Genomic DNA, 57,671 nt, shown 5'->3' on the forward strand with positions numbered 1-57,671 from the left:
TTTATTGAAGAGAGTGCCCCGCCCCGACTTGTCGGGACGGGGCCTGGAACAGCTTGAATGTATTTTCTCTTGGTATGTCATAAGATATTTGTTGTTGAAAGAAGTTCAACGACGTTTAAGTACTCATCAAAAGATGAGTAAATATTCAACGAGCTTTAGGTGACTATAGCGACGGGGTCCACCTCTTCCCATTCCGAACAGAGAAGTTAAGCCTGTCTGCGCCGATGGTACTGCTGTGCAAGGTGGGAGAGTAGGTCGTTGCCTGATTTTATCAAACAACCCAAAAGGTTGTCAAAGCCTCTAAGAGTAATCTTAGAGGCTTTTTTGCGTTTAAAAGGATTTAGAATCATGCTGAAAATCTGGCCGTCCGCCTGTGTGCAAGGTGGGAGAGCAGGACTAGGCGTCCCGATCGTGCCTAGTTGGCCGCACCTGGTTTTATCAACAATCCTAGAAGTTACTACAGGCCTCTAGGGTTAATGTTAGAGGCTTTTTGCGTTTAAGGTGATTTTAATACCTTCAATGAAAAGTGTTAGGATGAAAAAGAAAGAATGTCCGTCGTGTGCCATGGAAGTTGAGAGGAGCAGTAAGGTATGTCCTATCTGCGGGCACAAGTTTGACCAGTACTCCCCTGTGGTTAAATGGACGGCTATATTCCTGGTGCTTCTTTTTTTTCTCTATTTGATTATGTAAGGTATTAGCCGGAGATCTTAAATGAGGTCATGCTGATGGGGCCCCACGAATCATCATTGAAAAATGAAATCTCATCTTTTTGTTCCTGCAAACCCAATATGTAGAGCATTGGCAAATAGTGCTCTGGTGTGGGAATAGCCAGTTGGGCTTCTTTCCCCAGAGATTGATAGTTGATTAACGGGGCATGATTTCTATCCGATATGAGGCTCTTGAACTGGGCATTGATTGACTCCGTCCAGTCATATTTGGCAAACATGTCATTCCAGTTGACGAGGCGGAGGTTGTGTACCATGTTACCACTGCCCAAAATAAGCACGCCCTTTTTTCTCAGGGTAGCCAGTTCTTTGGCCAAGTCGTAGTGCCACTGCGGCGACTTGAAGTGGTCTATGCTCATCTGGATAATGGGGATATCAGCATCCGGGTACATATTTTTGACCACACTCCAGCAACCATGATCTAGTCCCCAATGGTCGTGGTCAAACAGGATGTCCGTTTTTTCAATGAGTTTTTTTGTTTCCTCTGCGAGTTCGGGGCTGCCGGGTGCTGCGTATTGAACGGCAAATAGTTCCCTGGGAAATCCCCCAAAGTCATGAATGGTTTTTGGGTGTTGCATCGCCGTTACAAAAGTGCCCTTTGTTTCCCAGTGTGCTGAAATGCAAAGGATAGCGGCTGGCTTCGGTAGCTCATAAGCAAGCGAGTGCCACCCTTTTGTGTACGCATTTTCTTCAATGGCATTCATTGGGCTGCCATGCCCGACGAAAACTAATGGCATCTTGTCTGAAGCCTTCAGTGCTCCGCTAAACTTCCTTAGGTCATTCAAGCTTTTCATGGCGACGGAATTGGTTGGTGGTCTTTAAACGGTTTTTGATGTATATACATGAAATTACATTGATTGGTTCCCGTAGGAATGAACATAAATCACTGACCTGTAGAGGATTAATATTTCTTGTAACCATTGGCCCGAAATGAAGTCTTTACTAAATTAACAATGCATTGGGCAAAAACTCTTCTGTTGATTTATCAACAGCTTTTTATTTTTTGTTTATCAGGACTAATCAATCATGGTTAAAAATCTCATTATGGCTTCGTTTAGAAGCCTGCTGAAAAACCGTTTCTTTTCGGTACTCAACATCACTGGCCTTTCAATTGGTGTGGCGGTTTTCATGTTAATAGCTCAGTACGTACACTTTGAACGGAGCTACGAAAATTTTATTCCAGAGGCCGATAATGTTTACAGGGTCAAGCTTGATGTGTTCAGGAACGGTGAACAGATAATTTCTAGTGCCGAGAACTATCCTGGTGCGGGGCCTGCATTTCTTCATGAATTTTCTGAAGTGACAAATTATGCCCGTCTCTACAATTTGGGCTATAAGAACAATGTCATTATCACCTATACGCCAGAGGCAGGCGAGCCGGTGGCTTTCAAGCAACGTAGGTTTCTTTATGCTGACTCCTCATTTCTGTCGTTGATGGGATATGAGATGGTGTCAGGCGACGCTGCCACGGCATTGGCTGAGCCCCTTAAGGCCGTGATTTCTGAAACACAGGCGAAAAAGTATTTTGGGAACGATAATCCTATCGGGAAGTTGATCCGGATGCAGGATGATGATTTCAACAATGAGCTTTGTGAGGTGACTGGCGTTTTCAGAGACCTTCCTCCAAATACTCATCTAAAGTTTGATGTGCTTTTTTCCTATAAAACATTATATGCAAGAGGAGAATATGCTCCCGGGCGATATAATACCAGTTGGGCTAGAAAGGATATGTACACTTTTGTAAAGCTAAGGCCCGGAACCGACCTGGAAGCACTTGAGACAAAATTTCCTGCTGTTGTTGATAAGTACAAGCCGAAGGATCAGACCATAGCAGTGGAAGATAAACTAAGTCTCCAGGCACTGCAAGATATTCACCTTCATAGCAATTTAGCGGATGAGCCGGAGACGAACGGCGATGCGGATATTGTTTTATTTCTCGCCTTAATTGGCGTTTTCGTCATCATAATTGCATGGATTAATTACGTCAATCTGGCAACGGCCCGGACGATGGAAAGAGCCAGGGAAGTAGGCATCAGAAAGGTAATGGGGGCGTATAAAAATCAACTTATTGCTCAATTTATGGTTGAGTCGGCCATGGTAAATCTGATTGCAATCGTTCTGGCGTTAACCATTTCGCTGGCTTGCCTTGGTATTTACAACAGTGTGTCAGGCTTGTCACTTACTGCCTCTTATTTTGTGTCTGACTGGTTTGTTTTGATGGTGACAGCTATCTGGCTAGTCGGTACTATTCTTTCGGGCTTCTACCCTGCTTTTGTTTTGTCGTCGTTTGCTCCGGTTGAAGTTTTAAGAGGAAAGATGGCGACCAGTCAGCGTGGTGCCATGCTTAGGAAAGGGCTTGTTTTGCTCCAATTTGTTGCTTCTGTTTCACTCATTACTGGCACCTTGATTGTGTTTAATCAGCTCAACTACATGACGAGTCAGGATATCGGAGTCAATATCGATCAGGTACTTGTTGTTGAAAGGCCGGGTATCTCACCCAGGGACAGACAAGCCTTCAATTCTTCCGTCGACGTGTTTAGGAACGAGATAAAGCAAAGCCCCGCTTTGAATGCTGTTAGCACGACGGCGACGGTTCCGGGGAAGCAGAGGGATTACATAGTGGGTGTGAAAAAATATGGAACGTCGGACGACAACATTGTGCCACTGCGTTTTAATAGTATGGATTACGATTATCAGGATGTCTTTGAACCCTCTCTGATAGCAGGCAGGTACTTCGCAAGGGAATTCACGGCAGACCAAGACACTTCGGTTATTATTACTGAGTCGGCGGTGTCACTGCTTGGCTTCAGCTCTCCGGCCGATGCAGTGGGCAAGTTTGTTGACATACCAGGGTTTCAGTGGGCACCCAAGATAGTGGGTGTGGTGAATGACTATCATCAGAAGTCATTCAAGAATGCTCTGGAGCCAAGTATTTTCTACTGCACATTATATGGCGGGGAGCTTTATTCCGTGCGGCTGGTAACGAATGACTTGCAGGGTGCAATTAAGGAGGTGCAAGAGGCATGGACAAGGTCATTTCCAGGCAATCCCTTTGACTATTTTTTTCTTGATGACTACTTCAATGCACAGTATGAAAATGAGCGAAAGTTTGGCAAGCTTTTCACCACTTTTGCCGTGTTAGCCGTGCTGATAGGCTGCCTTGGCCTGCTTGGCCTGGCTACTTTCACTGCGCAGCAACGCACCAAAGAAATTGCGATAAGAAAAGTGCTCGGCTCGAAAGTGGCGGGTATCTTCTTTTTGCTACTAAAAGACTATCTCATCATCATTGGAATTGCCATTGTTGTATCTGCTCCGATTGTTTATTTTCTCATGCAGAACTGGATCAACGACTTTCCTTATCAAACGGAAATCGGCATAGATGTATTTATATTAGCTGGTTTAGCCGTATTGGTGATTTCTGTACTTACAGTTAGTTTCCAAACGATGAAGGTAGCCACGGCCAACCCTGTAAGATCGCTGAGGAATGAATGAGAAAAGCAGTTGCCTTTTTCTGCTGATACAGCATCTTTTTAAGATCATTCGTATTTTGAGCTTCCATTAAAGGAAGCTCAAAAATTATGAAACGATTTCTACTGCCTCTCTTGTCTGTATTAGCCTTTGGTTGCTCTCAAAATGAAAGCGGCACGCAGGAAAGTAAGGAGGAAGTGCCGAAGCCCAATATTCTTTTTATCATGTCCGATGACCACGCTATGAAGGCTATTAGTGCCTATAGCAAGGAACTTATCAGGACGCCAAATATTGATCGGATTGCTCAGGAAGGTGCGCTGATGCGAAATGCCTTTGTTACAAACTCCATCTGCGCTCCGAGTCGTGCGGCCATTCTGACAGGAAAGTACAGCCACCTGAATGGCTTGAGAGACAACCGGGATGAGTTTGATGGCAGTCAGATGATATTTCCGAAGCTGCTTAAATCAGCGGGTTATCAAACCTATCTGATAGGGAAATGGCATTTGAAATCGAAGCCACAGGGGTTTGATTTTTGGAAGATACTTATCGACCAGGGAGAGTACTATAACCCGAGACTGGTTTCAGAAAGTGATACCACTGTCGTGAATGGCTATACCACTGACGTGATTACTGATGAGGGGCTCTCGGTTCTGCAAAGCAGAGATAAGTCAAAGCCTTTTGTCATGTTGCTTCAGCACAAGGCCCCACATAGAAACTGGCAGCCAAACATCAAACATTTGAGGCTTTTTGAGGAAGATCTGCCTATTCCTGCGACGCTGTATGATGACTACAAAGGCAGGCAAGCCCTGGCTGAGCAAGATCAGAAAATCACCAATATGTGGCTGTCCAACGACCTTAAATTGACGCCAGACTATTATGAAGAAGAAACCGGTACAGGTGGCGCTGTAGGCAATGCCAATCCGGAAGCCTCCTACAAAGCTATGTTGGATAGGATGACTCCGGATCAAAGGGTGCCCTGGGACGCTTACTACGACTCCGTTGGGTTGGCTTTCAAGTCGGCTAATCTTTCCGGAAAAGAGCTATGGAACTGGAAGTACCAGCGGTATATCAAAGACTACCTGAAGTGCATCGTGTCTGTGGACGAAAATGTTGGGAGAGTGCTGGACTACCTTGAGGCGGAAGGACTGGCGGAGAACACCATTGTTGTGTACACGTCGGATCAGGGGTTTTATTTGGGCGAGCATGGAATGTACGACAAGCGGTTTATGTACGAGGAATCGTTCAGAACGCCTATGCTTATCAAATACCCAAAAGGGATCAGGTCAGGAATGTCTATTGAGGAGTTGGTGATGAATATTGATTTTGCACCGACTTTTCTTGACTACGCTGGTGTAGAGATACCAAAAGAAATGCAGGGCCTGTCAATGCGACCTTTGTTTGAGGTCAGGGGTGAAAGACCCGAATGGCGGGAGTCGGTATACTATCATTATTATGAGTATCCTCATGGCTGGCACAAAGTAAAAAGACACTATGGCATCAGAAACTACAGGTACAAGCTTATTCATTTTTACCATGATGTAGACACCTGGGAGTTGTATGATTTACAGCAAGATTCTCAGGAACTGAATAACCTCATTGATGATCCAAAGCACGCTGATGTCGTACTTGAGTTAAAGGCAAAGCTAATTGAGAAGCAGATTGAGCTTAAGGAGCAGCCAGAAATTATTGATTTAACGAGGGGCGAAGAATTTGTGGGTGGCGACCAGTTTTAATTTTTATAGTGTGTGAGACACACACTATAACCGATTGGCAGCAATAAGGTCGATTAGTTATTGTAAAGTACTTCCATAGCCCCAAGGAGGTAGACCAAAGCTGCGTTCCAGTTAATGGCGATTTCGTTGGATGCATAAGAACAATCAGCATCTACAAACGACTCGTCGGGAATATTTGAAGGGTAGCCTTCACAGCCATCTTGTTGTCCGGGGTTGGGGCCGCCGGAAAGCAGGCCGGGAACAGGCTCGTCTATCCCATCGGCAACTGAAGGCCGGTGGTGAGGGTACATTGGCGTCTTGTCGCCATGGCCCGTTACAAAGGAATACCCGGTTGCGTTTCTGCCAAGCAGATAGTCCATGTTACTCAGGGCTCCTTCCAGGTACTTTTTATCGTTCGTCAATCGGTAGGTTTGAAGCAAAGCCACACCCTGGTTCGCAGCTACGGCACTGCTACCCCAGACAAAATCTCTTTCCGAACCCCCCATTACCGTTTGCCAGGCGGCTGACCCATTTAGTAACCCGTCTGCAAAATTTATCAACTGAGCCCTTAAAGGAGCTATTTCCGAAAAGCTGGTGTGCGGAAGTTTATTGATAAAGCGGGCGAGCGAATAGTAGCCCATTAATCTCACATTTCCCCAAGAAGGTAAAGACAGATTCTCATCAGGAAATAGGTTGATGGCGGAATAGTAGGCCTCGTCACCTGTCGAAATATAAAGCTCACAAGCCGCCCAAATGAACTCGTCACCTACTGATTTGTCGCCGTAAGCTCCGGTAGTTATATCGGGATCGTAGGTCTTGTTCATTTCATTTTGATTGTAAAGCACTTCTGGGTTTTGCTGCGCCCACTTCCACGCCTTTTTGGAGGCGGTCAGACAGCTGTCGGCAAGGCCGGGCAGCTGAGATTCGAAGTTTGCAAAAATCCTGCTTGCTTGAGCGGTTACGGCAGCGAAATCCAGCGTGGCGGCGGTGCTTTTTTGCACAACCCATCTTTTGTTGGTAGCATTTTCAGGCATCACCATGCCCTCAAATTTGGCCGTGGTCAGTTTATGGTAAACTCCACCGTCGGTGTCTTGCATCCGCAGCATCCAGCGAAGATTCCATAGCGTTTCGTCAAGAAGGTCCGGAATATCATTGTTGCTTTCAGGAATATTCAGATCAAGCTTGCTATAATAGGCGGGGAAGTCTTCATAAGCGGACAGTAAAGTACCCATTGTAATGCCGCTATTGACAATGTACTTATTATAGTCGCCGGCATCGTACCAGCCTTTTGGGGCCGACAGTTTGAAGTCGGCAGGCCTTTCAGATGTTGCTGCTGAGGGGTGTACAAAAACTGTAGTGTCGGGGTGGCCACGTGCTCTGGCCCATTTGCCAGCATAAATTTCCGGCAGGTCAACAGACATGCGCTGGTAGTAAAAGCCTTTTATTGAAGCCTTGCTGACTTCATTCAGCACGTTCGGCTCTATTTCAAAAGGATAGGAGTCGGCCAGGCCAGCCGCCTGAATGACATAGCTACCCGGCCTGTCGAGTATGGTGAAATCGGCGGCACGAGTGGTGTAATTGCCAAATGAGGATTGGTTCGGCTCACCTAGCTGTCCTTCAAATACTGCCTTGTTTGAGTTCAGGTCAACCACAGTGAATTTCTCCGCCGTTGTACCTCTGATGATGGCGATTTTAGGAGCGCCAACGTAAAACCCAATTTGGTTAAGGAAAACACCAGAGCCCTTGGAGGGCTCTGACGTATTTTGTTGCTGACAGGCGAAAGAAATGGCCAATAACAAAATAAGGCTGAGGACACTTCCGACGTATTTCATGTAGTTCCTGTTTTCAGGGACGAAACTTTAGATCTTCTTAATCAGCTCAATGGCTTCCTTCGTTTTCTTTTCCAGTCCGGCGTAGTCTTTTGCATCCAGCAGGTCTTTGCTAACCAGCTTACTACCCATACCCACGGCACAAACGCCTGACTTGAACCAGCCTTTCAGGTTGCTTTCTTCGGCTTCTACACCGCCTGTTGGCATGAACAAAAGATCAGAGAAAACTGCTTTGACCGCAGATACAAATTCAGGCCCCAGGAGGTTGCCCGGAAACAGTTTTACCAACTTAGCGCCATTAAGCTCGGCACCAGCAATTTCGGTTGGCGTCATACAGCCAGGAATCCATTGCAAACCAGCCTTGTGTGTCACTTCTGCCACATCGGGGTTCATGGCCGGGCAGATGATATAGTCGGCACCGATTCCGATAAAGCTGCGAGCGGCCCCCACATCTTTAATGGTTCCTATGCCCAGGAGTAGCCCGGGAAAATCCTTAGACGATTGCTTTTTCAGGTATTCGAAAACACCGAAAGCCTCCGCTCCCCTATTGGTGAATTCTATCGTACGAATTCCGGCTTTATAAAGGGCTTCAATGGCTCTTATGCTCACTTCTTTGTCGGAGTGATAAAACAATGGAAGCATTCTTTGGGCCTTAATAGCGGCTATGGCGTCTGGTCTATTGGACATGTCTCTTTTTTGTTATTGACTCGTAAAACAAAGAAATAAAATTGTGCCGCCGAAACGGCACATTCACTAACGGGCTACTCTTCCGGAAGCGTCGCCTCCCATGAGTTTTTCCACCTCGCTTTTGGTTGCCAGGTTGGCATCACCAACGATGGTATGCTTCAGACACGAAGCGGCAACTGCGAAATCAAGCGCATGCTGGTCGTTGTCAGGATACTGCAGCAACCCATAAATCAGGCCGCCCATGAAGGAATCGCCGCCACCAACACGGTCAACAATGTGTGTGATCTGATATTGCTTCGATTCGAACATCTTTTTGCCGTCGTACAATACACCAGCCCAGGAGTTATGTGACGCAGAGATGGAACCTCTCAGTGTAGTAATTACTTTTTTGGCTTTTGGGAACTTCACCATCATTTGCTTACACACCGAAAGGAAGGCCTGCGCTGTTACTTCATGCCCCTGTGTGGTTACATTCAGTCCTTCTGGCTTAATGCCAAAGTGCATTTCGGCGTCCTCTTCATTGCCGAGGATAATATCGCAATAGGAAGTAAGCTCAGTCATGATGGGCTCGGAAGGCACACCGTATTTCCAAAGTTTAGCTCTGTAGTTGAGGTCAGTAGAAATAGTGATGCCCATATCGCTGGCCACTTTTACCGCTTCAAGGCAAGCGTCGGCTGAGCCCTGCGAAATGGCGGGAGTAATGCCCGTCCAATGGAACCATCCAGCTCCTTCAAATACTTTTTTCCAGTCGATCATGCCCGGCTTGATGTCGGCCATAGAAGAGTGGGCTCTGTCGTAGACTACTTTGCTGCCACGAGTTACAGCGCCAGTTTCGAGGAAGTAGATTCCCAGACGATCACCTCCGAAAATGATGTTTTGCGTATTCACACCCCGCTTGCGCATCTCCATCAACGCACATTCGCCAAGATCGTTTTTGGGGAGCCTGGTGACAAAGTCAACAGGTACGCCATAGTTGGCCAGTGAAACGGCCACGTTTGATTCGCCGCCTCCATAAACCACGTCGAAGGAGTTGGCTTGTGAAAATCTAAGAAAACCCGGAGGTGACAACCTCAACATGATCTCGCCAAATGTTACTACTTTTTTCATTGTAGGAGTGAATTAATTCGGATGAAAGTTAAAACATTTTCTTTATTCTAATGCCCGATATGGCCATCTGGTTATTAGACGAAATTAAAGGGAAACACCCCTCTTCCAGGGAATAAAATCTTCCTGGCCATTTCGGTCGGCGGCACATTTTTTTTCACCGCTTGCCACACTGATCAGGTATTCCAGGATCCGCTCTCCAGTCTGTTCGATGGTTTCGCTGCCTTCTATAATAGGGCCAGTATTGATATCAATGATGTCAGGCATTTTTTCATATAGCTTGGTATTACTCGACAACTTGATGACCGGGGCTATAGGATTGCCTGTAGGCGTGCCCAAGCCTGTTGTGAAGAGGCAGATCGTTGCGCCTGAGCCTACCATGCCGGTGGTTGATTCCACATCGTTGCCAGGTGTGCAAAGGAGGGTAAGGCCTTGCTTGCGCACCTTTTCGGGGTAGTCGAGCACATCGATTACCGGCGAAGTACCACCTTTTTTTGCTGCTCCTGCCGATTTGATAGCATCAGTGATCAGACCATCCTTGATATTGCCTGGGGAGGGGTTCATGTCGAAGCCGGAACCTGCCTCGTGTGCTCGTTGGTTGTAGCGAGTCATGAGGTCAACAAACCGATTGGCTGTGGCTTCGTCGACACAGCGGTCGCAAAGTTCTTGTTCTACTCCGCAAAGCTCAGGAAACTCCGAAAGGATGACGGAGCCACCCAGGGCCGATATGAGATCGGAAGTATAGCCGATAGCAGGGTTGGCAGAAATACCGGAGAATCCATCAGAACCGCCACATTCCAGCCCCACGCAAAGTTTGCTTAACGGCGCCGGCTCCCGATGTGCCTGGTTGGCGATGATCAGTCCTGTAAAAATCTGTTTCACTGCCTCACCGATAAGGTCTGCCTCACGGCCCATTTTCTGCTGTTCAAACACCTGAAAAGGTTTGTTGAACTGAGGGGAGCGCTTGTCAATTTCTTCTTTTAAAATGCTGGCTTGAGCATTTTGACAGCCTAAGCTGAGCACGGTTGCACCAGCGACATTGGGGTTGGTGACGTAGCCAGCCAACAAACCACAAAGTGCCTGCGCATCCTGACGGGTGCCGCCACAGCCCATGGAGTGGGTGAGGAAGCGGATGCCATCTACATTGGGGAAAAGTGGGTTGTTGCTGACGCCAATGGTAGTTTCGTCAAAAGCCACTTCCTGTATGTCGGAAACACCCTGCCCCGACTGGTACATGGAAATCAGTCTTTTCGTGAACTGCTTGTATTTTTTTGGACTGGAGAAGCCGAGTTCTTCGAGAAGCGCCTCTTTCAAAGAGTCAACGTTTTTGTTTTCACAAAAAACCATTGGCACCACTACCCAGTAGTTGGCGGTACCGACAGATCCGTCTGACCGGTGATATCCCATGAACGTTTTGCTCTTCCATTTGCTTACATCAGGTGCGACCCAGTTGGTCTTTTTCTCTCTAGCATGGAGGTCGCCCACCGCATGCGTGGTGTTCTCAACGGAGATTCTCAGGCCCTTTGCAATGGGATTTTTTGCAGTGCCAACAACAAGGCCGTACATTATTATTTTATCACCCTGAGCCATGTCGCTCATGGTGAACTTGTGTTTGGCAGCAATGGGCTCTTTGAGGGTGTAGCTGGCTCCGTCCAGGCTCACTGTGTCGCCCTGGGCAAGGTCGGTGAGGGCAACGATAACGTTGTCGGCTGGGTGTACTTTAAGGACTTTAGCGTTCATGGCTGAAATTTACAAAACAGTTTGCAGTGCAGCCCTCATTCCGCCGGAAGAAATAAGGGAGAGTTTTTCGCTGACGTCTTTTTCGAAGCCTGGTAGCCTGGTGAGATCGGCGCCCCAAAGGCTTTCGTCCCTGAGTACAGCATTGGCTATTTTCTCAGCACCGTACTTTTTCCAAAGGTCGCTCAGGTAGCCAGCGTTGTCATCCTGGATCAGGTAGTCTTTTCCATTGGCGGTTCCATAGTACTCCTCCCCTTTTGCTTCTGATTTCATAAAACAAATGAACGCTGCAAAACCAAGGGCGAAAAGTGAGGGTACGTCGCTCTTTTGCTCGTAGTGCTTTAACAGAATCGGCAAGTCCCGCATCTTGATTTTGGATGAATATTGCAGTGTAATGCTCAGCCACTTATGGTGAATGAATGGGTTGCGAAAGCGGTCAAGAACAGTCTGGCCATAGCTTCTGGCTTCGTCTACCAAAAGCGAGGGTCCACTGATGGCCGGGGCCAATTCCTGCATCATGAGGGTTTCGATGAAGCCAGATAGCGCCTCGTCTTTCATGCCTTCTTTCACCGTTTCAATGCCAGCCAGCACGCCAATGCCACTCGAAAGGGTATGTGTTCCATTAAGTAGCCTTAGCTTCAGTTCTCTGTACTTTGTAATGTCTGGAGCAATGACAACGCCTTTGTTGGCTTTGGCAAAAGAAAGCACCTCATTTACTTTTGAATTAGACGCTTCGATCGCCCATAGGCTGTAGGGCTCAGAAAGAATGGCCAGGTCATCAGTGTAGTCGAAATTGCGGTCAGTATCGGGAAGCTTTCCAGGGACAATTCTATCCACTAGGGAGCTGCAAAACTGATTGGCTTCGGAGATCCATTTGATGAAGGCTGTATCCAGCTGGTTTTGTTTTGCCAATGTCAGCACGATGTCTTCCAGCTTTTGTCCATTGTCGACAATTAGTTCCGTAGGCACGATGACAAACCCTGGCAGGCCGGCAGCGTAGCGAGCCTGTAATATGGCCAGTAGCTTACCGGGAAATGATGTTGGAGGCTTGGCTGTGATTTTATCTCCGTCAAGTAAAGCAATCCCCACCTCGGTGGTGTTCGAAACGATCACTTCAATATCGGGATTGATCGCACATTTCATGATTTCTTCCCACTCACTTCTGGCGGAAAGCACCCGGCTGATGCTGCTGTTGACAATTGTTTGGTCGACAGTTTTTCCTTCCTGAATGCCTCTGACTACATGGGTGTATAGTCCGTCCTGCTCCTGAAATTCGTCAGCGCCTCCCTTGTCGGTAGACTTGATTACAACAACTCTACCATTGAAAGTCCTCTGTCTGTTGGCTCTGTCGATGAAGTAGTCGATAAGTCCACGAAGCAGGATGCCTGTGCCAAACTGGACCACTTTTTCCGGGAGGTTAAAGATGTTGGAGGGAGGCACGGCGGTGCCTTTCAGGAAATCAATTTCTTGCAGGGTGTGTTTGGTAAGTTTCATGAACTTCGGTTTGGAGGTCAAAACGGCCCCTAGTTACATAATTTTAGAGAAAGCTGAAAAACGGGTTTTACATCTCCACCATTGCTTTGATGACGCCTGTTTTTGGGTCGAGCCAGGAGTCAAAAGTTTTCTTTACTTTATCAAAGGTGACCCGGTGTGTGATATAGGTACCCGGGTCGATGAGTTTACTTTTCATGCAGGCCAGTACATGTTCGAAGTCTTCCCGGGTGGCATTGCGGCTGCTCATCAGGGTGCCTTCCCGTTTGTGAAACTCGGGGTGGCTGAATGTGATGTCTCCTTTTTGCAGACCAACGAGTATGTACCGGGCACTGTGGGCCATGTAGCTAAAAGCTTTATTGATGGCGAACAGGCTGCCAGTGGCGTCGAAAACCGCAGTTGGCATGCTACCGGCTGTGATGTCCTTAATGGTTTCAGCAGGATTTCCTTCAGAAGGATTAACTGTAAGCGCTACGATGTTTTTTTCCTTGCAAAAGGCTAGTCGCTGGTCGTTGATGTCCATCGCTATGACTTTGGCACCGGCTATTCTGGCAAACTCCATAATCCCCAACCCAATAGGCCCCGCACCGATGACTAGCGCAAATTCGCCCTTTCTTATTTGTGCCCGCCGTATTGCATGGGCTCCTATCGCCAGCGGCTCCACCAGGGCCAGCTCTTCTAAGGTATGATCGTTGCCATGCACCAAAGAATAAGATGGAACCGAAAGGTACTCAGTCATCCCTCCATCGATGTGCACACCACTTACTTTTAAGGTTTCGCAACAGTTGGGCCTGCCGGATGTGCAAGCAATGCAAGTGCCGCAGTTAAAATAGGGGATAAAGGTAACTTGCTCGCCTTTTGAGAATCCTGGAGCGTCTGTTTCGGCTATCTCAGCTGCTAGTTCGTGCCCCAGGATTCTTGGGTAATTGAAGTAGGGCTGTGTGCCTTCGTAGGCATGAAGATCAGTACCACAGATGCCTATCCTTTTGATTTTTAGTATGGTGTTGCCTTTGGAAAACAAAGGCTCCGGAATGTCTTTATATTCGAACTGGCCGGGTGTGGTGCAAATGAGGGATTTCATTGATTGGTCGTCTATTTCAGTTTAGAAGAGTGCATAGGGTTGTTAAATAGATGACGAGATAGGTGGCCTTGTCCCTTACCTGATCGCAGATTCTTACGAATTAAAGTGCTCTGTCCAGGTGAACGTAGCCGCCATCTACATGAATGAGTTGTCCGGTGGTGTGGCTCGATCTGTCAGAAAGCAAAAACGCAACTGTGTTGGCGATTTCTTCCGGTGTTGTCATTCGGTTTTCCAGCGGAATCCGGTCTGTCACCTTTTTCAGGTACTCTTTTGGGTTGGGCTGCTGGGCCACAAACCATTCGTACATGGGTGTCCAGCACTCGGATACCACCACGCCGTTTACCCTTATGCCGTATTTCAGCAACTCCACGGCCCATTCTCTGGTGAGGGCATTGCGCCCACCATTGGCCGCTGCGTAGGCAGAGGTTCCGCCCTGGCCGGTTTCGGCGGTTTTTGAAACAATATTCACGATGGCACCTTTGTCGGCCTTGAGATAGGGCAGTGCATAATGTGCAATCATGTAGTAGTGCACCACGTTTTTGTGCATGCTCTCCATGAACTTTTCGTAGCTGCCGTGCTCCAGGTTCACGCTATCGTTAACGCCAGCATTATTCACTACGCCGTCTATCCGCCCAGCTTTTTCAAAAGCAAACCGCACTGCTTTTTCGCATTCTTCCGGGCTGATAAGTTGCGTCGAACGCTGGTAGGCTTTCCCTCCTGACTTCTCTATGTCTGCCACCACCTTCAGGTTGTCTTGCTCATCAAGACTTATGATGACGGGAATAGCACCTTCTTCCGCCAGGATTTTGGAAATGGCTTCACCTATACCTCTTCCTCCGCCGGTGACGATGATTACTTTGTCTTTTAGATTTAAATTCATAATGTTTTGCTCAATCCAAATGATAAAACCTCGCAGCATTTCCGCCCCAAAAAGCTGCTTTTTCACTCCTTGAGAAGCTGGAAAAATATTCGTCGACGAGGTCAACCACCTGTGTGTAGTCGGCTGCACAAAGGCAAACGGGCCAGTCGGAGCCGAACATGAGGCGATCCATGCCAAAGCCCTCAACTGCGGCATCAAGATAAGGGCGAAAGTCAGCCTTCTGCCAGTTTTTCCAATCAGCTTCGGTGACCATGCCAGATACCTTGCACATAACGTTGTCGAACTGAGCCAGTGCACCAATGTCCTTTTTCCATTCCTCAATCTTGCCCGCCTTGATGTACGGCTTGGCAAGATGATCCAACACAAAGGACTGATCAGGAAACTCTTTGACTAACTCACGGGCGTTTTTCAGGTGCTTTGGGAAAATGAGGATGTCGTACGTAAAGCCAAACTTGCTGAGCTTATCGATACCGTTCCGAAACGCTGGTCGCAGCATAAAGGCGTCGTCGGCTTCTCCCTGGAGAATGTGGCGAAACCCTTTCAATTTTTTAAGCTTGCTAAGCGTTGCCAGCTGCTGCTCGATGTCTTCAGCTTGTAAATCCACCCAGCCGACTACGCCCTTTATAAAGTCGTTGGCTTGTGCATTCGCCAGCTGAAATTCATTTTCCTGCTGGTTTTGATCGACTTGTACGAGCACACAACCTTCAATGCCATGCGCATGAAGCACTGGCTCCAGGTTATCGGGCATAAAATCCCGCTGTATCACCTTCATGGAGTCGCCGATCCAGCCATGCCGGGCCGGATCGTACTTCCAAAAGTGCTGATGAGCGTCAATTTTTGGCATCGTTGCAGGCAGTCAGGCTCTCCACGCAACTACCTTCTGCTTCGACACACCCATGCCGTCGATGCCCAGCTCCATCACGTCGCCGGGCTTGAGGTAAACCGGTGGATTGAAACCAAGTCCTACGCCTTTTGGCGTTCCGGTGGAAATAACATCACCGGGAAGCAGTGTCATGAATTGGCTCAGGTAAGAGATGAGGAATGGCACCTTAAAGATAAGGTCTGAGGTGGAGCCGTCCTGCATCATTTTACCATTGACTGACAGCCAAAGACGCACGTTGTTGATGTCTTTTATTTCATCGGGAGTGACCACATAGGGCCCGAGGGGGGCAAATGTGTCGCAGCCCTTGCCTTTGTCCCAGGTGCCACCACGCTCCAGCTGGAACTCACGTTCCGACACGTCGTTGTGCAAACAGTAGCCAGCCACGTGTTTCATGGCATCTGCTTCTGACACGTAGCTTGCCTTCGCTCCTATGACGACCGCCAATTCCACCTCCCAGTCAGTTTTTACTGAGTTTTTCGGAATCATTACGTCATCATTTGGCCCTACAAGTGATGTTGTAGACTTCATGAAAAGGATGGGCTCTTCGGGAATTTTGGCACCAGATTCTTTTGCATGATCTGCGTAATTGAGGCCTATGCAGACAATTTTGGAGGGTCGGGCAATGGGGCTGCCAATTCTGGTGCCTGCCGGCACTTTGTCAAGAGAGGACTTATTTCTTTCAACAAAGCCCTTTAGCCTTTCCAATCCACCGGTTCCGAAGAATTTTTCGTCATAGTCCTCGCCGAGGGGTGATACGTCATAGTGCTGGCCGTCGATGGCTACACCTGGTTTTTCTTTGCCCGCCGGGCCGAATCTTAGTAGTTGCATGTATCTAGGTATTAAGTTTTATAAATCCGCCGTCAATTGGGTAGTCGGTTCCGGTGATAAATGAAGCCTCATCGGAACACAAATACAAGACTAGATGGGCAACTTCATCGGGTGTGCCCATTCGGCCTATCGGCTGTGTTTTTGAAAGTTTGTCGAACATCTCCTGCTCTTGGCCCGGGTAGTTCTTTGCAAGGAACCCATCTACAAAAGGTGTGTGCACTCTGCCGGGAGAAACGCAGTTGCACCGGATATTGTCGGCCAGGTGGTCTTTGGCAACAGACAATGTCATGGCATAGATAGCCCCCTTGCTTGTGGAATAGGCGAAGCGATCAGCGATACCCATTTGTGCAGCCACGCTGGCCATATTGAGAATTACACCGCCCCCAAGCTTTTTCATGATTGGAATAGCCTCATGAATACAATTGTAGACGCCCTTTACATTCACATCCATTACCCGTTGGAAGTCGTCTTCGCTGGTTGTGTCGGCCCTACCAACGTGGGCAATGCCGGCATTGTTCACCAGGATATGGATGTCGCCAATGGTTGTAAAAAGCTTTCTTACTTCAGTTTGTTTACTTATGTCGCAGATATGAGCAGTTGCAGCAAGCCCTTCAGATTTTAAATCGGCGAGGGTGGCGTCGACATTGGCTTGGTTCACGTCAATGATTTGAACGTTAGCACCGGCTTTAGCAAAAGCGAAAACGGTAGCTTTTCCAATACCACTGGCACCTCCTGTAATGACGGTTGTCCTATTTTTAAGATTATACATCCTTATTAAGTTATTCAGTCAAAGAAAATATTTTATCCATTAAAAGCCACTTTTCGCCAGGTTTAGCTGTGGGCAGCGCCTGCTGGTACTTCCACATCAATTTTTCCCATTCCTGCACTTTTGGGTTGTTAGCGTCCATTTCGGCCTTCTTACTAAAACTAAAGGTACTAATCGTCTGCATCACCATAAAGAGACGGTTGCCTGAGCGGTATATTTCCATCTGCTCGATTCCGCTTTCTCTGATGCTCTCCAGTATTTCCGGCCATACTTGCTGGTGATGCCTTTCATAGTCAGCTATGAGTTTAGAGTCATCTTTCAGGTCAAGTGTCAGGTAAAAGGTTTGCTGTGCCATTGTTTAAGAAAGTGCTTTATTTCTTTTCATAACTCTCAGGCAATAGATGGCCACTAAAAGGAGGCAGAACAATGGTAAGATGAAAGAAAAGTTGACCTCAGGAATGGAGCCAAACAATTGCAAGTCATTTAATCCGGTACCACCCCAGTCAATAATCCCTCCCTGAAGAGGTGGCATCAAAGCACCGCCCACTATGGCGAGTATTAGTCCGGCTGAGCCTAGTTTTGCCTCATCGCCCATGCCTCTGAGGGCAATGCCATAGATCGTTGGAAACATCAGCGACATGGCAAAGGAAACGCCTACCAGGCAGTACAAGCCTGTCATGCCATTAATAAGTATGGCGCCAATACAAAGCACAGACCCAAGCATAGCAAAAATGAGCATCAGTCTGGCCGAGTTGATGTAGCGAAAGAGAAATGTGCATATCCAGCGGGCAGTCAGAAACAAGATGGTGGACGCTACCACATAAACCGTTGCATTAAGCTGATCATCCACTGGTCGTGACTCGTTCAAATTGGTCACGTACTGATAAATAAATGTCCATACCATGATTTGGCAGGCAACGTAGAAAAACTGAGCTAAAACGCCTTCGTAGTAGTCCTTGTTGGAGAATAGTTTTTTGAATGTTGTTCTTAAATCGAGCTTGTCGACATGCCTGGCGGGGTCATCAATTTTCACCACCATAAACAAAATCATGATAGCGAGCACTACAAACCCCAGAATGATGTAGGGGGTGCTGACAATGGAAAGGTCGTGCTCAATAATTTGCTGCTTCTGTTCTAAAGAGAGCAATTCAGTGGGGGCATCGGCGCCAATCTTTGTGTCAAGCCTGTCGACGACATAAATCCGTGCTATCACCTGCCCCGTAAGTGCGCCGATGGGGTTGAAAGCCTGTGATAGGTTCAACCGCTGCGTGGCTGTTTCAGCCGGCCCCAACTCCAGGATCATTGGGTTGGCTGTGGTTTCAAGGAATGCCAGGCCAAACGTGAGGATATAGAATGATACTAGAAACAAGTTGTAGCTCACAAGCAGCGCCGACGGATACATTAGCAGCGATCCCAACATAAAAAGAAAGAGCCCGAGAATAATGCTCGATTTGTAGCTGTACTTTCTAATGAACAGTGCTGCCGGTATGGCCATGGTACCGTAGCCTCCGTAGAAGGCGAGTTGGACATAGGAGGCTTTTACATTGGAAATGTTTAGCACATTTTTGAACACTTCCACCATTGGGTTGGTAAGGTCGTTGGGGAAGCCCCACAAAAAGAACAGGGAAGTCACTAAGACAAACCCCAGGGTGTAGTTTTGCTTGCTCGACATAAAAATAAAATAGGTAGGTGTTATAAAAATGGCAGCTAGCTGATCTGCCTCTCTAACATACTAAGAAAAGCGCCTCTTTCGAAGCGCTTTTCCTGTATAAGTTCATAAAATAGGGTAGGTGGGTAATTATCCCGTAAAGCTGGTCATGATATAGACCACAATGGCCAGCACTACCAGCGAGAAAACAATATCCCAGGTGTTGTAACTGGCTCTGTTTTCGGTTTTTTGTTCGGCGCTCAAAGTGCTAAACGTAAGCCCTTTTATTTGTTCGGCCGATGGTGCGGCAGAAGTCATGCTGACGACCAGACAAACCAAAATGGAGAACAAAAAGAACCAGGATGAAAACGTAAGGAAGTTCACGTTTCCGAAGGCATACAAGAAGCTGTTAGGATTAAGTGAATCGCTTGCCAGCTCCAGTGAGAGTCTGATAAACACCACGGCCATACCAACGATAAGCGTAGTTAATGCACCCCTCGAATTGATTCTTTTGTGGAAGATGCCTAATAAGAACACAGCTGCAATTGGTGGCGCAATGTATGATTGTACCGACTGTAGGTATTCATACAATACACCCGAAATATTCTGCATGATAGGAATCCAAAGAATGCCCAGCACAACGACGATGCCAGTGGCTATCCGGCCTACTTTCAGCAGCTTGTCGTCTGGGGTTTCGGGCTTTAGCTTTTTGTAAATATCAACAGTGAAAAGCGTCGAGCACGAATTAAACACTGAGGCAAGTGAACTCATCAGGGCGGCCAGCAAGCCTGCTGCCACAAGTCCTTTGAGGCCTACCGGCATCTTGGCCATCAACAACGTGGCAAAGGCCTGGTCAGGTGTGTCCCACGAAAGCTCGCCACGGTTTTTCAAGGCCAATGCTACCACGCCCGGAATAAGAAACAGGAACACGGGAAGCAGCTTTAGCAGCCCACCAAATATAGTGCCCCTACGTCCTTCTTTGATATTTTTGGCTGACAGCACTCTTTGCACAATGTACTGGTCGGTACACCAGTACCAAATGCCGACAATTGTGCTGGAGAAAACCAGGCTTGGCCACGGAAAGTCAGGATCGCTTGGTGGGCGCCACATATTGAGGTAGCCTGGCTCCAATGCTGTGCGCATGCCATCCCACCCGCCAACGGCATCGAGGCCAATAAACGTAAGCGTGCCTGCGCCAATAACAAGTACAATAGTTTGCAGCGCTTCGGTGTATACCACTGCCTTCATACCACCCAATACCGTGTAAATACCAGTAAGAATAACCGTCATTAAAGCACCAAACCAAAAGTCGATTTGCAGCAGGGAGGCAATCACAATTCCACCGGCATACACCGTTACGGAGACTTTGGTGAGTACATAGGCCACCAGCGAAAAGACGCTGAGAAACCAGCGTGTTCCCGGACTGAACCTTTTTTCGAGAAACTCGGGCATGGTAAAAACACCACTGCGGATATAGAAGGGAAGGAATACCCAGCCAAGCATGAGTACAATCCATGCATGCAGCTCATAAATGAGCATTGGTATTTTGTCGCCTGCTCCTGTGCCGGCAAGGCCGACCACATGCTCCGAACCTATGTTTGAGGCAAAAATGGAGGCACCAACCACAAACCAACCGATGTTGCGGCCTGCAAGGAAGTAGTCTTCAGTAGTTTTTTGTTTTCGGGAAATGACCCAGGCGGCCAGGCCACCGATTACCACAAAATAGCCGACAATGACTATCCAGTCTAGCGTTTCAAAACTGTTCATAAGTAGGTTTAAGTAGAGTGTAAATGTTAAAATGCACTTTTTAATTATAAGTAGTGAGCGAAAGTAAAATTAAATGCTTAAAATGTGTATTGGAAAGCACTTTCCGATCAAAAGTTAGGGCCAGACTGGCTCTGATGCAACACCCTTGAGCATGTGAAACAACGAATAGTCAATGTTATGTCTTTGTTTAATTTTCTCCAGTATACTTTATCTAATAAGAATTATAACTAATTTGAGTTTTACTCCAACAATCAGTTTACAATATAGTATATGGCGCTAACACCGTTATCAGGAACACTGGGCAAGAAAAGGGCTGCACACCTACTGAGAAGGGCCTGTTTTGGTGCTACACTGACGCAGGTGGATGAATTTGCTAACCTTACTGCACAGGAAGCGATTGGCAGGTTATTTATGACTAATATTCCAGAGCCTCCTTTGCCGGTGGACCCTCTGACAGGGCAGGAGTGGGTGGTGTCAGGTACTACCGACGCCAATAGCGAAGGATTTGAGCTTGAGCAGTACTTTTTAAGGTGGCATATAGGCCAAATGCTTAGTGCAGGTATATCCAATGAGCAATCACTGGCCTATGCTTTCAGGGAACGATTGGTGGTTTTTATGCACACTCACTTTACCACAAAAAAATCGGTGGTGAATAGCAGCCGGGCGCTTTATTTCCAGAATGCACTCTTTAGGTTTTACGCTTTCGACAAAGAAGATAGACTGGTGCCGGGCGACCCGGAGCTGGTTATCCCTGATCGGATATTGGTTAAAAGTTTCAAAGGACTTACCAAAAAGATTTGCCTTGATAATGCCATGCTGGTGTTTCTGGATGGCAGACTGAACGTAAAGGGCAGCCCTAATGAGAACTATGCCAGGGAATTGATGGAGCTGTACTCTATTGGGCGAGGCCTGGAGGGAACATTGCCTGAAGCGGAATTTCAGGGTGACTACATTAACTACACTGAGGAAGATGTGCAGCAGGCGGCAAGAGTGCTTTCTGGCTTTAACACTGACGACAATTTTTCGACCATCGATGAAGACACTGTTTTGCCCAGAGGAGTTGCGAAGGGCGGCGGCGGTAGCCATGACAACGGCATTAAGACTTTTAGTGCCAGGATGGGGGGAGCCACCATTCAGCCCGACGTAACCCTTCAGCCAAACGGGCAACCCAACGAGGAAAGCATGATCGATGAAGTAGATCAGCTGATTGAAATGATCTATGCCCAGCCGGAGACGGCAAGAAATATAGCCAGGAAGATTTACCGGTTCTTTATTTACCACGAAATAAACGCAGGGGTTCAGAGCGGGGTAATTCAGGACATCGCCGATGTTTTTACAGCTAATGACTTCAAATTGCAGCCTACGCTGGAGACTCTTTTAACAAGCAGGGAGTTTTATGAAGTCGGCGATGGTGTTGACGATGACAGCTTTGGTGGTATCATCAAGTCACCTTTAGATATGGTTGTGGGCTTCATGCGTTCATTTGGCGTGCAAGCTCCTGACTATGCCACTGACCTTGAAGGGTTTTACTCATTCACAGGATCTCTGTTAGGTAGTGTGGATGTGCAGGGAATGGACTACTACGAGCCGTTCGAGGTGGCTGGCTACTCTGCGTATCACCAGTTTCCTTTGTTCAACCGGGCCTGGATTACTACCAACTACCTGACCAATAGGTACAACTTTATCAGGCAACACCTTACCATGGAAACGCCCATGGAGCTTGGCGAGGTCAGTGCACTTGAATTTGTGCAGACCCATATACCAAATACTACGGCGGCCAATGCCAGGGCTTTGGTCATTGCACTGGCTGGGTACTTTCTGCCGATGTCCGAAAACCTAACATTTGATGCCAACGCAACCAATGAAATAACAGTGGAACGCCTCAATTTCTTTATGAATGCTTTTCTTTTTAGCCCGCAGATCGACCCCGACCCCGAAGCCTCCTGGACGTTCAGGTGGCAAAATGGAGTAGATACGGAAGTGATTTCAAACCAGCTTACAAATCTGTTGAATGCTATGTTGCAGTCACCGGAGTATCAATTGATGTAATTATGAGGAGGAGAAATTTTATCAGGAAACTAGGTTTTGCAGCCGGAATGCCCATCGCATTTCAGGGTGTACCTATCAAATTGCTTGCTTCCTATGAACCTCTTCAAAGGCTGGCAGCGCAGAGCGACAACGACAGGGTGTTGATTATTTTGCAAATGAACGGCGGTAACGACGGGCTCAACACTTTTATACCCATAGAGCAATACGATCAATACTACAGCAGGAGAGCTAATATTGCTATTCCTAACAAGGTTGGCAACCGTACGCTGATTCCTCTCGATAGCACGCTGCTGTCTCCCGACCAGGTGGGGCTCCATCCAGACATGCTGGACTTTAAGTATATGTACGATGTTGGGAAAGCTGCCATGTTTCAGGGGGTGTCCTACAAGAATAACAACGGGTCTCACTTCCGTGGCACCGACATATGGATGATGGGTGGCACATCCGACGACTACTTTAATTCAGGTTGGGCAGGACGTTATCTCACCAGCCTTTATGCCCCGCAGAAGTATCCGGAGGATTTCCCGAATGCGGCCATGCCAGACCCTCTGGCGCTTGAAATGGGCAACGATGTATCCTTGCTTTTTCACCAGGATGGCAACATTCCAACATCCATTGGTCTCGGGGGAAGTCCTACCGGATTAGCCAATCTTGTCGATCAGCTTTCGGGGTTTGAGGATCAGGGAATAGACCCAAGGGGTATTCCTCCTGAGTTCCTGAGAACTTCTCCTTACGGAAAGGAAATGGACTGGATACTCAGCCTTGAAGATAAATCGGAAACTTACATTAAACGACTGCTGCAGATTTACGAGAGTGCATCGGCAACAAGCGTTACTTACCCGGAAAGGTATCCCTTCAATGCACCTGGCGGCAGCAAAAAAAACCCTTTGAGCGGGCAGTTTCAGCTCATAGCAAGGTTGCTTGGTGGTGGGCTGAAAACAAAGGTGTTTCTCGTGAAAATTGGCGGTTTCGACAGTCACGCTAATCAGGTGGAGGACTATGACTCGACCATGGGAGTACACGGAGCCTTGCTTTACCATATTACCTCAGCCATCAGGGCCTTTCAGCGAGACCTGCTTTCCCGGGGCATTGAGGATAAGGTACTGACAGTGACGCTATCGGAGTTTGGCAGGAGGATAGGCTCAAATGGCAGTTACGGAACCGACCACGGTACAGGCGGGCCGGTAATGATGTTTGGAAGCGGGGTGAAACCGGGTGTTTATGGCACAAACCCAGATCTGACAAAGAGCAATGTGGAAATGCAGCACGACTTCAGGCAGATTTATGCCAATATTCTGCATGAATGGATGGGTGTTGACAAGAGTGTTGTAGCGAACGATATCTTTTTTGAAGACCTGATAGAAGGGCCAAAGGAAACAGGTGGAAATTACGAGCCGATGGACCTTATCAAAGACGTGATTCTTGGCACTCAACAGAATCTTTCTGTTAACTTTAAAATTGAGAGCGTTTATCCCAATCCGGCATCTGATGTAGTGAACATGAAAGTAAAAGTGAACGATGTGCAGGAGGCAGCTTTCAAATTAATTGATGAAACTGGTGCCACTGTGCTTGCTTTCACGCAGCGTTTGGTGCCGGGATCTCAGGACATTAAAGTGCAATTGCCCAAGCTTTCACCCGGGGTGTATCTTATAAAAGTTAATTCTGAAAAATTGAATGATGCAAAGAGACTCATTATCAATTAGGCGGCTGGTGATGCCGGGGTTGCTATTGCTTGTTGTTATGGCGGTAGCCGAGGCTCAACCTGTGAAAAAGCCAAAGCCTAACAAACCCAAGTATGGGTTTCTTGATACACAGTTCTGGCTTGGTGTTAAGTTTGGAACCAACTTTGCCAATCCCATGGCGCAGTCGCAGCTTTCTGGTTTCAGCCCGATCGACTACCCGTCGGACAGGCTGACGAAGACTTATGACAGCTATGCATTGCCAGGCGGGCAGGCAGGTATTGAGATGACTTTTTATCACCGGGGCTTTTCTGTAGGACTTCATCCAATGTACCAGAGAAGCAGGTATCGGTATACAAATAGCCTTGAGTGGAAGGGCGAGCAGGAGTCAGAAAGATTCGCCACCATCTATGAGTCGGAGCAGAGAGTCGATGTGATCAACGTACCGCTCTTTGTTAAATATGACCTTATTCAAGACGGAAAGCTGCGGCCTTTCGTGCTTGGAGGAGGTTTCTACTCGTTCCTTGTAGGTGCTGAGCGCCAGGTAAAAATTACTCAGACAGACTACTCTTTCGGGGCACCGCAAACCATCGATGGCGGTACGCTGAATCTGGGGGTTAAAGACGCTTTTCAAAACTACTACGGCTGGGTGGCTGGCGGAGGTGCCAGTTTTGACTACTGGAACATTCGCACAGTGATCGAGATCACCTACAATCAATCGCTTAATAGTGTGACTCGGGAGGGTACCAGCCAAAATGAATTGTCCTCACTGGGCGACCAGAATGATGACGTCCATTTAAGTCATATTGTAGGCAGCGTGAGCTTTGTATTCCCGCTCCGCTTCATCGACAAACAATTCCAGGCCCTTTGATTATGAAGAAACTATACTACTTAATTGCCCTGCTGGTATTGCTTGGTTGCAAAAAGGATGATGAGGTTCCGGTTACTTCTTTTACCCGGATTTACGATCATAGCAACTATAATGTTGACTACAGGCCGCTTGACGTGGAAGAGGGCACGGAAAGCTATGTGATCCTCGCTACCACGACGCTGGATCGAACACAGTTTCCAGGCATTCAGCTGGTGCAGGTTGACAAAGAAGGAGAGTTTGAGAGCAGTTACGAATTTTCAGAAAACACCATTGCTCCCACTTCTGATCTGATGAAAATCGATACTTTCTTCTATTTCTTCGCCATGGATCCGGTAAGCCTTCAGGCCAGTCTGGTTTCCTTTACTCCGGGTTTCGGAAACATTACCGCTACGCCATTGAATGGTTTGCTTTATCCGCTGGCGGGCTCATTAACATCCGACAATCAGTTTTTGCTGTTGAGCTACAATCCAGATGACAAGCTATCGGTAATTTCAAAAGTAGACAGAACCGGAAGTGTTGGCTCAAGCGCAGCCTATACTATTGGCCCCGGCAGTGATGTGGAGGAAGCCATTATTAATCATTATACACAACCCGATGATAAGTCGTTGCCCTTTTTCTGTGGCGAGGTATCCGGTTCGCTGGTTTATTTCAACGGTTTTTTTAATTACAGTATGTCGCTGGTTTTCTCCAATTTTTCGGGCGACCCGGCGGGTGTAGTGCAGGGGCAGTTTACTGACGCCGGTATCAGAAGCGTGCTCCCAATAAACGGAAGCACGTTTGCCATTTCGGGCTACCAGTTTGATGACAATTACATTTACCCATCCGTTACGCTGAGCACGGGAGGTCTTTCCTCGAGCGTTGATTTGTACACCAGCAATGCTGCTGAGTGGAGACCGCATACTCCAGTTGTGCTGAAGAACTATACGCTGAACGAAGTCGAGTATATTATTTATGCAGCGGAAACCAAGAGCAGGCAAATAGCCCTGTACATGTATGAGAAGAATTCTGGCAACTTTGCTGGCCTTACCTACATCGGTTACGCCAATCCGTTTACCCTTTCTTCATTGACAGTCGATGATGAAAATCATTTGGTGGTGCTGGGTACGACGTACGTTGCGGGACGTTTCAGAAGAATATTTGTGGAGAAGATTTCTGAGACTGATATGGAGAAGAGGATATTGAAAACCGAAGAATAGTTTTTTTAAAGAATAGAAAAGCCGTACGTGAGTGATCAGGTACGGCTTTTCTATTTGAGTGTTATTTTACTTTGATAGCGTGAAGTCCGGCATTTTAATTGGCTGGCCGCCTTTCATAGCAGATTCGTGCGCCAAGATGCCCACGCAGGTGATGTTAGCTGACTGCCTGGCATTTGGATATGGCTCTCTTTTCTCCTGCAAGGCATTGACAAATTCGTTGACCAGGTGGGGATGTGAGCCTCCATGACCAGAGCCCTGTATAAAGGATAGATGTTGGTTGTCGTCGGAGTCGTAAACGCCGGCTGTAGTAAATGACTGGATCTCCTTGGGGAGTAAGTGTGCATAGTCTGGAATGGTCACTTTTTCCGGAGTTTCACCAGTGTGGATCACACTTGGTTCGTGTTCGATCAACGTCCATTCGAATGATTTTTTGGAGCCATACACGTCGAAGCTCTCACGGTACTGGCGGGCAGTGTTGAACAGGGAGCGGGTAATTTCAGCTGCCAGGTCTGAGTTTTTGAACTTGATGTGGCAGGTCTCAATAGCGAACGGAGAGTTGTATACAGGAATTAGTTTCTCGTCGATGCGGCCTGAGCCCAGACACGACACCTGCTCAGCCTCGCCTTTGGTGAGCGCAAGCACCGGGCCCACGCAGTGGGTAGCGTAATACATGGGAGGTAACCCTTCCCAGTAGCCAGGCCAGCCAGCCATTTCCTGCTGGTGTGAAGCACGAAGGAATTGAATACGGCCCATTTCTCCTTTCTCGTACATTTCTTTCACAAACAGAAATTCCCGGCTGTAAATCACCGTTTCCATCATCATATACGTAAGGCCGGTTTCTTTTACCAGCTCCACAATCTGGCGGCATTCGTCCACAGTGGTGGCCATAGGCACGGTGCAGGCCACGTGCTTGCCAGCTTTGAGTGCGGCAATTGACTGCTTTGCATGGTCTGGAATGGGTGTGTTGATATGCACGGCGTCAACGTTTGGATCTTTCAGCAGCTCGTCGTAGTCGGTGTAGCGCTTTTCGATACCGAAGGCGTCGCCGATTTCATTCAGTTTTTCTTTATTACGCTGGCAGATGGCATACATGTTGGCACTTGGCAACTTTTGATAGATGGGAATGAATTCGGCCCCGAAGCCGAGTCCTATGATTGCGATGTTGATGGGTTTATTTGCCATGATGTAATGGTATTTTATGTTTTATTCTCAATTAAATTTCAAAGTCCATTTGCCTCAGGCTGGAATTCAGACAGATTGCCACAGGCATACAATGATTTCGTGCGTAATGGCTGTTTGTTCGATGCCTTCGCAATGACCGGAAACAGGAGCTTAATGCTTCTATCTAACCCGCCCATTGCTTTAAGAATTTTAGACCTTCTTCCGCAAAAATGTCTTGTGTAGGAGCAAATGGCTTCCAAATGCAAACGGCACCCGCCAGTTCCTGCACATTGGGGGTGAAGCTTTCTATCGAAATCACGCCATTGTAACCGACAGCTTCAAGTCCCGCTTTCAAATCATTCCAATTGGTCATACCAGTGCCTGGAATGCCTCTGTGGTTTTCTGAAACCTGCACGTGAATGAGCTTATTACCGACCGTTTTCACTGCATCGGCCAGGTTTTTCTCTTCTATGGTCATGTGGAAGCTGTCAATCAGAACCCTTGCCGCCGGGTGATTGATGTCGTTGATAAGCTTCATCAGGTCCTCTGAATTATTGATGAGGTCGGTTTCAAAACGGTTCAGTGCTTCCAAAGCAATCGACAGCCCTCGCTTTTGTGCGCTTTCGCATACTTTTCTCAGGTTAGTAACCGCCAGATCCCACTCTTTTTTTCTTTGTTCAGGAGGCATAAGTCGTGCTTTCCCAACTGCTGAATACATGGGCCCGGCTACGAACCTGGCTCCTACGGCTTCACAGATATCGAAACATTGTTCTATGTAATTGAAGCAGTTTTTGTGAATAGCGGGGTCTTCGTTGGTTAAATCCCTCGTTGGCCCAAACGCTCCACAAATGATGGGCTTGATGTCATTGTCCTTAAGGGCCCGGTTCAATATGCCAGTGTCAATCAAAGCGGGATCTTCCACGGCTATTTCTACCGCATCGAAACCTATTTTTCGGATTTTCGAAAAGAGCGAAACAGAATCGGAACTGAAAGGACTCGTCCAAAGCCAGGTGCTTGCTGCAAATTGTACGTTCATTAGCCTTTAATTCTTTTAGAAGCCTCAGGTTCCACCCCGGCATTTGCCGGGGTGGACGGTTCTGAGACCGGTAGGTAAGTTTGGTAATGGATAAAGGAAATCAAGACTCACGTCTGAAGCAAGTGCCTTAACGTGAGTTTGATATTTTCAATTTAATCGGCTGATTTGCCATTTGTTACTTTCAAAATGCCATTCATGATCCTCCAGTGGCCCGGGAAAGTACACAGGTACGGATAGTCGCCTGGCTCCGATGGTGCAGTGAACGTTAATACTACTTTTTCTCCCGGATTTACCAGCCTGGTTGAGTAAAGCAGCTCCGGAACATCAGGAATGTAGCTCTTTTCAGCGCCATTAGCGTCGGCGGCCATTTTGTCGGCGGCAGCACCCACTGTTTCCAGTGTGCCTGGTTTCGCAATCAGGAGATTGTGCTGCATGAAGTCGACGTTTTCAAAGATGATTGCTACCGTTTGGCCTGCCTCTACTTCAAGCGTTTTGAGATCATATTCCATTTTGTTTGGAATTGTCTTAAGCACAATCACCTTGTCGGCGTCAAGAGAAGCCGAGAGGTTATTGTCACCGCCCACTTCTGCTACCAGGTTGTAAATGCCCCGGGTGAAGCGTTCGATGGAGCCACTTTTCACCGCAGTCATGCCATCTGTTTCCTTGTCAATGCGCAGCCCCTGTTTTAGCTCCTTGTCAAACAACCCTCCGGTTTTCACAGAAACCGCTGGGACGTTGTTCACGATAAAGGTTGCACCTGCCTTGGTTAGCTGGAATTCCCATTTGAAACTCACTGGCATGTCGGCCGTACCTTTTCCCGTATATGTTTTTCCATTCTGGTTAACCACAACAACGAAGTCATCGTTGTCGGCAAATACACCATAGCCGTTAACCTTGTCTCCGTGCTGGATAAGCATCCCGTTGAGTATGGTATTGCCTTTCCAGATATTGCCGCTGAGGTAGATCTCTTTGCCTACCACTGAAGGGAAGTCAGCTGCCGCTACATACTTGGTACCTCCAAGATTCAAGAGCGTAAAGCTGGTGCTGGAATAGATTTGCTCTGTGAGGCTTTCGGGCTTAAGCTCGGCGGTGTTTTGCAGATAGGTTGCAATGAAACCGTTTTTGTGGGCTAGCGATCCGGCCCTAACTGCCTTGGACAGCCACTGATCCGTCACATTATCTTGATTTAAGCTAGCATGAAAGAACATTTTGCCCAACTCGTTAGAGGGTGCCATATAAGATGCCTCAATAAATGCTGCCAATCTTGTATTCAGGTTGGGGTCAGAGAATGATCCTGCATTGAAATACGATTCCTGGGTGGCAGCATTTTTTGGTAAGGCCTGAATGGCAGCTTTCCTTACGCCTGGATTTGCATTGCGTAAAGCATTGGTCACAATTCGTGTGGCTTCCTCATTTGTTCCATTCAGTGCGCCAAGGCCTTCAATTGCCCAAATGGCGTGAATAGCCGGGGCATTTACGCCTATCTCGTCTTCTTTGGATGAGCTCACTAATTCATAAAGTTGAGGAAGGATGTTTTGGTCACCTTCTTCAACAATAAGGCGTTGCGCTGTGAGCCTCCAAAACATATTGCTGCTTTTCAAGCCGTTGATCAGGGAAGCAGGTTCTTTGCGGTCGAGAGTGATCTTTTCGGCCTCCGGAGCTCCTTTATAGGAAATCTTGTAGATCCGGCCATGGGTGCGATCACGGAGTGGGTTCACATGTGCATTTCCCTTTCCATTCTCGAAACCACTCGGAGTAGGATTGTGCTGAATGATGAAGTTGTACCAGTCAAGTACCCACAGGTCACCATCAGGGCCCACTTCCGCATGCACAGGTGACATGTACTCATCGGAGGCTGCCATCATGTTCCAGCCATCGCTTTCCTTGAAGCCTGCGCCGTCTACTTCAAATATTCCCTTGTGTAGCAGTTTGCCGGTTGGCTCTGCAATGAAAGCGATGCGGTTCCAGTATTCCTTAGGGAAACGACGAGCAGTATAAAAGTTGTGCCCGGCAGCTGCTGTGAATCCGCCAAACACGTCGACCTGCCTGTAGTTTTTGGTAACGGGATGCATGGCGTAGTGGCCGTCCAGCTTGGTGGCGAAGTCGTTCGAAAAGTTTTTCACCTTTTTGGTGAAGGCGTAGGGTACGTTGACATATGCCGTGTGGGTATTGTTGGCGGTCGAAACAAAAATGTCGTTGTTTTCGGTGAAGCCCAGCCCCCATGTGTTGTTGGTTGTGCGGGTGTGGTGTGACATGTGTTTGAAGTCACGGCTGAGGTTGAAGACTGCCTGGTCATACTCAAAATCTTCCCCACCAATTTTACCTTCAAAGCCAGAATAGCCTACGGTGCCCCAAATTTTGTTGTTGAATCCGTACCTTAAGTTGGATGGTCCGGCATGAGTATCCGATACTCCCCAGCCTCCCATTACCTCTTCTCTCACGTCAGCCTTGTCATCCCCATCAGTGTCTTTCAAAAACAAGAACAATGGTGCCTGCGAAATCAGGATGCCCCCATTCACAAATACAATACTGGTTGGTATGTTAAGCTTGTCAGCGAACACTGTGAACTTGTCGGCTTTGCCATCACCATTCGTGTCTTCTAGAATTTTGATTCTGTCGTCACCTACACCGTCTTCGTCACGCACGGTGTTGGGGTAGTCCACAGTTTCTACCACCCAAAGACGGCCTTTTTCGTCCCAGGCCATGGCAATTGGGTTGATAATATCTGGCTCCGATGCGAAAAGCGACAGCTCGAACCCGGGAGGTATTTGGATATGAGTCATTGACGAATCGGGAGACAATGGTGCTTGAAGCCTCGGTGCCGGGTCTCTCTTTTCGTAGTTAGGTATTACGGCGTCAGAGTAGCTGAGCCTGGCTATTTTATATTGTTTGGCTTTCTGCGCTGCCTCGTCGCCGACAGCCCAGAAAATCCCATTTATCACAAGATCCTGGAAGCCAGGGTTGTTCCAGGTGCGTTCGTCATGCCCGTATGCGGTGTAGAACACTCGGCCTTTGCCCTGGTTTCTTACCCATGTCCAAGGCTCGTGATGATCGCCTTCGACTCGTTCCATCAGCACGGTGTTGTCGCTGGCGAGCTTGTCGTGCACGTAGGTTTCATCCCAGGTTTCGAAAGTCGATAGACCTTGCATCACAGGATGCTCCGGCATCAGGATATCGGCTGTGAAGGTGCCTGTTTCATGCGTTTTGAACTGTCCCCCCATCAGATTGACCACTTTTGGCGAATTACGGAAACACCAGGTGGCACAATGGATGGGGATGAAGCCTTTACCGCCTTCAACAAAATCCAGCAAAGCTTTTTCCTGTGAGGAAGTAATTGAGTCGTGGTTTGCATAAAGGATAAGCCCATCAAATTTGGCCAGGTTGGTGGCATTCAAATCGTTAGGATCGTTCGTGTAGGAAATGTTGATACCCTTCTGTGCCACTGCCTGAGCAAGGATAGGGGCATATTTCTCTGAAGGATGGTGCTCACTTGCATGTCCCAGAAAAAGGATTTCCAACCTTCTCGGCCCGTTGTCATTGCTGCAGGAGGTAAAGAACAAGATTATTACCAAACTGAGAAGCCCAATGGCTGCTCTGGCAGAGGTTAAAGTAGGTATTGTGTATTTCATTACTTGATTGTTTTTGAATGCTGATTACGCTTGAGGTGATTTTTCTTTATTCAATAATGAGGCGTATTCAAAATGTACGTGATCTATCAATCTGACAACGCAATTCATTTTTGACTATCAATATTGCAAAATAGAATTCATTAATGCTCTCACTTTTTTGACCTGTTCTGACTTTATTTTAACTTACTTGTGTGTCATTTATTCTTTTTTATGAGAAAATTGTGGCGCTGAAACCACGACACATCGCAACTGAACTATGAGAGTACCCATTCAAAAATCGGCCATTCCAGATTCCAGGGTATTTGTTATCAAAGATCTGCAGGATGCGTATTTCGACCCTAACTGGCATTTTCACCCGGAGTATCAACTCTTTGTGGTACTCAAGGGCCATGGAACCAGATTTGTCGGCGATACGATCAAGCCCTTCAAGGAAGGAGACTTGTTGCTTTCAGGGCCCAATCTGCCACACCTTTGGCGGTGCCACGAATCTTACTTTGCTAAAGACAGCCAGCTCTCTACCAGGGGAATCGTTATCTATTTCGATGAGAATTTTCTTGGGCACCAAATGCTGGAAAAAGAGGAACTTGCTGGTTTGAAGTATCTCTTCGAAAAAGCCAGGCGAGGGCTGGAATATTATGGACATACACGGAGTCAGGTAAAAGAGTGGATGCTCAAAATTGTGGACTCGGAGGGGATCGAAAGTGTTATTCAGTTTTTGAAGATACTTAGTGCACTTGCACATTCGAAGGAATACAGGTATGTGTCGTCAGGCCCGGCCAGCTTTCAATTGAAAGCGTCTGACGGAGACCGGATGAACCTTGTTCATCACTACGTCATTGACAACTTCAGACAGAAGATTACGCTAGAGGAGGCTGCTTCCCTGGCTAATCTAAGCCCTGTCGCCTTTAGTCGGTATTTTAAAACGAGAGCGAATAAGACCTTCTCCTCATTTGTAAGTGAGGTAAGAGTGGGGCAGGCCTGTCACATGCTTGTGGATGGTGAACTTTCGGTGGCGGCCGTTGGATTTGAATGTGGCTACAAAACGCTTTCCAACTTCAATCGTCAGTTCAGAGAGATCACTGGAATGGCTCCGCTGGAGTATAGGAAAGAGTATAGAAAAGTTATTTAACCTGACCGTCTCTTTAAAAAAGTAAAATCTTCATAACTAAATTATTGCAAAAAGCGTATATTAGTATTGCAAATGCAATATGTTAAAATGGCAGACGATTGAAATCAAAATAAGTGATGACCAAAGAAGGCGAAAAATCAGAGGCAAGCTCATGGCGGATAAAAACCTCGAGTGGTGAAACGGAATCGATTAACGTCGACGTGCAAGCCTACCATTTTCTCAAGCCATATGCTCAGAATGATGATCCGCCTTTGATGGCCAAAGAGCCGGAGCTTGTTTATGAACGCATTAAGCCAATGGTGCAATACCTTGGCTATAGTCAGCAGGAGCTGTCGGGTGTGCTGGAAGTTGATCCGAGCACACTGTTTAGGTGGGATAAAAGCGATAAAACGATAGGTAAAATGAGATCAAAGGCCATGTATGATATTGACCACATCATCGCCAAGGGGGTGAAAGTTTTTGGTTCCGAGAAGCAGTTGAAAGAATGGCTTCACACCATCAACCAGGCCTTAGGCAACCAAAAGCCTATTGAGTTAATCAAAAGCCCCTATGGAATAGAGATGGTTGACAATGCTATGGAGGCGCTGTTGTGGGGCAACGTTTTGTAGGTGCAATACTTTCGACTGATCAATAAGATATTTACCTCAACCCCACTGGGTTATGGACGGGCTGGCGGCAGGTGGAATTTCCCCGGCACCCCCATTATTTATGCCAGCAATGTCAGCGCCATCACTTTTATGGAACTGCTGGCTATTAAAGGGCCAGTAGTGGCGAACGGGTCATGGGTATTGATCACCATTCAGATAAATGCGGACGCTTCCCATCTGATGTCGGAGGACTTGCCACCTGACTGGGGTCGTCGCCCTTACCCGACCTCTACTCAGGCTTTTGGCACCAATTGGGCGCAGCGTATGATGTCACCTTTTTTGAAGGTACCCTCTTGCCGTATCCCATTGTCCAGCTATTCGTCGGAGCATAACCTATTGATCAACCCATTGCACCCGGAAGCCATGAAATCAATGAAGATCATAGCTACAGAAGAGGTGTCATTCGAGTTGAATGAGTGGGGCTGACCTGAAAGTTCGGGCGGGTTTAGAGAAGTTTGATAGAAAAAAAGCACTGCCCTAAGGACAGTGCTTTTTGTTTCTGTACCAATATTGTCACTACTCCATCAGGCTTATTTTGTACACGGTTGTTTCGTGGTATGTTTCCCCTGGTTTCAGCAGGGCGCTTGGAAAATCAGGCTTGTTGGGTGAGTCAGGGAAATGCTGCGTTTCAAGGCAAAAGCCAGTATTCCTGCTGTAAGGTATCCCGTCGTCACTTTTTACGTTGCCGTTCAGGAAGTTGCCGGTATAGAACTGGACACCTGGTTGGGTGGTGGCCATGTCGAGCCTTCTGCCGGAGATAGAGTCGGTAGCAATCGCCCCAGGTCTTAGCTTTCCTGGCTCTCCGTCAATTACGAAATTGTGATCGTAGCCGTAAGGATCGCCCCCTGTATCTGCTATTCTGGAGCCAATTTTCATGGGCGGGCCAAAGTCGAATGGTGTTCCTGCCACGGGGGCCAGTTCACCAGTGGGAATAAGGCCAGCATCCACAGGTGTATACTTTTGCGCTTTAATCCTTAACTCATGGTTCAAGATGGTGTTGGCAGGGCTTCCTGTCAGGTTGAAGTAGCTGTGGTTTGTCAAATTCAGTACTGTAGCCTTATCAGTAGTGGCTGTGTAGTCGATTTTTAGCTCATTTTTGGCAGTCAAAGTGTAAACTACTTTCACTTGCAGGTTGCCAGGATAGCCTTCCTCGCCGTCGACACTCAAGTAGCTAAGTTCCAGCGAAGGTTCGTCTCCATCCACTGCTTTGGCAGTCCATATTTGTTTGTCGAAGCCTTTTGTGCCACCGTGAAGGTGATTCTCTCCATTGTTTTTGACTAGAGTATAAGTTTCTCCATCAATGGTAAACTGGCCTTTGGCTATTCTGTTGGCATATCGGCCAGCAATAACACCAAAAAACGGATGGCCAGCCAAGTATGTTTTCAAACTGTCGAAGCCCAATACAATGGAAGAAACCTTTCCGTTTTTCTCGGGGAAATTCCACTTAGTGACAATTCCGCCATAGTTGGAGATTTTTACTTCAGAACCAGCGTCGTTGGTCAGCGTGAATAGCTGAACCTTTTTGCCATCTACCTCACCCCAATCTGCAGCAGATATGTTGGAGGCGGTTGTAGTCTCCTCGGTCTTTTCTTTAGTAGGCATTGTGCAAGCGTTTAGGCCCAGGGCCAATAAGCAAAGTAGTATAGTAGGTTTCATAATGGTAAGGTAAAGCCAGAGCATCACTTTTGATGCGCTGGCTGTGGTTTTGGTCTAGATGTACCTGTTGATCAGGTTCTCGATATATTCCTGACGACCACTGGTCATGGCAGGCTCTCCGTTTTCGGCAGCATAGTTGCGAAGATCTTCCAAAGAGAGCTTACCCTGCTCAAACTCCTTGCCTTTTCCGCTGTCGAATGAGGCATAACGGTCTTTGCGAATCTTCTTGTATTCCGACTTCTGCAAAATGTTGTCGGCAGCTACCAGGGCACGAGCAAAGATGTCGACACCACCAATATGGGCATAGAACAAGTCCTCCATGTCAGTAGAGTTTCTTCTGATCTTAGCATCGAAGTTGATGCCACCACCACCAAAGCCTCCGTTTTGCAAAATGATCATCATAGCTTCGGTAACCTCGGTGATATCGTTGGGGAACTGATCAGTATCCCAGCCGTTCTGGTAATCGCCTCTGTTGGCATCAATAGAACCAAGCAAGCCTGCATCGGATGCCACCTGCAGTTCATGGGTAAATGTATGGCCAGCTAATGTAGCATGGTTTACTTCGATATTCAGTTTGAAATCGTTGAGCAAATCGTGCTGACGAAGGAAGCCAATTACAGTGGCTGAGTCGTAGTCGTACTGATGCTTGGTTGGCTCGCATGGCTTAGGCTCAATAAAGAAGGTGCCTTTGAAGCCTTGCTTACGGGCATAGTCTTTGGCTTTGTGAAGGAACATTGCCAGGTGATCCTGCTCTCTCTTCATGTCAGTGTTCAGAAGCGACATGTAGCCTTCACGACCTCCCCAGAACACATAATTTTCGCCTCCAAGATAGATTGTCGCATCCAAAGCGGCTTTTACCTGTGCCGCACCATGGGTAAGTACATGGAAATCCGGGTTGGTAGAAGCGCCATTCATATACCTGACATGGGAGAACAGGTTGGCTGTGCCCCAGAGTAATTTTACGCCGCTGGCCGCCTGTTTTTTCTTGGCGTACTCGGCAAGTGCATGAAGCCTTTTTTCATTTTCAACCACATTGTCTCCATAGTCAACTACGTCCACATCGTGGAAGCAATAGTACGGAAGGCCCAATTTTGTCATGAATTCGAAAGCAGCGTCCATCTTGTCCTTTGCTCGTTCTACCGCATCGGCTTTCAAATCCCAGGGGAAAATATGCGTGGGTGCTCCGAAAGGATCGGCACCGCTGCCAACAAAGGAGTGCCAGTAGGCAACCGCAAACCGCAGGTGCTCTTTCATTGTTTTGCCTGCTACTACTTTGTTTTCGTCATACCAGCGGTAGGCCATAGGGTTGTCGGAGCCCTGTCCTTCAAATTTAATTTGACCTATGCCTTTGAAAAATTCTTTTTCTCCAAGAGTTATTGCCATGTTTCAAGTGTTTTTAGGGGTTTAAAAAACAGGGCGTTAAGTTAGCAGAATAATGAGATGAAGGCGAAAAATTTTCCACTTTATAACTTTTTCCAACTGTTGTTCTGTTTGAAGTGGTGTTTCTCAGATAGGCTTTTACCCAAAAATATTTATTGACACCTCCAACCTTTCGATTTCAATTTTCGTCTACTCAACAGCTTTACCATCCACACCTACTGACCGAAACTTCTACTGGATGATTTTTTTAGAGCGAGTAGCAATATTTTTAATTTTCAAATAAACATGAAGGTCAAATTTCTTAACTTTTTTGCAGCCACTGCCCTGGTGGGTATGTTTGCGGCCTGTTCTGGCGACGACGATGCGCTTCCAGGTGAAAATGAAAACCCAGGGAGTCAAAAAGCATCAATAAAGCTTTCTTTTAACTCGCCTCCACTTTTCAACGCATCGGAAAGGCAACCAGCATACGCTGTAATTGCCATGACGGACAGCAAAGATTTGGAGGTGGTGAGCAATAAGAAAGTAGCACTTTCCCTCAAGGCAGGGAGTTATTTCACTGAGGCATTTGAAATGCCTTCGGCCACCTACCGACTTTCCAGCTTTGTGGTTTTCAATGCTGAGGATAAAGTGGTGCTGGCAACCCCGCATGAAGGATCGCTGAAGGGAGAAGAGCTCCAGATGGGTTTGCCGCTGGTGGTTGACGGAAAAGCTGGGGGTGCCATTGTGGCTAACACAGAAGTGGACCAGGTCTTTGTAGTTGAGGATGCTGCCGACTTTGGTTACACTGTAGAGGTGTTTGGTGGCAAGAGCGATGAAGTGATCGTTGTTTCCTTTAGTGCATCTGTCAATGTTGGTGGGTTTGTTTATGACGATATCAAGCCGTCGGTATTAATTACGGCTACCGACGACGAAGGTAATTCGTGGTCAGTTGGCAGAGATATTGAAGGCGTGGAGAATATCAGCATTCCGACAAGATTCGACAATTATTACATTAGCTGGACGCACTGGGGCGATATTTACGAGAAAGAGCTGACAAGAGAGGAGCTTTTTGAGAAGCGTGCAGTGAAACTGGAAGGGCAAAAAGCAGCCAAAAGGCTGAAGAGTGAGACTGAGTATATGCTGCTGGCTGAGGGTTCGAAGCTGGAAAGCCACGTAGATTACATTTACAATGAGGAAGGCAAGCTAGCAAGGAGAGATTTTTACCACTTCAATCACGATACCAATGAGTGGGTACTACAGCTGATCACATGGTACGAGTATAAGAACGGCCGACTGGATAACGTCAAAAGGACTACGGACAATACGCTGCTTGATACGCAGCAGTACTATTACAGAAGCGATGGCAAGGTTTCAAAAGTTGTGCAAACAGGATTAAACGGAGGTCAGGAAGCCGTCTGGTTATATAACTCGCAGACAGATGCGTTTACTGGCATACGGTACAGTTTTGACAATGGGAATTTTTTCACCTATCACTACGAATTTGACAAAGGAAACATCGTTTCTGAGTATTCGGGTGTGGGCGGTACAGCGGGATCTAGTTCCAGCCAAAAGCACTACGATTCCTTTATCAACCCCCACTATCTGCTGGGAATCACGGACTATTTTCTTCGTCAGTCAAGCAAGAACAACGTGAATGGCGAGACTCAAAGTTATGCCGGGAGCTTCCCAATATATGTGCCTGGCCAGTACACCTACACTTATCACAACGGCTACCCTACGGAGAAAGAGGTGAAGTATGTTGGCTACCAGAATCCGACTGCTACTTATACCTCAAAAACTGTTTACGAGTACGAAAACTAACAGGCCAAAAGACGAAAAAGGCTGCTATTTTATCACGATAGCAGCCCATTTCTATTAATCAAGGTGGCTTTTCAAAATTGCAAGCCACTTTTCATAATGGGGCTCATAGTCGATATTTTTTGAAGGTTCCACTACCCGAAGCCTTTTCATGTTCTTGAAGGCGTCTTTCTGGTCGGCGTAAACGCCAGCGCCCAAGCCGGCACCTACTGCCGCCCCCACACTACCGTCGCCCTCATAGAGCTCTACAGGCACGCCTGTTACGTTCACAAATGCCTCTGTGAACACGTCGCTCAGGAACATGTTGGCGTAACTAGCCCTGATCACCTTCGGGCTCATGCCATTGTCTCTCATAATGTCGAGGCCGTAGCGGAACGAGAAGGCAATGCCTTCCTGAGCCGCTCTGAACAATTCGTGCGGGCCATGAGTGTTGAGGTCAATGGTGTGGATGTGGGCACCTATTAGTTTGTTTTCAAGCATTCGCTCCACGCCGTTGCCAAAAGGCATCACATAGAGGCCTCTGCTTCCAGGCTTTGCTTTGGCTGCTTCTTCATTCATTTGCTCATAGGTGAGGTGCTGTCCCGCCACAGATTTTATCCAGCGGTTCATAATGCCGGTGCCGTTGATGCAAAGCAGTACACCCAGTCGCTTTTTGTTGTTGGCATAGTTCACATGAGCAAATGTGTTTACCCTCGACTGGGGGTCGTAGCTCACCTGGTCAGTTACGCCATAGATAACGCCGGAGGTGCCAGCAGTGGCGGCCACTTCGCCTGGCTCAAATACATTGAGTGACAGGGCGTTGTTGGGCTGGTCTCCCGCCTTGTAGGTCACAGGAATGCCAGCTTTCAAACCTAACGGTTCGGCAACGGCATAACTCACTGTGCCGTGTTCTGAGAAGACTGGCTTGATGTCGGGCACCATGCTTTTTGAGAAGCCGAAATAGTTGAATACCGGATCAGAAAGCTCGTCCTTTTGAAAGTCCCAGAAAATTCCTTCAGAAAGAGAGGAAACGGATGTGGTAATTTCGCCCGTAAACTTCATGGCAATAAAGTCGCCGGGCAGCATGAGCTTGTAGGTTTTATCGTACAGGAATGGCTCGTTTTCCTTTACCCAGGCGAGCTTGGAAGCTGTGAAATTACCGGGAGAGTTAAGTAGCGAGGAAAGGGCTACGCTTTTGCCGATGGCTTTGAACGCCTTATCGCCTATTTCCACAGCACGGCTATCGCACCAGATGATGGAGTCACGCAATACCTTTTGGTCTTTGTCCACTATCACCAGCCCGTGCATTTGGTAGGCAATACCAATAGCCCCAATGTCTTTGGGGTTGTATTTTTTGGTAGCGTTGAGCTTGGTAATGGCCTGCTGCGTGTATTCCCACCACATGTTGGGGGATTGTTCCGCCCAACCTGGCTCTGGCGACAAAATCGTCGCCTCCGTTTCCGGATAGTGTGTGGAGGCAATGCATTTCTGCGTTTGGGCGTCCACTACAGAAATTTTGACGGAGGAAGTTCCTATATCTATACCTAATAATAACATGATGCAAATTTGATTAAATGTGAGCTAAAATAGCAAACCTATCCCAAATCCGTTTCATTTTACGGACTGGGTGCTAGATTAAGTTTCGGTGATGTAAGCTACTAAATAGTCAACAGCAGGCCGTAATTCTCGTCAGTGTCAGAGAAAAAAGACTCGGAAAGGTTTTCTCCCTGCGCTTTGTAGTCGGGCTGTTGTTTTTGATATGAGGAATTTAGCAGTGGAGATGAAACAAGGAAGTCCGCTGTTGCTCTGTTGCAGGCAACGGGAATGTTCCAGGCCATGCCTATTCGCAGCAACGCCTTCACTTCAGGGTCGCTTGGCAACTGTGCTAAAGGATCCCAGAAAAAGATAAGAATGTCTATTTCTCCTTCGGAAATTTTAGTGGCTATTTGTTGATTACCACCCATCGAGCCACTTTTTACCTTGGTCACAGGCAAGTTGAGCTCTTTTTCTACAAGGTTCCCGGTAGCTTCGGTGGCGAAAAGAGAATGACCAGCTAATACACCCTTGTTAAAGAGTGCCCACTCAATCAGGTCTTTCTTTTTATAATCGTGCGCAACAAGCGCTATATTCTTTTTATCTATCGTATTCATTGTTGTGTCAACTTTCAAGTCAATCATATTCTGTCCAGACACCAAGTAGTGTGCCAATCTCTCAATGATTTATACAAATTTAACCCTTTTTCTTAATAAAAGATTCGTTTCATTGCAACGTAATCAGGCCATTAGAGGTTGTGTTTTCCGGAGAAATCGATTGCAAAGTTCTTAACAAACCGTTGCAGAGAAATTTCGCTCAGGCATTTTTTTTCACTGGAATAGAAACTTCAAAGGTGCATCATCAAAAATGATTTTGTGGTGACCGTCAAAAGGTTTAACTATATCCTCAGGAGACGGTAGATTTGACTGATTAGAGATGGCAAAAAAAGAGGGTGGAGAGAAAACAGGGCTGACAAGGCAAATGGGCATTCTGGGCCTTGCAGCTACTGGCATTTGCTCGATGATGGGGGCAGGCATCAACGTGGTGCCTTTCATGATACAGCGAAATGTGCCTGGAATCGGCCCCTATGTGCTTCCGGCTTTTTTGGTGGCTGCAGTGCCTGCCATTCTTGCAGCCATGGCCTATGCGATACTCAGTTCGGCTATGCCAAGAGCGGGTGGCAGCTATGTTCATGTAAGTCGGTCACTCAACCCCTACCTGGGTTTTGTAGCGAGCTTTTCCCAGTGGTTTGGCCTTTCCGTGGCCATTGGCGTTGTGTCCTACGTGGTCGTTCCTTTCCTGCGAGATGTCGCCTTTGGCCTTGGGTGGCCGGAAATAGGAGAAATTTTGGAGTTGGGCTTTGTTCGCCTGGCTATTTCATTTGCCTTCCTTTGGATTTTTGTTCTTGTTAATATCCAGGGTATTAAGCTGTATGAGCGTACACTGATTCCGCTGATGTTTATGATGTTCGGCCTTGGTGCTATTGTGATTGTGGTGGGCTTTGCGCACGACCAGACCGACTTCGTGTCTGCCATTCAGGTAAAAGAAGGCAGGCAAATTGCAGAGGCGGCGGCCCTGGCTTTTGATTGGAAGATTTTTGTGACAGCCTCGGCCTTGCTGTTTTCCAGCTTTATCGGGTTTGACTCGATAGCGCAGGCAGGAGGCGAGGCGAAGAATCCGGGCAAGTCGCTGCCCATTGCGATAGCTATCGCCATTCTGACTGTGGGTGCGTTTTACTTCCTATTTACATGGGCTGTTTATCATACCGTGCCGTGGGATTTCATAGCAGCTGAATCGATGCAAAAAGACATTTCGGCACCTGGCCTGCTGAGCTATGTGCTTCCGCCGGTTTGGGGTGTGCTTATTTTGGCTGGTGCTGCCATTGCGCTGATCAATGACTTACCTGCCATGATCCTGTCGGTTTCCAGACTCATGTTTGCCTGGGCTGAGGATGGAATATTTCCTAAGAGCGTCGCACGGGTGCACCCCGTGCGAAAAACTCCTGCGACGGCCATTATCGTCAGCGGAGCTATGGCTTCGATTGGAATATTGGGCTGTCACCTGGCGAGCGATTTCTTTTTAGGGATAGATATCATGGTGACGTCTATGCTCGTTAATTTCCTTTTGATGGTGATCTCTGTTTATTCTTTGCAGAAAAGAAACCCAACGCTGGCAAAAGGTATCGTGGTGGTGAAGGAGCGATGGAAGCAGGTTTTTATTGCTGTGGCTGGAGCTGTTTTGTTAGGTAGCTTGCTCATAGTGCATATTGTCAAAGACCTGGCAAGCAATCCCGGAGCATGGTATTTCCATTCTACCTTTATATGGATAGTGGTGATGATTGTCGCTACAATGATTTATTTTCGTGAAAAAAGAAAACTCACCAGCCAGGGGATCAACCTGACTGAGAGGTTTTCGCAACTACCCCCTGAATAAGATTAGCTATGAGTAATAGAGTGGAATATTGTGAACTGGCACCTGACCTGAAGATATCGAGAGTGCTGACGGGGTTATGGCAGGTGGCTGACATGGAAAGAGACGGCAAAACACTGGATCTTGAAGCTGCTGCCAAGTCGATGAAAGCATACGGCGATGCCGGACTGGTCACATTTGATATGGCGGATCACTATGGCTCAGCCGAAATAATTGCGGGAATTTACAAAAAGAAATATGCCGACTACAGGCCGGTGAACTTGCTGACAAAGTGGGTGCCCAGTCCTGGTCAGGTGACAAAAAAAGACGTGAGAGAGGCTGTGGCCACTGCGCTTGTGCGCATGAATATGGAGCAGCTTGACCTGATGCAGTTTCATGCCTGGAACTACGCTGACCCGATCTGGCTCGATTGTCTTTATTGGCTGGAAGAGCTGAGAGAAGAAGGACTGCTAAAGCAAATTGGCCTAACCAACTTCGATGCTGCCCATTTGAATATGGTGCTGGAAAGTGGGATCAAAGTGGTATCGAACCAGGTGTCTTATTCTTTGCTTGATCAAAGGGCAAAAGGAGACATGGCTGTGGTGTGTGAAAAGCACGGAGTGAAAATTCTGGCATTTGGCACATTGGCCGGCGGCTTCCTGACCGAGAAATGGCTGGGTAAACCTGAGCCGAAGCAGGAGGCAAGTTTGACCTGGTCACAAATGAAATACAAGCGCTTTGTGGATGTGGCTGGTGGTTGGAAGAAACTGCAGGATTTGCTGCAGGTGCTTTCAAGGCTTTCCGAAAAATACCATGTGTCGATGGCCAATGTGGCGACCCGCTACATGCTGGAGCAGCCTGCCGTGGGGGGAGTGATAGTGGGTGCCAGACTGGGAGAAAGTGAGCACGTGATGGACAACCTCAGGTTGTTTGACTTCCGGTTGGATGCTGACAGCAAGAAAGCTATTGAAAATGTGATCGTAGGGCTTAGCCCTATTCCAGGAGATTGTGGTGATGAATACAGGAAACCACCTTTTTTGACAGCGTCGGGCGATCTCAGTCACCATGTTGAGGCGATCCCGGTGCCCTATCCAACAACTGAAGGCAGTGATGGAAGAATAAAAGCATTGAGCGGCACGGAGTGGGAAGATCTGGCAGGGTTTAGCCGTGCTGTGAAAAAAGGAAACAGAATCTTGATTTCAGGCACGACTGCTACTCATGGGGCCAAGGCTATAGGTGGAAATGACCCTGCAGCGCAAGCCACCTTCGCATTGGATAAAATGGAAGGTGCTTTGCAGTCGCTGGGAGCAACCATGGAAGAGGTAGTGAGAACCAGAATCTTTGTTAGAAATATTGATGACTGGGAAGCTGTGGCTAGAGTTCACGGCAAACGCTTCAAAGACATTCAGCCAGCCAATACATTGGTTCAAGCTAACCTTGTTGGCAGGGAGTATCTGGTGGAGATAGAAGCTGAGGCGATGGTGGAGTAAGGGCGCCGGATTATGGTCGAGTAGCGGAGTGTCGTGCCCACAGCGCTAGCTGGTGGCACGACCGTGTGGAGAGCGGCGGCAGATTAACTGACCGGTGTCTAAGTTCTTCGCTGAAGGCACCACAGTCGTCATTTGGGGCACAGTGGTGCCCACAACTTGTTGGTGGCACCACATAGCATTAATCAAAACTGATCATATGGAACCGGATAGGCTCTTCCATATTTACAACAGAGGCAACAATTCCCAAACAATATTTTTTCGAAGGGAAGATTACACCACGTTCCTGGTAAAGATTCGAAAGCATTTGAACCCCCACCTCGATATTCTGGCCTATTGTCTGATGCCTAATCATTTTCACCTCATGGTTCACTCCAAAGAGGCCATGGATATGTCACGGTATAAGCAGGATTTGAGAATGATGCTTAGTTCGTACACCAGGAAAATAAATTTTAGGACAAAGAGAACGGGTTCGCTTTTTCAGCAAAACAGCAAGTCCAAGCCTCTTGAGGCAAAGGACTATGCTTTTATCTGCTTTCACTACATTCATCAGAACCCTCTGAGAGCTCAGCTTGTAACCGAAATAGAAGACTGGGAGTTTGGATCATACCGAGACTATGCTGGTTTCAGAAATGGGACATTGTGTAATAAGGAAATGGCGTATCAGCTACTCGATATTCCTAAAAGCAGAGAAGATTTCATCGAGCAGTCGAAAATGGTGATCGATCCCTCAAAAGCGAAAAACTTCTTTTTATGACTATCACCTTCAAGCTTTTGACAGCCTTGGCGCTATTCCATTAAGTCGTGCCACCAACAAGTTGTGGGCACGACGGCTGTGATTCGGTGTTATGTGGTGGCCACAACGTAGCTGGTGGAGACAAATCTAAATCAGTACACTAATCCACATCTTTCATTCTGAGCGTCTACAATCGTGTTGTATTCTTCCATACTGATGAATTGCGGTTCATATGTGCCATTAATGCCTTCAAGTTGCTGGACAAAATTTCTCAGGTGATTTCTTGAGCCACACTGCAAACTGGAGTACACCTGAAGGAGGTCAGCTTTTGTAGTGTTGCTAATGTTGCCATCAAGATCATTAATGTCCAAATCTTCAATACCAGCACCAACTTTTAAGGCTTCGAGTAATGAAACGGATGATTGTGAGGCCAGGCTGTCGTATAAGTTTTGAAGAACTTGATTTTGAAACTCCCCTTGTTGCTTGCCTTCTGTCGGGTCGGAGAGATTGTACTTTGCGATCAGGGTGTAAACACTGTTCATGTGTGTCTGTTCGCTATTTGAGATATTGTCAAAGATTATCTGCCCATATATATCATAAGAGAACAAATACACATCCCTCGCTAGCTTCTCTTCCTCTCTCAGGAATAGTATGTCCGCTTTTTCTTGCTCGGTAAGTGGCGCAACGATTACTTCATCTGCGCCGTCATTTGAGTTTTGGCACGATGCCATTGCGGTAAGTATCGCCACCAATATCATTAGCTTTTTCATAAGTATGTGATTTTGAGTTTCCTTTCTCAAATATCACAAGGAAGGGAAAGCTTTGCAGTGACTGTGGTCACAGAGGAGGTGATAGCTGAATTGGACGATTCGTAAGTCGTGCCACCAACAAGTTGTGGGCACGACGGCTGTGATTCGGAGTGAGGCGGTGTTTACAACAATAGCTGGTGGCACCACATTGATGATGCCAGCGCACTGTTCTAATACAATATCACCGTCATCTTCTTCGGTCCGTGGGCTCCTATCACCAGCGACTGCTCGATGTCTGCCGTTTTAGAAGGGCCGGCGATAAAGACGCCGAAGCCGGGGATTTCTTCAATCTTTTTGTAGGCTTGGTGCATGTTGCCTACCAGCGTTTTGCGCTCGACAACCACAATTAGGTGCACCACAATAAAAGGTAAGGCTCGTATGCCAGCGAGGCTTTCCGGTACCCAAATGGCTCCGTTTTCTGCCGTGCCGAATGCTCCGGCAATGATGCCAGCTTCTACGTACCGCAAGTCTGAAGGCTTTTTGAGTGTTGTCAGGTCTATTCCTGAGGAATATAGGTCTGGCAGCGTGGTAACCACCTGTTGGTAGGCCCTGGTTTGCTCGGCAATGACTACCTCAACTTCCTTTTCATTTTTGCAGGAAATAACAGTGACGTGATTGGCTTCCAGTGAAGTGGTAAAAGTAGCCTCAAGGTCTTTGCTCACCTCAAATGCTGGTATTTCTGGTAGCGGCTTTGGTTCAAGCCCAAGCTTCCTGATGTTGCCCAGTATTTTTTCTCTGCTGCTCATGACTTTCTGTTTTTGGCATACCACTCTTTGAAGCTGTCCCTGGGAGGGTCAGGCAAATCTCGCTGCTTGCCCCACGCATTGAGGGGGTTGTTGATCAGAGACTTTGGCAGCAGTGCCAGCGATTTTCTAGCCAGCTTTCCCATCATATTGTAGAGCGATGGCGAGGAGAGCACTTTGGCAGCGAATGTCATCGAAATTCTTTTCCCAGCTCCGTCCAGCTTTTCATCGGCCACTACCTGCCTCCACTCGTAAAGCTGCTCGTGGATATTGATCTTCACAGGACACACGTCGCTACAAGATCCGCACAGTGTGGAGGCAAAGGGTAGAGATTGGTGTTTCTTCAAATCCACTCCTGGCGATAAGATGGAACCGATAGGGCCTGGCACTGTGGCGTCGTAGCTATAGCCACCACTGCGGCGGTAAATCGGGCAGGTGTTCATGCAGGCACCGCAGCGGATGCACTTCAGGCTGTTGCGGAACTTCTCCCTGCTGAGCTGTTCCGTGCGGCCATTGTCTACCAAAATAATATGCATCTCCTGGCCTGGTCGTGGCTGGTGGAAGTGGCTGGTGTAGTTGGTAATGGGCTGGCCTGTGGCACTGCGAGCCAATAGGCGGGTGTAAACACCGAGATGCTCCAGTTTGGGAATCAGCTTTTCGATGCCCATACAGGCAATGTGAACGGGAGCCAAGTGAACGCCCATATCAGCATTTCCCTCGTTGGTGCAAACGACGAAACCGCCTGTTTCTGCAATACCAAAATTGACGCCGGTGAGAGCAATGTCTGCCTCGATGAATTTGTTGCGGAGGTGTTGCCTGGCGGCTTCGGTCAGGTATTGGGGATCGTTGTTGCCTTTTTCCGTCTGTAGGTGCTCATGGAATATTTCTGAAATGTCTTCTTTTTTCAGGTGGATGGCAGGCATCACAATATGGCTGGGAGGCTGCCGCACAAACTGGATGATTCGCTCTCCCAAATCGGTGTCGACCACTTCAAACCCATGCTCTTCCAGGTGCTCGTTGAGGTGACACTCTTCAGTGAGTATCGATTTGCTTTTTACCAGTTTTTGGGCGTTGTGCTTCTGAAGAATCGAGGTCACAATCTCGTTGTGCTCTTTAGCATCAGCAGCCCAGTGTACATTGATGCCATTGGCGGTGGCGTTTTTCTCGAACTCTTCCAGGTAGCCTGCAAGATTAGAAAGTACGCTGTCCTTGATGCCTGATGCCAGCTCCCGCAGCTGCTCCCATTCCGGGATCTGCTTGCTTGAAACGTCACGTTTGCTCCGCACCCACCAAAGTGTTTCGTTGTGCCAATCGACTTTTTTATTGTCTTTGAGGAAAGTTTCGGTGTTGGTGCTATGGCTCATGCTGATACTCCGTTTAATATCTCCGCTACGTGCATCACCTTCACCTTCATGTTGTTTCTACCGATAATACCTTCCAGATGCATCAGGCACGACATATCGTTGCCCACGATGAACTCAGCTTCATGATCTGTATGGTCTTTGATTCTGTCCTTACCCATTTTTACCGATAGCGCTTCTTCCCCAACGGCAAATGTGCCACCGAAGCCGCAACACTCTCCTGGCATGTGAAGGTCAACCAACTGAAGCCCTTCCACTTTTTGAAGGAGGCTGGCAGTCTTATTAAATGGCGGAATATTTAGCTCCGGAGCCGCTGCAATTCTTAAGCCTCTCAGCCCATGGCATGAGGCATGAAGTCCCACTTTGTAAGGAAAGGCAGTTTCAATTTTATCAACTTTCAGAATGTCGTGAAGGAATTCTACCAACTCGTAAACATTGTTTCTAATCGACCCAGCTTCAGCTTCCCTGCCAGCGGAATGCAGGTGGTCTTTTACGTGGAGGGTGCAGCTGCCGGAGGGGCAAACGACGTAATCATATCCGGCGAAATTATCGATGAAGAGCTCGTCAATCCTTTCATTTTTTGACTCATAGCCTGAGTTCGCCATTGGCTGACCGCAGCAGGTTTGGTTCTTTGGGTAATCCACCTTGCAGCCCAGCTTTTCCAGTAGCTCCAAAGTGGCAATGCCAACCTGAGGGTAGAATTGGTCGACGTAACAGGGAATGAAAAGCGCAATTTTCATGGACTAACTCGAGGGAGAATGCTTTTTAACGTTGTAGTTCTTGCTAAGAAATTCTTTGGTGATCGTTCGGTAATTTACCAATAAAGCAGCGCCGAGAGCAGTGCCCAGTGCAAAAGATGTGGAATAAATTTTATAAGCCGACAGTTTGTTGGCCAGCATTTTCACAAACACTTCATTGGAACTAAAGCCACCATCAATAAATATTCTTTTGATATCGGTGTCCCCAATGGCCAGCTTGAGAGAGGCAATCTGCAAATCCGTTAGTTCATCGATAAGATGAAAATAGGCGTCTTCATAGCTCCCGAAAATAGAAAAATCCTGGTTCGGGTTGTTTGCAAAGCCTAATCGCTCCGGGTGCAGCACCCTGTGATCGAACAAAAGTGCCTTGTTTGATTTTCTCTTTGACTTGAAATCTTTTTTCCAGGCAACAGACTTGTAAGTTTGATAGTCGATGCCAAAAAACTCACTCAAGAGTTTTGCTTGATTGCTAAGATGCTTTCCCAGAAATAATCGGGAAGCCTTGACTGAAATGCCCTTTGCGCTGAAAAAATTCAAGCAATCAGCGCTTAGCTCAGCGGCCGTCAGCACCTTGTCGTTGAAGATGTTCATGCAAATGCTCCAGGTGCCCGTTGAAATAAGCACGAAAGGATCATCATTGGCCTGAATGTAGGGCACGAGGGCAGAAGAGCTGTCGTGCACGCCTATGCCCACATGGATTGGCTTGCTATTAATGTCGATGTGGGTAGTTTTTGTAGATTCCTCGATGGGAGTGAGAAACTGCACCAGGCCTTCTTTCTCCAGCCAGTCGGCATATTTGTTTTGCCCAAAATCCCAAAGTCCTGTGTGACAGCCTAAGCTGGTGAAGTCTGTGGTGGCTTCCCCCGTAAACAGGAAGCTCAGGTACTGGGGGAAATGAAGGCTCTTACGGAGCTTTTTGAACGCTTCCGGCTTGGCATATTTCAGGTAGTAGAGCTGTAAGCCAGAATTAAGCATGCCCATGGATGGGCTGGCAGTAGACACTGAAAATCTTTCCTCCGGGCCATATTTGCTGAAGAAGTCTTTTAACAAGTCCTCAGGAAATGGCTTCAGGTAATTGATGAAGGGAGTAACCAGCTCTCCTTGTTCATCGAGGTGTACCATGGAAGCGCCATAAGTCGAGAAGTTGATTGCCTTGACATCGTAAGCTGGGTCTTGAAGGACTTTGTTGGCACTCTCCTTCACCCATTTAACAAGGGATGTGAGATCTTCCGACAAAAAGCCATCATCATCGGGGATCTCGTCAAATCTGATATATTCATGGGAGATTTCGGAGAGGTCTTCGTCAAATAAGAAGAGCTTTTTGTTGGTCTTCCCAATATCGAATATAAGGGTGACTGGTTTTCCCATATCAGAGGCCGGTTGCTACTGTTTTCAATCCACGTTTTGCGATAAGCTGCTTTCGTATTTGATTTTCTCTGAACGAATGCAATGGATCGTAAGCGCCCCCCATGCGCATGCGGGACTCTGCCACCAGGGCTCTTAAGTCCGTGCGGAAGGCGTTTTGAAGTACTTCCTGGGCTGCCGATACGTCGTTGGCAGTCTGAGCTTTTTTCAACGCACCTCTGTCAACAATGAGTGCCTGTGCGTAGGCAATCTTAATCGCTTCGATAGCCTGGATCAAATCCTCAATGGGATCCTTCAGGTTGTGACTCGCATCAATCATCCAGGAGAGTTCGGGGTTCTTTGTGTTTTGCATACCGTCTACCAGTTCGTTGAAGATAAGAAAGAATTGGTAAGGTTTAATGCTGGCAACAGTTAAATCGTCGTCGCCGTATTTAGAGTCGTTGAAGTGAAAGCCCCCCAGCTTCTTCTGCATCATCAGAATGGCCACTATTTGCTCAATATTGGTATTGGGCAGGTGGTGGCCGAGATCCACCAAACTCAATGCTTTTTCTCCAAGGCTGCTCGCCAGTAAATGCGAGGTGCCCCAGTCAGGAATGACCATTGAATAAAAATAGGGCTCGTAAGGTTTATACTCAACGAGCACTTTCCAGTCGGCGGGCAGATGGTCATAAATTTGTTGCAGGGAATCCTGCGTGCGTTGCAGTGCTTCTCTGAAATTCAACTGGCCGGGAAAGGACGAGCCATCGGCCAGCCAAACCGTTAGCGCCTTTGAACCCAGCGCAACGCCGTGATCAATCACTTCTTTGTTGTGGGCGATGGCTTCGTCTCTCACATTTTTATCGACATGGCAAAGCGATCCGAACTTGTACGACACTTTAGCGTCCGGCTGATCCTGAAAGGTATTTGAGTTGACGGCGTCAAATAGCAGCCCGTGAGAAGAAGCGAGTTGCTTGATGGCTGTCGCATCTTTCGGGATGTCCCAGGGGATATGGAGGCTGATGGCGTTACTGGAAGCATTGAGCAGGTGCAGCAGGCCCACGTCTTCTATCTTTTCTTCCAGAGAACGAGGTTCACCTCCTTCAGGGAAGCGGGCAAAACGAGTGCCGCCAGTGCCAAGGGCCCAGCTAGGGATGGCAATTTGGAAGGTGTCGAGTTTTTTTAGCACCGATTCCACGTCGATGCCCTGGTCGGTGAGGGTGTCGGCTAATGGAGTGAAGCGCTTTTGATGGTGGGCTTTTTGTTGGGAGTTATTTTCGAGGATGGAGTTCTTTGTGATCATGGTGTTTTGTAGCGTACGTGTTTGAGGTTTAACTCAAGAATTGTCTTCAAGCCAGACAGGCTCTTACTTTTTCTTGACAAAAAGTAAGCAAAAGTCAAAGAAAATTTAACGCTCTGGGCCTTTACGCTCACCAGCTCACCAAATTTTCTACCCACCCTCCAGGGCGGATAGGCTGTCTGGGCTAGATTTAGCAGAAAGGCAATCCTCCAGGGGTTAGAACCCCTGGAGCGATTGAAACTTTTTTATCTGACGAAAGCAGCAGCCACGCCGCCGTCGACGTTCAATATATTGCCGGTGCTTTTGCTAAGCAAGCCGCCGGTAAAAGCAAAGACTGCATTGGCAATGTCCATTGTGCCGATGATTTCGTTGAGCAAAGTGCGTTTGGCATAGAAAGCAGGCAGTTCTTCAACCGTGATGCCATAAGCTTTTGCACGGCCTTCAGCCCATTTGCCTTCCCATATTTTGCTACCTTCAATGACGGCATCAGGATTCACGGTATTGACTCTGATTTTCTCAGGTCCAAGTTCTGCGGCCAGCAGCCTGGTCATGTGGGCCTGGGCTGCTTTGGCTGAGCCATACACCACATTGTTTGGCCCGGAAACCAGTGCGTTTTTGCTAACGATATTCACCAGATCGCCGCCGAGCCCCTGTGCACGCAGAATATCGACACCAGCTTGCGACACCAAAAACTGTCCCTTGGTAAGCACGTCCATTAGCAGGTCATAGTCCTGCTCAGAAGTGTCGGTGATCGATTTGCTGATAGCCAGCCCTGCTGAGTTCACAATTACATCGACGCCTCCAAACTCCAGACAAGCTTTTTTGAATGCCGCTTTGATGCTTTCAGGATTGGTGACGTCCATTTTTGCGTAGGTCGACACGTCTCTTTTGTAAGTCTTATTGGCTGCGGCCGCCCTGTCTTCGTCGATATCCGTGATAACTACACAGGCACCTTCGGCTGCCAGCTTGTCGGCAATTGCCTTTCCAATGCCACCGGCGCTTCCTGTGATCAGCGCTACTTTGCGGGACATGGGTTGCTCCTTCGGCATGCGCTGCAGCTTGGCTTCTTCCAATAACCAGTATTCAATATCAAAAGCTTCCTGCAGAGGCAGGGCCACGTACTCAGAAATTGCTTCTGCTCCACGCATCACGTTAATGGCATTGATGTAGAATTCCGATGCCACCCTTGTTGTTTGCTTGTTTTTGGCAAAAGAGAACATGCCCACGCCAGGCCAGATAATAACGACCGGATTTGGATCACGCATGGCCGGGCTATTGCTGCGCTTGTGTTCGTTGTAATATTTCGCATACATCTCTCTGTATGCCAGGAAATAAGGCTCAAGCTGTTTTTTGATGGCAGTTTTGTCACTAAGGTCTGCGTCTTTCGGCAAGTCAAGTACCAACGGTCTGATTTTGGTTCTCAGGAAGTGATCCGGGCAGCTAGTGCCAAGTGGCGCAAGCCGTTCAAGATCCTTGCTGTTGGCAAATTGCAGCACCTTTTCATCATCGGTAAAGTGGCCGACCATTCTGTCGTAGCTTGAAGCAAGTCCCCTCAAAACCGGAGCCAGCTGTGCTGCCTGGTCTTTTCTTTTTTCAGGAGAAAGAGATTCCAGTATTTGGCCACCAAAAACCGGCCTTTTCTTCCCATAATTCTGCTCCAGGTACTCGCTCGCCATGTCGATCACCTCAAGGCTATTGATGTAGCAATCATAGGCTGTGTCGCCCCAGGTGAACAGCCCGTGGCCGCCCAGCATGATGCCTCTGATGCCAGGATTGTCAGCCAGCGACTGCTTCAACTGAAGCCCCAGGTCAAAGCCAGGGCGCTGCCATGGCACCCAGGAAATCTGGCTTTTGAAAAGTTCTTTTGTTATTTTTTCCCCGTCCTTGGAAGCAGCAATGGCTATGGCCGCATCAGGGTGGAGGTGGTCAATGTGTTTGAAGGGCAGGAAGCCATGCAAGGGTGTGTCGATTGACGGAGCCTTGGAGTCGAGGTCGTAGATACAATGGTTGAAAAGTGCTACCATTTCGTCTTCGAACTCTAGCCCACGGTACACATTTTCCAGTGACCTGAGCTTGTCGTTGTACAGCCCGGCCAATCCACTGCGGGTAAGCGTGCCTATGTCACCTCCTGAGCCTTTAATCCACATTACTTCCACTTCCTTGCCGGTAAGTGGGTCTTTCTCCATGGTTTTGCAGCTGGTATTGCCACCGCCGTAGTTGGTGATGCGCAGATCGGCACCGAGAATGTTGGAGCGATAGAGGAGGAGAGCGACTTCATCGCCTTTTAGCTGGGCCGCTTTTGCGTCGTCCCATAGGTAGTTGACGTGTTTGAATGTTTTTGCGGGTGCACTCATGGTATTATTGAATTAAAAGTTTTGTTGTCATTGTTAAGTTAAGAACGGACTGTTGCCAAGAGAATGCTTCGACAGGCCCAGCGTGACATCCGTTTCGGGCATTATACTTCAAAAATCAACATCTGTAGCTGCATCACTGTCATGCACTATACTGCATGCGCTGTTTTTTTGTGTTTAATATATTTGTAACATTGATTGTTGGTGAATAAACCCTAATAGTGCGTTGGAAGAGCTGTTGCTGGATATTAAAGAGAAGTCGAGTGTGCCTAAGTACAAGCAGATTGTAGGCAGTGTCATTTCAAGTATTGAAGCTGGCAAAATCAAGTATGGGCAGAAGCTGCCATCCATCAATCAGGTGAGCTACGATTACCTTCTTGCCCGGGATACAGTGGAGAAGGCATACAATGAGCTGAAAGAGCTTGGCGTAATAGCAGCGGTGAAGGGCAAGGGGTATTACATTAGCAACTCGGCGCCTAAATCGCAACTCAAGGTGCTCATGCTCTTCAATAAGTTGAGTACTTATAAGAAGGAGATATACAATTCCATTGCCCAGGAGTTGGGAGAAAAAGCCCACATCGATTTTTTTGTTTACCACTGCGATTTTGAGCTTTTTGAGAAGATACTTACCGAGCACCTTACTGGCTATAGCTATTTTGTACTAATGCCCCACTTTGCCGAGGTAGATGTGAAAAAGCTGAATGTTTTGTTGGCGAAAATACCCAGGGAGAAAATAATTATTCTGGATAACCGCATAGAAGGAGTAAATCACTTTAGTGGCTGCGTTTATCAGGACTTCAAAATGGATATTTATAACGCCCTGTCGGAAGCCAAAGAAAAGCTGAGCCGCTACAAAAAGCTTATCCTTGTGTTTCCCGAAAACGAAACGTATCCCTACACCAAAGACATTGTCACAGGTTTCAGAAGATTTTGTGGGTTCAGCAACGTGCCCCATGAGATTATCAGCGAAATAGGTTCTGAACACGTGATTGAAAGGAATACGGCTTATGTGGTCATTGAAGAAAGTGATCTTGTGAACCTTATCAAGCTTCAGCGGGCCAATGGAATGGAGCTGGCCAAAGATGTTGGTATTATTTCGTACAATGACACCCCGCTCAAGGAAGTGCTTAGCGACGGCATTTCGGTGATTACCACTGATTTTCGCAAAATGGGCCAGCTGGCAGCAAAGGCGATGCTGGAGAACAAGCCCATTGAGGTGAAAAACGACTTTCGGTTTATTGAGAGGAAGTCGGTTTAACCTATTAACCCCACTTTCTTAACCCCAGCAACTTCTCCCCCAGCTCAGTAAGTTCCGCCGTTTCATAGTGCCTTTCCTCCCATTTTCTTGGATCTCCGGGGAAAGCATAGCCTTCTGGTGTTTTTCGTTTTTGCCATGATTCGATGCGCCATTGTCTGAGCTTTTCATCGTGTTCCCTCGCTGGCATCATAGAGAGGTACTGTGCTATGCGCACCTTGTTGCCGCTCGTGTTGGGACGGATGCCATGAGGGAGCAGGCTGCTGAAAATAAGTAGATCGCCTGGCTCAAGCTTCACTTTTGCGACCTCAAACCCTGATATATCGGGTTTGAAAGGATCACGGTCTTTGGGTTGAGTGAGCTTCCAGGTCTCGTAAGTACGGAAAAGCTCCGGCACGCACTGAAAGCCGCCAATGTTTTCGTCGGTTTGGTCACTAAGAGCCAGCACACCCTGCACATTCTGAGGCTTGGTTTCGGGGTCGTAGTCCCAGTGCATAAATCCTTTGAAGTCGTGACCCGGCCGCAAAGGCAGGTTAAGGTTGGCTCGGTCGATAGTGACCCAAAGCTTTTCTGTTCCCCAAATGTCTACAAAAGCATCGTACACTTTGGGAGTTTGCCGGTTGTCCCACAGGTACTGATGATTAAAGATTTCTACCATGCCGCTGTGTTGCAGTTCTTTCATTTCCATCAGCGCCCGTGGAGGTGCATACCATGTGTCCGGGTTGGCGGGATCTTTTTCTTCAAACTCCCAAATCAGCTGCGCCAGCCTCTCAGTTTGCGGTTTTGGCACAGCCTGCTTGATCACAATGTAGCCGTTACTTATCCAAAATGTCCAATCCGCCTCACTCAACACCCTGAGGGGGTGTCCATTGGATCGGTCGTTGAGATGGAAGGTCTGATCAATCGCCGTCGATTGATTTTGCTCGCCTTTGCTGGGATCGAACGGTTGGTAGAATTTGGAAGTAGCCGCTTTCATCAGTCAAAAGTTACCTAAAACGCCTGTCATTGATGGTGCCACGGCTTAATTTTTTAGCTCTCCTACTACTTGCCGCTCGCAAATTCGTAGCTGCCGGGCTGTAGCTCATACACTACTTTGCCGTTATCAAACCTCACGAATGCAATACCTTTCGATTTAGCGACAGGCTTGCCTCCTTCAGAGATGTCTTTGATAGAAGATGCTGGCAGGTAAAGTGTGGCGGAAGTATTGGGAGGCACAGTGGTTGCGTATGTTAGCCTGTTGCCTTCCACTTTCCAGCTGCTTTCTATTCTTCCATACATCGAGTCATAATATCCTTTCGCCCAGGTCATTTGCCCGGTGGGGTCAGGAGTGGGTTGCAAAACGAAATGCTTGAAAGCCGGGCTATCGGGGTCTCTTTGGATGCCAAGAGAATAGTTGTACATCCACGCACCCACAGCTCCGAAAGAATAATGGTTGAAGGAATTCATGCTGTTGTTGCCGCCGAAGCCATCCTCAACCGTATAGGAGTTGAGTCGTTCCCAGATAGTAGTGGCACCGTTGACGACAGAGTAGAGCCAGGAGGGGTAGCTGGTTTGCTGCAATAGCTTGTAAGCCAGGTCACTTCTCCCGTTTTCTGAAAGTGCTTCGGTGATTGAGGCGGTACCAATGAATCCAGTCATGAGAGAATAAGCTGGCCTGGTAGCTCCACCGTCGTCGGTGTTTTGGCGCTCGACCGTTGCTGCCAGGTGCTGGATGGCGTGCGGTACGTTTTCTGCATTGAAAGCGCCCAGTGCTAAAGGAATAGCATAACTCGCCTGTGTGTCCATGAGCTGCCCTTCGTCCGACGTATCGTCGTCAGGGGTTTGCCCTGGAGGGCCAAACCTTGGTGCCCTGAACCCCGACTTAACTGTTTTGTGCGTGGCTTTGTCGACATATTTGGTATTGAAGAAGGCCTTGCGTTCCTCACGTTGTGCCAGAAAGGTTTTGGCTTCATCGGCGTGACCTAAGATGTTGGCTGTTTTCGCCAGAATTTCCAGGTCGTATATTTGGTAAGCTGTCCAAAACAGTGTGTTGTCGTTTTTGTTGTTTTCCGGACTCAGCCAGTCGCCCAATGGGCCTTCGTTAAGAATGCCTGTCCTGGAATCCACCTTTGATACCAGAAAAGCTGCGTATCTTTTCATAGCACCGTAGTGCTCTCTCAGCAGTTCCACATCGCCGTACTGTTGGTAGGTTTCCCAGGCTACAATAATGCCTGCACTTCCCCAGAGCGTACCGCCAAAGCCACCCCCAACAGGCGCTACGTCGGTAAAGCGGCCATCCTCTCTTTGAATATCTCGCATGGCCAGCAAATGCCTGCGAAGGAAGAGGTCATTGTCTGCCAGGTAGGTGGAGGCGCCTGAAAACACATTGATGTCTCCACTCCAGCCCATTCTTTCATTCCGGGCCGGTGTATCCGTTGGGATCGACAGGAAATTGCCCCGCATCGACCAGGTAATATTTTCCCAGAGCTTGTTCACCAGGTCGTTGGAGGTTTGGTAACTGGAGGCAAGCTCCTGAATGGAACTCACCACCATGCCCTTCACGCTTTCCAGCGGAAGTGCTTTTTCGATGCCTGTGATCTCGAGGAATCGGTAGCCGTGGAACGTGAACCTTGGCTGGATGGTTTCCTCGCCTCCTTTCAATATCCAGGTATCCTGTGTTAGTGCTGCCCGAATATTTTCCAACATGATCATGCCCACGTTGTTACCGTATTCGTCAAGTGACGGATATTTTACTTCCGCATACCTCATGGTGATTTTGTTTCCGGTTCTGCCA

General features: G+C 47.7%; 44 protein-coding genes and 1 rRNA gene (1 of these 45 running past the window's edge). 15 read left to right on the forward strand and 30 right to left on the reverse strand.

Annotation, left to right across the window (positions count from 1 at the left end):
• Positions 1 to 155: 155 nt before the first annotated feature.
• A 5S ribosomal RNA gene (gene rrf, locus RIF36_RS03175) occupies positions 156 to 267 on the forward strand.
• A 427-nt stretch (positions 268 to 694) separates the two neighbouring features.
• Here rrf and ygiD read toward each other — a convergent pair.
• Complete coding sequence (gene ygiD / locus RIF36_RS03180; protein ID WP_350074237.1) at positions 695 to 1,519, reverse strand: 4,5-DOPA-extradiol-dioxygenase; 825 nt, start codon at positions 1,517 to 1,519, stop codon at positions 695 to 697.
• Positions 1,520 to 1,769: 250 nt separating this feature from the next.
• On the opposite strand from ygiD, the gene RIF36_RS03185 reads away from it, so the two are divergent.
• Together RIF36_RS03185 and RIF36_RS03190 are read left to right on the forward strand one after the other, a co-directional pair.
• Positions 1,770 to 4,217 (forward strand): ABC transporter permease, encoded by a 2,448-nt coding sequence (locus RIF36_RS03185; RefSeq protein WP_350124717.1) that lies wholly within the window; start codon positions 1,770 to 1,772, stop codon positions 4,215 to 4,217.
• Positions 4,218 to 4,303: 86 nt separating this feature from the next.
• The gene (locus RIF36_RS03190) at positions 4,304 to 5,926 is read left to right on the forward strand and encodes a sulfatase family protein (protein WP_350124720.1); all 1,623 of its coding nucleotides are present in this window, start codon (positions 4,304 to 4,306) and stop codon (positions 5,924 to 5,926) included.
• 53 nt (positions 5,927 to 5,979) lie between these two features.
• Here the strand turns inward: RIF36_RS03190 and RIF36_RS03195 are convergent, their stop codons facing one another.
• The 13 genes from RIF36_RS03195 to RIF36_RS03255 form a co-directional block, all read right to left on the reverse strand.
• Positions 5,980 to 7,737 carry a glycoside hydrolase family 9 protein gene (locus RIF36_RS03195; RefSeq protein ID WP_350124723.1) on the reverse strand — a complete coding sequence of 586 codons (1,758 nt, stop codon included), beginning with the start codon at positions 7,735 to 7,737 and terminating at the stop codon, positions 5,980 to 5,982.
• A 27-nt stretch (positions 7,738 to 7,764) separates the two neighbouring features.
• Complete coding sequence (locus RIF36_RS03200; protein WP_151999555.1) at positions 7,765 to 8,421, reverse strand: beta/alpha barrel domain-containing protein; 657 nt, start codon at positions 8,419 to 8,421, stop codon at positions 7,765 to 7,767.
• Positions 8,422 to 8,487: 66 nt separating this feature from the next.
• On the reverse strand, positions 8,488 to 9,528 hold the full coding sequence (locus RIF36_RS03205; protein WP_350074244.1) for a PfkB family carbohydrate kinase: 1,041 nt from the start codon (positions 9,526 to 9,528) through the stop codon (positions 8,488 to 8,490).
• Positions 9,529 to 9,612: 84 nt separating this feature from the next.
• Positions 9,613 to 11,265 (reverse strand): UxaA family hydrolase, encoded by a 1,653-nt coding sequence (locus RIF36_RS03210; RefSeq protein ID WP_350124726.1) that lies wholly within the window; start codon positions 11,263 to 11,265, stop codon positions 9,613 to 9,615.
• Positions 11,266 to 11,274: 9 nt separating this feature from the next.
• Entirely contained in the window at positions 11,275 to 12,756 is a 1,482-nt protein-coding gene (locus tag RIF36_RS03215) for a tagaturonate reductase (RefSeq protein WP_350124729.1), read from the reverse strand.
• Between the two features lie 67 nt (positions 12,757 to 12,823).
• Positions 12,824 to 13,834 (reverse strand): zinc-binding alcohol dehydrogenase family protein, encoded by a 1,011-nt coding sequence (locus RIF36_RS03220; protein WP_350124732.1) that lies wholly within the window; start codon positions 13,832 to 13,834, stop codon positions 12,824 to 12,826.
• Between the two features lie 100 nt (positions 13,835 to 13,934).
• Positions 13,935 to 14,714, reverse strand: a complete 780-nt coding sequence (locus RIF36_RS03225; RefSeq protein WP_350124735.1) for an SDR family oxidoreductase — start codon at positions 14,712 to 14,714, stop codon at positions 13,935 to 13,937.
• A 10-nt stretch (positions 14,715 to 14,724) separates the two neighbouring features.
• Positions 14,725 to 15,558 carry an amidohydrolase family protein gene (locus tag RIF36_RS03230; RefSeq protein ID WP_350124738.1) on the reverse strand — a complete coding sequence of 278 codons (834 nt, stop codon included), beginning with the start codon at positions 15,556 to 15,558 and terminating at the stop codon, positions 14,725 to 14,727.
• 12 nt (positions 15,559 to 15,570) lie between these two features.
• Entirely contained in the window at positions 15,571 to 16,425 is an 855-nt protein-coding gene (locus RIF36_RS03235) for a fumarylacetoacetate hydrolase family protein (RefSeq protein WP_350124741.1), read from the reverse strand.
• Between the two features lie 4 nt (positions 16,426 to 16,429).
• Positions 16,430 to 17,194 (reverse strand): SDR family NAD(P)-dependent oxidoreductase, encoded by a 765-nt coding sequence (locus RIF36_RS03240; protein ID WP_350124744.1) that lies wholly within the window; start codon positions 17,192 to 17,194, stop codon positions 16,430 to 16,432.
• Positions 17,195 to 17,204: 10 nt separating this feature from the next.
• On the reverse strand, positions 17,205 to 17,546 hold the full coding sequence (locus RIF36_RS03245) for an L-rhamnose mutarotase (protein ID WP_350124747.1): 342 nt from the start codon (positions 17,544 to 17,546) through the stop codon (positions 17,205 to 17,207).
• 3 nt (positions 17,547 to 17,549) lie between these two features.
• Positions 17,550 to 18,863, reverse strand: a complete 1,314-nt coding sequence (gene fucP, locus RIF36_RS03250) for an L-fucose:H+ symporter permease (protein WP_350124750.1) — start codon at positions 18,861 to 18,863, stop codon at positions 17,550 to 17,552.
• 126 nt (positions 18,864 to 18,989) lie between these two features.
• The gene (locus RIF36_RS03255) at positions 18,990 to 20,606 is read right to left on the reverse strand and encodes a sodium:solute symporter (RefSeq protein WP_350124753.1); all 1,617 of its coding nucleotides are present in this window, start codon (positions 20,604 to 20,606) and stop codon (positions 18,990 to 18,992) included.
• A gap of 270 nt (positions 20,607 to 20,876) precedes the next feature.
• Between RIF36_RS03255 and RIF36_RS03260 the strand changes: the two genes are divergently transcribed.
• The 4 genes from RIF36_RS03260 to RIF36_RS03275 are packed head-to-tail and all read left to right on the forward strand — an operon-like array spanning position 20,877 to position 26,401.
• Positions 20,877 to 22,655 carry a DUF1800 domain-containing protein gene (locus RIF36_RS03260; protein ID WP_350124756.1) on the forward strand — a complete coding sequence of 593 codons (1,779 nt, stop codon included), beginning with the start codon at positions 20,877 to 20,879 and terminating at the stop codon, positions 22,653 to 22,655.
• 2 nt (positions 22,656 to 22,657) lie between these two features.
• Positions 22,658 to 24,358 (forward strand): DUF1501 domain-containing protein, encoded by a 1,701-nt coding sequence (locus RIF36_RS03265; protein ID WP_350124759.1) that lies wholly within the window; start codon positions 22,658 to 22,660, stop codon positions 24,356 to 24,358.
• Positions 24,330 to 25,205: an outer membrane beta-barrel protein gene (locus RIF36_RS03270; protein ID WP_350124762.1), complete on the forward strand. Its 876-nt coding sequence runs from the start codon at positions 24,330 to 24,332 to the stop codon at positions 25,203 to 25,205. The genes RIF36_RS03265 and RIF36_RS03270 overlap by 29 nt, the downstream gene beginning before the upstream one ends.
• 2 nt (positions 25,206 to 25,207) lie before the next feature.
• Entirely contained in the window at positions 25,208 to 26,401 is a 1,194-nt protein-coding gene (locus RIF36_RS03275; protein WP_350124765.1) for a hypothetical protein, read from the forward strand.
• A gap of 66 nt (positions 26,402 to 26,467) precedes the next feature.
• Here the strand turns inward: RIF36_RS03275 and RIF36_RS03280 are convergent, their stop codons facing one another.
• From RIF36_RS03280 to RIF36_RS03290, 3 genes are all read right to left on the reverse strand, one after another.
• The gene (locus tag RIF36_RS03280) at positions 26,468 to 27,583 is read right to left on the reverse strand and encodes a Gfo/Idh/MocA family oxidoreductase (RefSeq protein WP_350124768.1); all 1,116 of its coding nucleotides are present in this window, start codon (positions 27,581 to 27,583) and stop codon (positions 26,468 to 26,470) included.
• Positions 27,584 to 27,746: 163 nt separating this feature from the next.
• Entirely contained in the window at positions 27,747 to 28,598 is an 852-nt protein-coding gene (locus RIF36_RS03285; protein ID WP_350124771.1) for a sugar phosphate isomerase/epimerase family protein, read from the reverse strand.
• A 152-nt stretch (positions 28,599 to 28,750) separates the two neighbouring features.
• Positions 28,751 to 32,227, reverse strand: a complete 3,477-nt coding sequence (locus tag RIF36_RS03290) for a PVC-type heme-binding CxxCH protein (protein ID WP_350124774.1) — start codon at positions 32,225 to 32,227, stop codon at positions 28,751 to 28,753.
• Positions 32,228 to 32,483: 256 nt separating this feature from the next.
• Here RIF36_RS03290 and RIF36_RS03295 point away from each other — a divergent pair, with 256 nt between their 5' ends.
• From RIF36_RS03295 to RIF36_RS03305, 3 genes are all read left to right on the forward strand, one after another.
• Positions 32,484 to 33,356, forward strand: coding sequence for an AraC family transcriptional regulator (locus RIF36_RS03295; RefSeq protein WP_350124777.1), 873 nt, complete (start codon positions 32,484 to 32,486; stop codon positions 33,354 to 33,356).
• Positions 33,357 to 33,472: 116 nt separating this feature from the next.
• Entirely contained in the window at positions 33,473 to 33,964 is a 492-nt protein-coding gene (locus RIF36_RS03300; RefSeq protein WP_350124780.1) for an antitoxin Xre/MbcA/ParS toxin-binding domain-containing protein, read from the forward strand.
• Positions 33,965 to 34,429, forward strand: coding sequence for an RES family NAD+ phosphorylase (locus tag RIF36_RS03305; RefSeq protein ID WP_350124783.1), 465 nt, complete (start codon positions 33,965 to 33,967; stop codon positions 34,427 to 34,429).
• Between the two features lie 90 nt (positions 34,430 to 34,519).
• On the opposite strand, the gene RIF36_RS03310 is transcribed toward RIF36_RS03305, so the two are convergent.
• Together RIF36_RS03310 and xylA are read right to left on the reverse strand one after the other, a co-directional pair.
• Positions 34,520 to 35,605 (reverse strand): aldose epimerase family protein, encoded by a 1,086-nt coding sequence (locus RIF36_RS03310; RefSeq protein ID WP_350124786.1) that lies wholly within the window; start codon positions 35,603 to 35,605, stop codon positions 34,520 to 34,522.
• Positions 35,606 to 35,713: 108 nt separating this feature from the next.
• Positions 35,714 to 37,042 (reverse strand): xylose isomerase, encoded by a 1,329-nt coding sequence (xylA, locus tag RIF36_RS03315; protein WP_350124789.1) that lies wholly within the window; start codon positions 37,040 to 37,042, stop codon positions 35,714 to 35,716.
• A 282-nt stretch (positions 37,043 to 37,324) separates the two neighbouring features.
• Here xylA and RIF36_RS03320 point away from each other — a divergent pair, with 282 nt between their 5' ends.
• Positions 37,325 to 38,839 (forward strand): hypothetical protein, encoded by a 1,515-nt coding sequence (locus RIF36_RS03320; RefSeq protein ID WP_350124792.1) that lies wholly within the window; start codon positions 37,325 to 37,327, stop codon positions 38,837 to 38,839.
• Positions 38,840 to 38,893: 54 nt separating this feature from the next.
• Here the strand turns inward: RIF36_RS03320 and RIF36_RS03325 are convergent, their stop codons facing one another.
• Positions 38,894 to 40,372: a xylulokinase gene (locus RIF36_RS03325; RefSeq protein WP_350124795.1), complete on the reverse strand. Its 1,479-nt coding sequence runs from the start codon at positions 40,370 to 40,372 to the stop codon at positions 38,894 to 38,896.
• Between the two features lie 101 nt (positions 40,373 to 40,473).
• Entirely contained in the window at positions 40,474 to 40,965 is a 492-nt protein-coding gene (locus RIF36_RS03330) for a methylglyoxal synthase (RefSeq protein WP_350124798.1), read from the reverse strand.
• A 319-nt stretch (positions 40,966 to 41,284) separates the two neighbouring features.
• Between RIF36_RS03330 and RIF36_RS03335 the strand changes: the two genes are divergently transcribed.
• The 3 genes from RIF36_RS03335 to RIF36_RS03345 all read left to right on the forward strand — a co-directional run bounded on the left by RIF36_RS03335 (position 41,285) and on the right by RIF36_RS03345 (position 45,001).
• Positions 41,285 to 42,781, forward strand: a complete 1,497-nt coding sequence (locus RIF36_RS03335; RefSeq protein ID WP_350124801.1) for an APC family permease — start codon at positions 41,285 to 41,287, stop codon at positions 42,779 to 42,781.
• Between the two features lie 8 nt (positions 42,782 to 42,789).
• On the forward strand, positions 42,790 to 44,247 hold the full coding sequence (locus RIF36_RS03340) for an aldo/keto reductase (protein WP_350124804.1): 1,458 nt from the start codon (positions 42,790 to 42,792) through the stop codon (positions 44,245 to 44,247).
• Positions 44,248 to 44,443: 196 nt separating this feature from the next.
• Positions 44,444 to 45,001 carry a transposase gene (locus RIF36_RS03345; RefSeq protein ID WP_350124807.1) on the forward strand — a complete coding sequence of 186 codons (558 nt, stop codon included), beginning with the start codon at positions 44,444 to 44,446 and terminating at the stop codon, positions 44,999 to 45,001.
• Positions 45,002 to 45,132: 131 nt separating this feature from the next.
• Here RIF36_RS03345 and RIF36_RS03350 read toward each other — a convergent pair whose 3' ends face one another.
• The 7 genes from RIF36_RS03350 to RIF36_RS03380 form a co-directional block, all read right to left on the reverse strand.
• Positions 45,133 to 45,750 (reverse strand): DUF2202 domain-containing protein, encoded by a 618-nt coding sequence (locus RIF36_RS03350; protein WP_350124810.1) that lies wholly within the window; start codon positions 45,748 to 45,750, stop codon positions 45,133 to 45,135.
• 209 nt (positions 45,751 to 45,959) lie between these two features.
• Positions 45,960 to 46,535 (reverse strand): LutC/YkgG family protein, encoded by a 576-nt coding sequence (locus RIF36_RS03355; protein ID WP_350086185.1) that lies wholly within the window; start codon positions 46,533 to 46,535, stop codon positions 45,960 to 45,962.
• Positions 46,532 to 47,896, reverse strand: coding sequence for a lactate utilization protein B (locus tag RIF36_RS03360; RefSeq protein ID WP_350124813.1), 1,365 nt, complete (start codon positions 47,894 to 47,896; stop codon positions 46,532 to 46,534). The genes RIF36_RS03355 and RIF36_RS03360 overlap by 4 nt, the downstream gene beginning before the upstream one ends.
• Positions 47,893 to 48,633, reverse strand: coding sequence for a (Fe-S)-binding protein (locus tag RIF36_RS03365; RefSeq protein WP_350124816.1), 741 nt, complete (start codon positions 48,631 to 48,633; stop codon positions 47,893 to 47,895). The genes RIF36_RS03360 and RIF36_RS03365 overlap by 4 nt, the downstream gene beginning before the upstream one ends.
• 3 nt (positions 48,634 to 48,636) lie before the next feature.
• A complete protein-coding gene (locus RIF36_RS03370) occupies positions 48,637 to 50,019 on the reverse strand; it encodes an FGGY-family carbohydrate kinase (RefSeq protein ID WP_350124820.1) in 1,383 nt (460 codons plus the stop codon).
• Position 50,020: 1 nt separating this feature from the next.
• The gene (locus RIF36_RS03375) at positions 50,021 to 51,295 is read right to left on the reverse strand and encodes a sugar isomerase (RefSeq protein WP_350124823.1); all 1,275 of its coding nucleotides are present in this window, start codon (positions 51,293 to 51,295) and stop codon (positions 50,021 to 50,023) included.
• A gap of 242 nt (positions 51,296 to 51,537) precedes the next feature.
• A complete protein-coding gene (locus RIF36_RS03380; RefSeq protein WP_350124826.1) occupies positions 51,538 to 53,646 on the reverse strand; it encodes a bifunctional aldolase/short-chain dehydrogenase in 2,109 nt (702 codons plus the stop codon).
• Between the two features lie 223 nt (positions 53,647 to 53,869).
• On the opposite strand from RIF36_RS03380, the gene RIF36_RS03385 reads away from it, so the two are divergent.
• Positions 53,870 to 54,901 carry a GntR family transcriptional regulator gene (locus RIF36_RS03385; RefSeq protein WP_350124829.1) on the forward strand — a complete coding sequence of 344 codons (1,032 nt, stop codon included), beginning with the start codon at positions 53,870 to 53,872 and terminating at the stop codon, positions 54,899 to 54,901.
• Between the two features lie 4 nt (positions 54,902 to 54,905).
• Here RIF36_RS03385 and RIF36_RS03390 read toward each other — a convergent pair whose 3' ends face one another.
• Positions 54,906 to 55,874 (reverse strand): phytanoyl-CoA dioxygenase family protein, encoded by a 969-nt coding sequence (locus tag RIF36_RS03390; RefSeq protein ID WP_350124832.1) that lies wholly within the window; start codon positions 55,872 to 55,874, stop codon positions 54,906 to 54,908.
• 65 nt (positions 55,875 to 55,939) lie between these two features.
• Positions 55,940 to 57,671: the 3' portion of a family 78 glycoside hydrolase catalytic domain gene (locus RIF36_RS03395; RefSeq protein WP_350124835.1), read on the reverse strand. It continues 1,925 nt past the right edge of the window; 1,732 of the gene's 3,657 nt are visible here — the last part of the coding sequence; its start codon lies off the right edge, out of view; it ends in the stop codon at positions 55,940 to 55,942.

This window comes from Imperialibacter sp. (assembly GCF_040222815.1).
Classification (GTDB): domain Bacteria; phylum Bacteroidota; class Bacteroidia; order Cytophagales; family Cyclobacteriaceae; genus Imperialibacter.

Bases quoted from the DNA above. Each gene is read 5' to 3' on its own strand.
- ygiD (WP_350074237.1), bottom strand. From the start codon at position 1,519: ATGAAAAGCTTGAATGACCTAAGGAAGTTTAGCGGAGCACTGAAGGCT.
- RIF36_RS03185 (WP_350124717.1), top strand. From the start codon at position 1,770: ATGGCTTCGTTTAGAAGCCTGCTGAAAAACCGTTTCTTTTCGGTACTC.
- RIF36_RS03190 (WP_350124720.1), top strand. From the start codon at position 4,304: ATGAAACGATTTCTACTGCCTCTCTTGTCTGTATTAGCCTTTGGTTGC.
- RIF36_RS03195 (WP_350124723.1), bottom strand. From the start codon at position 7,737: ATGAAATACGTCGGAAGTGTCCTCAGCCTTATTTTGTTATTGGCCATT.
- RIF36_RS03200 (WP_151999555.1), bottom strand. From the start codon at position 8,421: ATGTCCAATAGACCAGACGCCATAGCCGCTATTAAGGCCCAAAGAATG.
- RIF36_RS03205 (WP_350074244.1), bottom strand. From the start codon at position 9,528: ATGAAAAAAGTAGTAACATTTGGCGAGATCATGTTGAGGTTGTCACCT.
- RIF36_RS03210 (WP_350124726.1), bottom strand. From the start codon at position 11,265: ATGAACGCTAAAGTCCTTAAAGTACACCCAGCCGACAACGTTATCGTT.
- RIF36_RS03215 (WP_350124729.1), bottom strand. From the start codon at position 12,756: ATGAAACTTACCAAACACACCCTGCAAGAAATTGATTTCCTGAAAGGC.
- RIF36_RS03220 (WP_350124732.1), bottom strand. From the start codon at position 13,834: ATGAAATCCCTCATTTGCACCACACCCGGCCAGTTCGAATATAAAGAC.
- RIF36_RS03225 (WP_350124735.1), bottom strand. From the start codon at position 14,714: ATGAATTTAAATCTAAAAGACAAAGTAATCATCGTCACCGGCGGAGGA.
- RIF36_RS03230 (WP_350124738.1), bottom strand. From the start codon at position 15,558: ATGCCAAAAATTGACGCTCATCAGCACTTTTGGAAGTACGATCCGGCC.
- RIF36_RS03235 (WP_350124741.1), bottom strand. From the start codon at position 16,425: ATGCAACTACTAAGATTCGGCCCGGCGGGCAAAGAAAAACCAGGTGTA.
- RIF36_RS03240 (WP_350124744.1), bottom strand. From the start codon at position 17,194: ATGTATAATCTTAAAAATAGGACAACCGTCATTACAGGAGGTGCCAGT.
- RIF36_RS03245 (WP_350124747.1), bottom strand. From the start codon at position 17,546: ATGGCACAGCAAACCTTTTACCTGACACTTGACCTGAAAGATGACTCT.
- fucP (WP_350124750.1), bottom strand. From the start codon at position 18,863: ATGTCGAGCAAGCAAAACTACACCCTGGGGTTTGTCTTAGTGACTTCC.
- RIF36_RS03255 (WP_350124753.1), bottom strand. From the start codon at position 20,606: ATGAACAGTTTTGAAACGCTAGACTGGATAGTCATTGTCGGCTATTTT.
- RIF36_RS03260 (WP_350124756.1), top strand. From the start codon at position 20,877: ATGGCGCTAACACCGTTATCAGGAACACTGGGCAAGAAAAGGGCTGCA.
- RIF36_RS03265 (WP_350124759.1), top strand. From the start codon at position 22,658: ATGAGGAGGAGAAATTTTATCAGGAAACTAGGTTTTGCAGCCGGAATG.
- RIF36_RS03270 (WP_350124762.1), top strand. From the start codon at position 24,330: ATGATGCAAAGAGACTCATTATCAATTAGGCGGCTGGTGATGCCGGGG.
- RIF36_RS03275 (WP_350124765.1), top strand. From the start codon at position 25,208: ATGAAGAAACTATACTACTTAATTGCCCTGCTGGTATTGCTTGGTTGC.
- RIF36_RS03280 (WP_350124768.1), bottom strand. From the start codon at position 27,583: ATGGCAAATAAACCCATCAACATCGCAATCATAGGACTCGGCTTCGGG.
- RIF36_RS03285 (WP_350124771.1), bottom strand. From the start codon at position 28,598: ATGAACGTACAATTTGCAGCAAGCACCTGGCTTTGGACGAGTCCTTTC.
- RIF36_RS03290 (WP_350124774.1), bottom strand. From the start codon at position 32,227: ATGAAATACACAATACCTACTTTAACCTCTGCCAGAGCAGCCATTGGG.
- RIF36_RS03295 (WP_350124777.1), top strand. From the start codon at position 32,484: ATGAGAGTACCCATTCAAAAATCGGCCATTCCAGATTCCAGGGTATTT.
- RIF36_RS03300 (WP_350124780.1), top strand. From the start codon at position 33,473: ATGACCAAAGAAGGCGAAAAATCAGAGGCAAGCTCATGGCGGATAAAA.
- RIF36_RS03310 (WP_350124786.1), bottom strand. From the start codon at position 35,605: ATGCCTACTAAAGAAAAGACCGAGGAGACTACAACCGCCTCCAACATA.
- xylA (WP_350124789.1), bottom strand. From the start codon at position 37,042: ATGGCAATAACTCTTGGAGAAAAAGAATTTTTCAAAGGCATAGGTCAA.
- RIF36_RS03320 (WP_350124792.1), top strand. From the start codon at position 37,325: ATGAAGGTCAAATTTCTTAACTTTTTTGCAGCCACTGCCCTGGTGGGT.
- RIF36_RS03325 (WP_350124795.1), bottom strand. From the start codon at position 40,372: ATGTTATTATTAGGTATAGATATAGGAACTTCCTCCGTCAAAATTTCT.
- RIF36_RS03330 (WP_350124798.1), bottom strand. From the start codon at position 40,965: ATGAATACGATAGATAAAAAGAATATAGCGCTTGTTGCGCACGATTAT.
- RIF36_RS03335 (WP_350124801.1), top strand. From the start codon at position 41,285: ATGGCAAAAAAAGAGGGTGGAGAGAAAACAGGGCTGACAAGGCAAATG.
- RIF36_RS03340 (WP_350124804.1), top strand. From the start codon at position 42,790: ATGAGTAATAGAGTGGAATATTGTGAACTGGCACCTGACCTGAAGATA.
- RIF36_RS03345 (WP_350124807.1), top strand. From the start codon at position 44,444: ATGGAACCGGATAGGCTCTTCCATATTTACAACAGAGGCAACAATTCC.
- RIF36_RS03350 (WP_350124810.1), bottom strand. From the start codon at position 45,750: ATGAAAAAGCTAATGATATTGGTGGCGATACTTACCGCAATGGCATCG.
- RIF36_RS03355 (WP_350086185.1), bottom strand. From the start codon at position 46,535: ATGAGCAGCAGAGAAAAAATACTGGGCAACATCAGGAAGCTTGGGCTT.
- RIF36_RS03360 (WP_350124813.1), bottom strand. From the start codon at position 47,896: ATGAGCCATAGCACCAACACCGAAACTTTCCTCAAAGACAATAAAAAA.
- RIF36_RS03365 (WP_350124816.1), bottom strand. From the start codon at position 48,633: ATGAAAATTGCGCTTTTCATTCCCTGTTACGTCGACCAATTCTACCCT.
- RIF36_RS03370 (WP_350124820.1), bottom strand. From the start codon at position 50,019: ATGGGAAAACCAGTCACCCTTATATTCGATATTGGGAAGACCAACAAA.
- RIF36_RS03375 (WP_350124823.1), bottom strand. From the start codon at position 51,295: ATGATCACAAAGAACTCCATCCTCGAAAATAACTCCCAACAAAAAGCC.
- RIF36_RS03380 (WP_350124826.1), bottom strand. From the start codon at position 53,646: ATGAGTGCACCCGCAAAAACATTCAAACACGTCAACTACCTATGGGAC.
- RIF36_RS03390 (WP_350124832.1), bottom strand. From the start codon at position 55,874: ATGAAAGCGGCTACTTCCAAATTCTACCAACCGTTCGATCCCAGCAAA.